This is a genomic window from Chitinivibrionales bacterium (assembly GCA_014728215.1).
Lineage (GTDB): Bacteria > Fibrobacterota > Chitinivibrionia > Chitinivibrionales > WJKA01 > WJKA01.
This window is the reverse complement of sequence record WJLZ01000157.1, coordinates 1-47,921: the sequence shown is the minus strand read 5'-3', so window position 1 is coordinate 47,921 and position 47,921 is coordinate 1. Positions and strand designations below refer to the sequence as shown.

The window sequence follows — 47,921 nt, the reverse complement described above, 5'->3', positions numbered from 1 at the left end:
GGACAATACAGCATTGACCGCTCTTATGCGGATTTCTTCCTGGGCTTGAGGGCAAAGTTTGCGAAAATCTTGTGTCTTCATGTCATTATAAACAGCAAAAATCATGACAACTTATTTTATTCAACTATATAGTGGCCGGAGCATTAACTATACCCCAAAGGTAATTGCCGATAGTTTTGCTCAGATTCTTCATAGGCTCCAAGCGGCTCCGTCGCATCCAGCTAATCAACCGCTTCCAAGCATTCATTGCATGTCCTCGTGTACTGTAATCCCACAGCTGCGCAGCTGTTTCTTTTATGGCCCACGCACGAGCGGTCTTCAGGTTCTTGCGTGTTATCTTAAGAAACCATCTTCGACTGCGATTATCTGTTCTGCTGCTGTTACGAAGCCAATGATGCTTGGTATGCTTCAGAATGCTTTCGCCATCTTGTTTGATAAAATGACGATGCTCCTGTGTGCGGGTTTTGTCAAGAGCTTTGCCATAATGGGAAGAAACGTGGAAGCGATCAAAACATATCTTTTGCTCCCATGCTTCAAAGGTATTTCTCACCGCTGCAATGTATGGGTCCCACATATCCATAGCAATCGTTTTCACGGCTTTTCGCTGAGAGCGAGTAAGGGCCTCGAAGTAGCTCTGCAGCGTCTGCTGTTTGCGGTCATCGAGAACATCCATGACTGCGTGTGTCTTTTGGTCAACTATAACAGTAACATATTCATGCCGCTTCTGAAACGAGGTCTCATCAATGCCCAAAGCCTTGGGCTTACACTTTTTGCGCCTGGCCAAGCCCCGCTGCACGGCTCTTCTGCGAATGGTATCAACCTGATCCCAGCTCAGCTCCATCATGCGGCGCACAGCGGATATGCTCGCTTCAGCCAGCCACTGAATTACCAATGCCTCGAAAAGAGAGGTAAAGGAGCTGTTGCCATCAGCCCAGTCAACCCTTACTTGCCGAACACCATGGTTGGGGCAGGTTATTCGCGGAGTACGCGCCTCAATTACGGTTCGAAGATGGCAGGTGGGAAGATGGCGCCACCGCTTAACCCGATGATCGTGAATCGGCCCGGAGCTATTGCACTCAGGACAGCGAAATGTTGCGTTTTCAGCGTGCTCTACCACTACAGTGATAGAGCCCGACGACAGTTCCATGCGCACATCGGTAACGTGCCATGGGGCAGTAATGCCAAGAATTTTTTCATATAAGCTTTTATCGTTCATGTGCTATATACTACATTCAGAGAGGAAGCCACCCAAAATCCGGAAGCGCCAAGCAGTTTGCTTTTTAATGTGTACCCACCCGGTTTTTTTGATATTCGGTAAATATTACTCTTGAACCATTATTACCTGAAATGTATCATTGATTGTATAATTGTATTTGCACCAGGTTCAACGCTTTTAGACAATTTTCCTTTTGCTGTCGGGCATGGTTTATCGATGAAGAAGGAGCTTGATTCATGGCCCATACGATCGAGGAAATCGAAAAGAAACTTGAAGAAAACATACCCTCTCTCTCCCCTACTGCTTCCAAAGTAATGAAATTGGCAAATGATATCAACTGTCCCCCGAGTGAATTGACACAGGTTATTAAAATGGATCCGGTATTATCGGCCAAAGTGCTCAAATTGGTCAATTCATCATATTTTGCCCTGAGCAACAAAATTGTTTCATTGGAAAAAGCGATCATTCTTTTAGGTCTTAACACGATAAAAAACCTTGCTCTCGGCGCGGCGGCGCTTACCCAGATGGAAACTGAAGAGACCAGCCCGGCATTCGATCATAATGGTTTCTGGCAGCATTCGCTGGCAGTAGGAACCGCGTCAAAGCTTATCGCACAGAAACGGAATGTGGATAAAAAAATCATTGAAGATTATTTTATCGCCGGCCTTCTGCACGATCTTGGCCTGGCAGTGGAAAGTAAAATTTTTCATGATGAAATCGAACGGGTTATTCTCACTGCCACTGAAGTCGGTATTATCGATGCTGAAGACATAATTTTCGAGGGACTCAATCATTGCAAAATCGGCGAAATTCTTGGCAGAAAATGGAGCCTTTCAGATGACCTTTTAAGTGTGATCCTTAATCACCATTCGCCGTCGGGCAACAACCTTACAGAACTTACATGCACGGTATATGTATCAAATATAATCTGTAAAAATAATTCCCTGGGTCTGGTACTGGATAAAACGCCTATCGAGATCGATACTCAGGTACTCTCAACGCTGGGGATCGATGCCTCGATTGAGTCATCCATTCTTGAAGGCCTTGAAGGGGAAATACAGAAAGCAAAGGAGTTTTTGAAAGCATGAAGATTCGATACTGGGGCGTTCGTGGTTCGGTTCCCGTACCCGGGCCCTCAACAGTTGGGTTTGGCGGCAATACTTCTTGCGTATCTGTTGAAATCGATGATTATGTTTTAATCTTCGATTCGGGTACAGGCATCCGTGAATGCGGCAACTATCTAATGTCGCTTGGAAAAAAGATCAATGGAAAAATCTTTATCTCCCATACGCACTGGGACCATATACAGGGGTTCCCGTTCTTTATTCCCGCCTATGTACCGGGGAATAAATTTGAAATATTCGGACCGCCTTCCGATGTTCAGAATCTCAGTTTAGAGCAGATAATGGCAATGCAGACAAATTATGAATACTTTCCCATACGCATTTCCCAACTGGGGGCCGATATCCAGTATCACGATTGCCGGGAGGGAACTGTCGATGTCAATGGATTTGAAATATCGACCTGCCGGCTGAATCATCCAGTCGCCTGTCTCGCCTATCGGCTTCATTACAACAGAAAAACTTTTATCTACGGCGGCGACCACGAGCCTTACAACAACGTTTACAGAAATTCCAAAGAGGGCGAGTCGATGGATGAAGATTTTCTTAAGGAGCTTGATGAAAATGCTGAGATGCAGAACAACAAAATTATTGAATTCTGCCGCGGCGCCGATCTGGTTTCATGGGATGCCCAGTACAACAATGAAGAATACCAGTCAAAAAAGGGGTGGGGACACAGCACTTACGAATCAAACATCATAATGGCCGAAAAAGCCGGCCTGAGCCATATCATTTTTGCTCACCACGAACCCATGAATAACGACACAAAGCTTGCAGAGCGGGAAAACCTCTGCAGGGAAATGGCCGGAGATAAGGGGTTTGAGCTGGAATTTGCCCGTGAAGGAATGGAAATCGAGCTCTGATTTCTTTTCAATTAGCGATGCATACCTAATGCCCCGAATCATGTTCGGGGCTTTTTTTATTCGTATTCTTTATTCTTTTCCTGAACGACCAGGTCAACTCGTCGATTCTTCTGACGGCCTTCCGGCGTGTCGTTCGAAGCTATGGGACGATGAAATGCATACCCGATTGCGGTAAGCCGATGAGGCTGAACCCCCTGTTCAATGAGAAAATTCATCACATTTTCGGCCCGGTCTTCCGAAAGACGCTGATTATATTCTTCCGAACCCTGATTATCAGTATGTCCCTCGACAATTATCTTCGAATTTTTAAAAACCGTCAGGATACCGGCAATCTTTGCAAGATTTGTTTTCAAATCGGGTGTCAGATCCGCTTTGCCGATTTTAAAAAGAATATCGGACATGGAAATAATTGTACCCCGGGCGTCTTTTGATACCTGAATAAGGGCACTTTGAAGCTCGGAAAATTTCTTTTCAGCTTCTTCCCGAAGTTTACGGGCCTTTTCCCGTTCGGCATCGAGGTCTGATTTGAGTTTCGATGCCTGGTCGCCCTGGATATCATTTATCTGCTGATGAACCTCACTCAATGCCGAAAGGGTCTGGATTGTTTGTGCCCGCAATGATTCAGCTTTTGATTTTTGAAGAGCCAGCCGAATTTGGGCTACGGCAGCTTCAACAGAAGTTGAACAAGTGAGAAATCCTCTTCTCCCCTTTTCACTGTCGGGTTTCTTTTTCACTTGGGGACCGAGAATATCGAGCGTTGTAAGTGCATCACGATACAGATCGAGACTGACTACCGGAACCTCAACCGACGCAGCCTTGTACGCCTTTCTCAGTTTGGCTTCAAGGTCATCAATCGTTTTCATCGGCGCAGACATCGTTGTTCCGGATTCCGCCCCCGGATCCCAGGGAGAAACGTTGTTCTGTGCAAAAAGCTGTGTTCCGAGGGCAAGAATTGTCCCAAAAGCTATCGACAGGTAATACTTACTCATGGTCGCTCCATTGTTTCAAGTTCGCTGAGAACCTTTTTATACATTCCAAGCTTGTCTTCCGCATCGGTAAGGGATTCTTTCAGCCGATCAATTTCGTTGTTTACATCCTCCAGTTCATCTTTTGATAACGCCAGACGATAATACATTGCGGCAGATTCGAGGACAGGATAGGCATCCTTGTTCTTCCCCTTTTGATACAGGGTCAAACCGGTTGTATAAAGAGAATCGGCGGTAGTTGCCTCCGCTGATTTGATTTTTTTCTGACTGCATATCTCATGGAGTTCCTTACATTGAACTGAAATATCCTGTGCAAGCATGGGATACTGGGAACCACAGGAGACAAGAAATAAAAAGAGGCCAAGGAGAAGAAAGGAGTACTTTTTCATTTTTGTTTCCCTTGCAGTGTAATGTGTATATTCAGGAACAGGACATCTGTCCTCATACGTAAGAATATATCAAATACTATTGAAGAAAAGCAAGAATAATGAGCCCTAAAAACGGTAACTCAAATCAGACGGTTGACGCCACCTCGATTCGCTCCAGACAGGATTCTGTAATGGTGCGGAGGTGCGGAAAGTCGGTGTCCGCCGAAAGTACATGATAAAGCCGTTTGAGTGCAATGGGCATAAAGTGCCGATAGCGGGGCTTTTTCTTGTGAATAGATAAGTTGGCATAGGCACCCAGCGCCTGCATGAGCCGCTGAACAGCACAGATGCGAAAGGATGACGGGTCTATTTTGCCCCTGCCATAGGAACGATAATACGAAAGCATTTCATCGGCAAACCATCCATTACCAGGAAATTCAACATAGGGATCATACACTAGTGATGCCAGATCGTAGGCCGCAGGTCCCATCCGGGCTCCCTGGAAATCGACAAAGCAGATCCTGTTGTGGTACAGTAGAATGTTTTCCGATTGAAAATCTCTGTGGATACACACACGGGGAAAACTCGACGCCAGCCAGGCGCATTCCCGGCGCTCCTTTTCCCACCTGTCATCTAAAAGGTCATCGCAGCCAGCGAATTCAGTCACACAATGGGTACCGAAATAATCGCTTTCCCATAAAAACATGGCCTCATCCATACTCCTGGATGCAACCGTTTTGCTCCACCCTGGACGGACACCGTGCCACTTGACAAGAGCGCCGATCACCCGTTTATATAAAGCGCTCATCTCATTTTCCGAAAGACTGGCTTGGCAGACTTTATTGAGCGTCCGATTACCAAAATCTTCTTCGAGAATTAAGCCGTGTGATGCATCGTGGTGAAGGATATGGGGAAGGCAATTGAGTCTACTTTTGAGATCCCGTTGTATTGCCACAAAACGGCCCCAATCGCGCTCGCTGCTGTCCCAGATAATAAGGATATACGATTGATCGGAATGATCTTTATGGGATACACGGACAAACCGGCGGTCGGAGCCGGCATTTGCGGCTTCGGAAATATCCCAGAGAGAAAATGAAAAACTCGGTATGTTCTTTTCTAAAAATTCTTCTTGTGCCGGTGTTAAAACAATTGTCCTGCTACTCAAGTGAAACGACCTCCCCGAAAGAAATAATTGCTTTTTCTATTGAACCGTTTTCTGTAAGATTGACTGGTTTTTGCAAAATTACCGATCTAAAAAATACAACGTCATCAGGCAAGGAAGCAGAATCGCACCATACATGCTCTTTAAGTTGCTGTGCCCGGTCACGAGCGAGGCCAGCGGGAAAGGCAACTTTTCGCTCCCTGTCAAAAACATAATCCCGGGGAATATCAAGGGGTGTTTTTCCTTCCAGAAAATCAAAATGGATCTCTGCAAATTCTCCCGGATTACCGATATCTTTCCAGTAGAGTTCATCGATAATACTTACCGTTACATGCAAGCCATTTTCCTGCGCCCGCTTCCAGATCGGCAGGATCGAGAAATCATCGGGCCGCATCAATTCCAGAAACTCTTTCCGATAAAGGGCAACACCGATAAAATCGGCGCTCCCAAGCCCCTGCTTGTTCTGAATTTCATTACGGGGGCCGACATATTCGCCCGATTCCGGCTCATAAAAGACTGTCCCGTTGCCCGGCGACGGTGCGGCAAGCAGGGTGCACACCGACGAGGAACGCCTGAATTGGCTATACTTCTCTTGTAAATCAAAGACAGTCAGAGGTTCGGCATTGCAGATACAGAATATGTCCGACTGCTGTAAAAAATCTTTAGCAAAATAGAGCGGCCCGCCGCTTCCCCTGATCGAATCGGTCTCATGAAAGAGATCAAATCCGATAGGACAGTTATTCCGAAAGGTCTCGAACTGTTCGTGGAGATAATGAGAATTTACTCCGATAGTCTCAATGCCGTTATCGGTAAGAAACTTCAACCGACGCTCCAAAAGGGGGATACCGCAGACGGGAAGGAGTGATTTGGGGATATGATTTGTCAGAGGACGGAGCCGTGTGCCGAACCCTGCCGCCAGTATGAATCCTCTCATGCCGTAAAAAGACTCTTTCTTAACTTTTGTAATACACCCGTACTTTTAAAATTATACATTAAAGAAAATCGATTTGCATACTTTTCTGCAATATCTCTCTATTGTACAATCACAGTAGTTCGGGGTAATGAGTGATATCGTTGAATAAAACAAAGAAATTTTTATACTCGTCTTTCCACTCTTCCCTGATTTTTGGTTCCATTGCTCCGACACTCAGCAGTTTTCGCAGCTTATCACCGCCGGAAAGAATATCAAAGGGCATTTTCTCGGTCTCGTATTCATAAGGTGGATCTTTGAAAGCAAATTGTTCTCCGGCCGTTTCAATAACTGAAGCGAGCAGGGTAGCAGTCAGAAAAACCGGATTGAGCTCCTTTACATTGGTCACATGCACCTGAATGCCGGGACAATAATCTCCCTTCCATTTCTGGAATGTGGGAATGAAATTATGTTCTCTGAAAACAGTACCGGGAACTTTTTTGTTGCTCAATGAAGCTAACAGGCGGTCGATTCGCAGGTATGGAGCGCCAATCAGTTCGAAGGGACGGGTTGTGCCTCTTCCTTCGGAAAGATTCGTTGCTTCGAGGAGGACCATCCCCGGATAAACTATAGCGGTATCGAGAGTCGGCATATTCGGTGAGGGAAGTACCCAGGGAAGTCCTGTTTGGAACCATAACGAGCTACGCCACCAGTTCTCCATCCACACTACATGAAGCTCGGTTGCCGGGGAGTATGTTTGCTTGAGCAGGAGTGCGATCTCTCCGATAGTCATACGATGGCACAACGGGATTTCGGCGCCTCCCACAAAGGAAAAATAGTCGGGAGATAAAAGAGGACCGTCAAAATCTAAAGCCCCAATCGGATTTGGACGGTCGAGTACCCATACCGGAATATTCCGCTCACCGCATGCCTCCAGGCAAAGCTTCACTGTCCAGATATAGGTGTAAGGACGAGCGCCGACATCCTGAAGATCGATTACCAGGGCATCGATCGAATCGAGCATCGCAGGAGTTGGTTTGCGAACAGCACCATAGAGGCTGTAGACCGGTGTTTTCAGTTGAGGATGAATATTCCCTTCCCACTCGACCATATTATCCTGGGTCTGTCCAAACAACCCATGCTGAGGACCGAATATGGCGCCAAGCGTGCATTCGGGAATCTCCTTCAGACAGGTGATTATATGACGGTAGGATGAATCGATCGATGGAGCATGGCAGAGTACTCCCAGTCGAACACCATGTAGCTCCTTTGGAAATCGATCACAAAAAATTTCCAGCCCCGACCTTGTTCGTATCATTTTCGCACCCGCTTTCCCTCAATGTCAAAAATCAGAATTTTTTCCGGCTCCACCCGAAGCGATACATGTTTTTCCGAAGGTTTAACCGGGGTCTTTACGATCAGCCGATTGGATTCGAAAAGTATGTAGCAGAGGTATTCACCGCCGATATTTTCGATCACCGAAATTTCCACATCCATAGCACCCTCCCCCGGAGTACCAAAGCGGAGATGTTCGGGACGAATGCCGATTATCGCACCCTCCCCCCTCTTTTTTATGGTTTCTTTCAGGCTCCTGGGGATAATAAATGAAAAATCACTATTTGTCAGCATATTCTTGCCGCCATCCGATTTGATTTCACCACTGATAATATTCATTGGCGGTGAACCGACAAATTTAGCGACAAAAATGGTATCCGGATTTTCATAAATATCGGCGGGTGTACCGATCTGGGATATTTTACCTTTGTTGAGCACAGCGATTCTGTCTCCGAGGGTCATTGCCTCGATCTGATCGTGGGTGACATAAATCATTGTTATCCCGAGTTTTTGCTGCAGGGCTTTGAGTTGTGCACGCATTTCCATTCTCAACTGGGCATCGAGATTGGACAAAGGCTCATCCATGAGAAAAACTTTGGGCTCCCGAACGATTGCCCGCCCGATCGCTACACGCTGACGCTGTCCACCGGACAGTTCTCTTGGTTTCCGTGAATGCAGCTCTTCAATTTTCAAAAGCCCGGCGCTTTTTCGAACGGCTGCGGCGATTTCTTCTTTAGTAAGCTTCTTTTTCAGATTGGTGAGAGGAAAAGCGATATTCTGCTCCACTGTCATGTGCGGATAGAGCGCATAACTCTGGAACACCATAGCAACATCGCGCTCAAAGGGCTCACAATAAATTTTGGCCGTGGCGTCGGCAACATTTTTATCGCCGATAGTAATCGAACCACCGGTAGGTCTCTCCAGCCCCGCGATCAAATTCAGCAGTGTACTTTTGCCACACCCGCTCGGGCCAAGAAGAACAAACAGCTCTCCAGCATTAATGGAAAGATTAATACCCTTCAGAACAACAGTCGTTCCCCGGAATGTAAAAAATGATTTCGATAAATTATGGAGTTTTACGGGTAACGAATCCATATAATTAACTCTTTCAGCCTTTCACGGCTCCGCCGATTAATCCCTGAACGATGTATTTTTGAAAAATAATTGTCACCACAACCAGCGGTACCGCAGTCAGGGCCGATGCAGCCATGAGATTTCCCCAGGGAATCTCTCCGTGGAGTCCCTGGAACAATGCAATCCCCACCGGCAGTGTTTGCGCCCGATAATCTATTGTCAACATGAGCGCTAAAAGGAATTCGTTAAAACAGGCAATGAAGACCAGTAAAAAGGAGGAGAAAATCCCCGGGAGTGCCAAGGGAAGAACAATTTTAGTGAGTGTTCCGATCCTGCCTGCACCATCAATAAGCGCCGCCTTATCCAGCTCCCGAGGGATCTGACTGAAATAGCTCATATTGATCCAGAGTGCCAGGGGCACTGTCAGTGCAGTGTAGGGCAGAATCAATGCTATATGGGTATTTAAAAGCCCCGTATCCGAAAAAAAACGATACAAATACCCGACAATACTGATCGGCGGAAACATGGACAGAGCAAGAATAGCCACGGGAACGACGATTCTTCCGGGAAACTGGAGCCGCGAAACGGCATAGCCGGCCAGAGATGCAATAATCGTAACGAAAATTGAGGTAATTAAAGAAACAATAAGGCTGTTGAAAAAATAATTGCCAAAATGGAGTGATGTATTTGTCAGGATATTGCGATAATTCTGGAGTGTATATTCAACCTCACCGGTGATCAGGAAATCGGCACGGGAAGTGAGTGAAATGATAAGCATCCATACAAATGGAGTCAGCGCAAAAAACACCAGAAAGGTGTTGCCGATAATGAGGATTATTTTTTTTAATGCGTTCTCTTTCATTATTATGATAATCCCATTTACTTTTGACGGATACTTTGAGAAAACTTTCCGGCCCGTATATAAAAAAGGGTGATACCGAAAACAACCAAAAAAGTGGCGATCGATATCGCCGATCCTCTTCCGAAAGAGTCGGCCAGGTAATTTTCAAACCCGAGCATGGAGAGCGTCCGCGTACTTCCACCAGGCCCTCCTCCGGTGAGAACATAGACCAGATCGAAGATTCGCAGGGAGTCGATGGTTCTGAAAATCAGGGCGATAACAAGCACCGGGCGGATCATGATCAGGGTGATAGCAAAGAATCGTTTAAAAACCCCGGCGCCGTCAATGCGGGCCTGATAATAGAGCTCCTGGGGGATCGCCTGCAACCCGGCAAGAATGATTAATACCATAAAAGGAGTGGTTTTCCATACCTCGGCGATCACCAGAGCGGCAAAAGCCGCACTCGAGGTTCCAAGCCAGTTAATTCTCTCGGGAACAAGTCCGGTGGAAATCACTATATAATTCAACACCCCATATGAATAGTTAAAAATAATATTCCAAATTTTTGCCGACACTATTGTCGGAATTGCCCAGGGCACCAGAATAATAGTCCGCAAATATCCCCGCCCCTTGAACGACTCATTGAGCATGAGCGCAAAGAGAAGCCCGAGCAATGTTTCCAATACCACTGCTGCACAGGTAAAGAGAAGGGTAAAGAGAAGGGCCCGATGAAAATCGGGATTTGAAAGGAGCCATATAAAATTCTCGATCCCGATGAATTTCTTTGGTAAATAGGTTACATCACGAAAAAAACTATTATACAATGCCCCAATAACCGGCAGCAGAATAAACAGCGCTACGATACAGATAACGGGAAGAAGTAATATATAGGCGGTTTGTATTTCTTTTCGATGATAGTTCATTAATCGGTCTTATAGCTCTCATGAATACGTTGAATATCTTCCTGTGCTTCAGCAAGGGCATCCGATGGCGCCAGGGGGCCGGCAAGTGCAGCGTTGAGATACTTCTGAAGCACCTGTGAGACCTGCGAATAGTACGGAACAGTGGGCCGTGGAATCGCCGAATAGAATATGTCCTTGAGTTCTGCCAGACGGTCGCGTTGGATTTTTACATCGTCATAGATATCGACTCGTCCGGGATTATGGCCCAGTTCGGTGAGAAGCCCGGCCTGAACCTCAAAGGAGGTTATGTATTCTAAAAATTGGGCAGCCTCGGATTTAGCATCGGAGTAACGCGAGATTCCAACATGCCACCCTCCCAGCGTGGATGCACTCTTATGGCCTTTAAAATGAGGAAGTACATCGATTGAAAACTTTCCCAATACCTGGGAATCCTCATTATCGTGAAGTTTGGCAGCATAGGGCCAGTTTCGCTCAAACAGTGCATTGCCGTTCTGAAAGAGAAGACGGACTTCTTCTTCTTTCATATCGGTATAGGTGTTTGGCGGAGAAATTGCATGGCTATGAATACACTCTTTCATAAAGGTCAACCCCTGAAGATTGCCGGCACTCCGAATCACAGGATTTCCTTCACCATTGAAAAAGCTTCCACCGGCAGAGGCAAAAAATTCGAGGGCATTGCACACAAGGCCTTCGTACTGTGCCCCCTGCCATACAAATCCCCAGAAATCAGGGTTCGTTTTCCGCTCTCCTGCCTGGACCTTCGTGGCCATGGATACCAGCTCATCCCAGGTAGCGGGGGGACCGGTATAGCCATATTTCTCCAGAAGATCCTTTCGGTAGTATAATACTCCGGCATCGACATACAAAGGCAGACCGATGAGCTGAGAATTGTGGATGTCGGCAAGCTCGATGATATTATTGAAAAACAACGAGGTATCGATATCATACTGACCGAGGTCTTCAAGCCAGCCCGACTGGGCCATCTGGCCGATCCAGGCGATATCCATCACGACAATATCAGGATCAGCCTGTTTGCCTCGCAGTGCTATCAATATCTGCTGTTTACGCTGCTCGGTCTGCGCTGCCGAACGAAGCAAACCTACCGAAATCCCGGTTTTTTCCTTGAAATCAGCAATGACTTCTTCCCAGTAAGTAAAATCGTTTGCGGTTCCTCCCACCATGAATGTTACTGCCCCCTTTTGACCGGAACAGCCTATCAAAGCGAAAAGTGTGAGTGTAATAAGATATTTTTTCACCTAAATCCCCTTACAATTAAAGCTGTTTAAATTTGCAGAAAATTAAATATAACACTTGGCACACATCTCAATTATTCTCAGCCTGTTACAGAGGCACAATCTGTACGGAACGGGGAAGATACCGGAATGTTGTTGCCTCAGGGAAAGACATGTAGTATTTTACTGAAATTGTTTATTAATCAATTTATCCAAGCAAGGGAAGGTTGACTACTGCATGAACGGTATTCATATCCGAGACAACGAGGCTATCGAAAAGGCCCTTCGACGGTTTACTAAAACCTGTGAGCGTGCGGGTATCCTCTCTGATGTTAAAAAATATCGCCATTACGAAAAACCGAGTGAAGAGAAAAAACGGAAGCTCAATGCTGCCAAGCGGAAACGCATTCGTGACGAAAAAAGAACGAGTTACCGCTAACCGACAGCCCGCCTTATAATCTAAAAAAGCTACTCCCCCTCCGGAGAAGCTTTTTTATTTACATGTCTTTTCAACAAACTTGAATCCTATCACCGCACACGCTGCGGCGACATTCAGAGAATTTTTAAATCCGTATGTGGGGATTTCAATTGCCTGGTCGCAGGCATCGATAACGTCCCGTTGTATCCCCAACGCTTCATTACCGAAAACAATTCCCAGTTCGGAAGGATACTCGAGGGCGGTATATTTCTTTGAGATAGATGTTGTCTCCGCGGCCCAGACAGGAATATTCTTTTTTTTGAGATAGGTAACGGCATCAAGCGTATGCTCGAATCGTTTCCAGTGTACATATTCTATCGTTCCCAGAGAGGTTTTCTCGAGTTTGATATGAGGCGGAAACGCGGTATAGCCACAGAGAAAAAGTCCTTTTACCCGCAGAATATCGGCGATCCTGAAAATCGAACCGACATTGAATGCACTTCGCAGATTGTCGACAATAATATAGAGTGGATTCTTTGGCAGACGCTTATATTCATCGAGCGATATGTTCGCATCGAAGCTGCGGATCACATAATTGGTTTCAATATCTCCACGTCGTTGCCCCATTTTTTCCTTTCCTGATTTTCAGCAGTACCTAGACTTTTTTTCTGATCGACCTGTCGGCAAAGTAAAGCATTACCCCGCCGGCCAGAAAAAGCAGTGATGTCGAACTGAAACCAAGCCGTGAAGCATACTCCGATCGGGCTCCCACCGACTGTGATATGACAACAATGACACCAATCATCAGTGGTCCGAAAAATACTGCAAACTTCCCCATGAGATTATAAAAGCCAAAATACTCGGCAGCTTTCTCTTTGGGAATAATATTGGCAAAATAGGATCTACTCAGCGCCTGAAGACATCCTTGTGGAACGGCGGAGAGCACGGCAAAGAAAGTGAACATGCCCGCCCCCCTCACAGTCATCGGAGCAACAAAGGTAATAAAAGTATAAAGTCCGATGCCGATAAGAATCGCACGGAGGGTCCCGATTTTTTTTGCAATGACCCCGAAAAGAATTGCTGCAGGAAATGCAGCAAGCTGTACCAGTAACAGAGCCCGCATTAGCACGGCATTTTCAAGGCCGATCGATTTTCCAAGATCGGCAGCCATGCGGATAAACGTATGAACGCCATCGATATAAAGCCAGTAAGAAAACAGAAACAGCAGCATCCCTTTTTCTTTTTTCAGGGATCGAAATGTATGCGCCAGCTCGATGAACGCCCGTCTGTAAACTTCACTTGTACCGATAGTCCTTTCGGCGCGGGGTTCTTTGACAAAGAGTAGAATCGGGATCGAAAAAATCAGCCACCAGATCGACACGGTAAGGAAGGAGGTCCGGACCGCAACAGCATCATTGGCCAGCCCGAAAAACTGAGGTTTGAGAACCATCGCTATATTGATCGCAAAGAGAATGCCGCATCCCAGATAGCCGAAACCGAATCCCATTGATGATACCAGATCCATTTTCCCGGGAGGTGAAACCATGGGGAGCATGGAATCATAAAAAAGATTAGCACAGGAAAAACCGATCGTGGCCGGAATAAAAACAAACAGAGCCGTAAGCCACGCCCCCGGGGCGACAAAATAGAGTGCTCCGCTCATAATAACGCCCAGAAGCATCGCATAGGCTAAAAAACGTTTCCTGTTATGCCCGGTATCGGCAAGGGCACCAAGAAAGGGCGAAACCAGAGCAATGAGAAGCCCTGCAACAGCATTGCCGAATCCCAAACGAGCGGTCGAATTGGCTCCTTCACACCAGTATTCATTGAAAAATATCGGAAAAAACGCAGCCAACACGGTCATGGCATACGCAGAATTTGCCCAGTCATACATAATCCATGACCAGACAGCCCGCCTCCCCTGGGGCGTAGCGGAAAAGAATCCGTCGTCCTGTCCGGACTCCAAATCAGTATTCACGTCTTCTTTTCCTTCTTTTCCGCAGCAGGAAAGAGTACATTGTTGAGAATCAGACGGTATCCCGGAGAATTTTTGTGAAACTGGAGGTCTGTTGGTTTGTCACCAACCGCATGAGTATAATCTTCGGGGTCATGGCCGCCGTAATAGGCAAACATTCCTTTTCCGTATACACCGTGGAGATATTTGACCCGCTTAGTACCCGGCACATAGCCAAGAACAACGGAGCTTTCTTTCATAACCTCTTTGTTGTAGGATGTTGCCAGACCGAAAAAACCTCGAACAGTCTTTTGATGACACTGAATTAACATTGTCGGGACGGGATCGAGTTTGGCACTGAAATCAAACAGCTCAAAATCGGCAGCCGGTATCCGAAGTGGCGTATTGACTTTATTGACATCGATATTGCCGAAATAGGTAGCCATGGGATCGGTCTGGATAGTAAAATTCTCAAAGCCCATGCAGTTATCGAAATTGAGTTTGTTTTTATAGTTCGGATCGATACCATCGCCATCATACTGCGCAGCAACAATATCGGCACCCAGGGCCGACAGGGCTATTTCGAATGTATTGGGTGCACAGCACATGGCAAAGACAAATCCGCCTTTATCGACATAATTGCGAATGGCAAGGGCAACCGCCTTCTTACAGTCGGAGACCTTGTTGAATCCCAGCTTTTTGGCTCGTTTTTCGAGTTCCATTTTCTGGCGTTGGTACCAGGGAGTATGGTTAAAGGAGCGATAAAATTTGCTGTATTGACCGGTAAAATCCTCGTGATGGAGGTGAAGCCAGTCGTATTCCGATAACTTTCCACCAAGAACTTCTTCATCGTACACTTTATTGTATGGAATGTCGGCATAGGTCAGGGCAAGCGTGACGGCATCATCCCAGGGAAGCTTATTGGGTGGGGTATAAACCGCGATTTTCGGAGATTTTTCGAGAGTGACCTTTTCCATATTGTTGTTATCGATCGTCTCGAGAATCCGGGCCCAGTCGGCCGGGGAAATTGTCTTGATTTCAATGCCGTCAACCCGCGCTTTCAGTTCGAACTTTCTCGAATCCTCGGCCACAAAAGAGCCGCCCCGGTAGTTCAGACACCAGTAGACCTTGTTGCCGTCTTCGAGCATTTTATAGACAAGGCCATAGCTTTTCAAATGATCGGTCTGGGTATCATCCATGGGAATGAATATCATGGATCCTGCAATGCGGGGTAATGCAAGAATTGCACTGAGGGCAATGCACCACAAAAAAGATGTAAGAAAATGGCAGGGTGATCCGGATCGTGATGAATAAGTGCTCATTCACCTAAAATAAATAAGTTACGTGAAGTCCTCCAATTATCACTTCGTAGTTCTCGGTGGAGCCCTCTACTTCATCCGAGCTCTTTTCATACCTGCCCATCAATGTGAGTGAGAGCATTGAAGATAGGGAATATTTTGCGGCAGTTTCGATACCGTAGGATTTCGTAACAGTATTCGTTCTCAAAATATCGTAAGCATCGTCACCCAGTTCGGTATATTCATCTTCATCATCGGTACGGTTATAATAATCGCCTTTGAGCTCAAAGCTCAATTTACGCGGAATTGCCGTTACTTTCAGCTTATTGCCGATCTTATAGGACAATCCTTCGAAAGTGTACTGATTTTCTGATTTAGTGGTGATCTTGAAGGTGGTAGTATTCCGTATCAGCCGCTTAATTTTAAAACCGAACCGTGTGTTTATCTGATGCTGCCATCCGTCATCCTCAACAGCCAGTTCCGGATTTGGATAGTCGGTCATGTCGTTATCCCACATAGTGCGGTACCGGAGACTGTAACTAATCCCGTTGTCGAACCGTTGTTTTAATTGAATTCCCCACAAATTTTTCATATCGAGTTCTCGATATTTTTGCTCGAGTGTATCAAGTGCATAGTCATACGTTTTGGACAGGCCGTCATCACTGATCGTTGAATCCAGGATTGTAGAATAATCAACGATATACTTTTCTCCCGGTTCATCCGTATTTTCGATCATGAGTTGGTATTCTATTCCCACCGAGGGCCACTTCGGGCTGAAAGTGTATTCACCATCAAGATCGATGGTATTGACATGAGTGGGCCCGGACTCTTCTGCAGCAAGATTGAATTTGTTTGTGGCATATCGCATTTCGTATTCATATCCGGCGGCGGCGGTAAGGTTTTCGATAATAGTCTTCTCCCCTTTCAGCTCTCCGATATACCGGTCGGCTTCAAGATAGGGATTTCCGGCCGAAAAATATTCCGGCCCGATACGGGTAAAGCTTCCCGCGAGGTCAAAACCATTGACCAGTCCGGCGGCGCCGAGCGACATAGCCCAGTGTTCCAGGTGACGGTCGAGTATTTCTTTGAATACGGTTGATACCGCCTCACCGATCTGGGGCTTATACCAGGCGATTTCCTGGATCTCCTCCGATTGTGAAGGTGTCAGCGTATCGTGGACGCCAACATCGAGTTCGGCGGTAAGGGTAAGTTTATCATCAAATAAAAGAACACTACCGTCGATAGCCCCAGTCTGGGCTTCAATAGGATCGGGCACTTCAGGATCGGAAATGACCCGTCTGAACAGTGGTTCGTACCCCTGATCCCTCGAGATAATGCTATTCACGTTGATCTTTGAATTCAGAGTAGGCTTGACTGTAAATCCGGCAAGATAGGTCATTTGCTGACGGATCGACATCCCTGTATCCACAGTATCATTGTAAAGGGTGATATCATTATCACCTACATCTTTGGGAAATTCGGTTTCTCCGCCGGCAAACCTGAAATTGATTCGATTGGCGCCTTTCCCCATGGGCAATAAGTCGGCGGAATACCGGATGCCGGTGAACTTTCTGCTCTCCAGAGATGTTTTTGAGTTGCTTTCAAAAAAATCACCCATCACCAGATGTTGGTTGTAATAGTTGATATTTAAATTAAAAGTATTTTTTTTCATATGTAATGGAAGGTCGATCCACTGGTTGCCGTAGACATCCATGAGCAGGTTGAGATCCGCGCCTTTACGCCGGCCGCTGGCAAAAATCTGCATCTCCGGCTGGAACCCGGCATAAAATTCGTCGTTCTGTTCTCCCGGGTAGCGGCTTTGCATGACCAACGTGTCTTTGGAGGAGTATCGCACACTTACCTTCTGTGAATCGGTTCCCGCATAGGTCGTGTCATATTCTTTCTGCAAAATGGAATGGGACTTTGATTCGGGACTGTAATACTTGAAACCCGCAGTGACATTTCCCATAAAGCTGACAGTCTGCTGCCGTGGAGCATGGGTAGCGGAAAAACCCGATTTAAAACCCTCTCCCACATCGACTTTTTCAGTGGTTTTGGGTAAAACTATCGATTCAACTTCCTCCGGCGGTTTAAGCATCCTGGCCATTTCATCTTTCGAAACGACCTCGAAATTTATCACGTTTGCAAAAACCATTTCTCTCACCTTTTTAGGAATTTCGACCAGGGAGACGAGTCCTTTGCGGTTGCGGGTTATTTCGGCACCTATGATCGTTACCGAGGCATCCTCCTTTACCGCCACACCATTTGTATTATTAGTAATCTCGCCGCCGATCAGATTGAGTGATGATTTCTTTCCACAAGCTATACCGGTGATATTATTGACCACATGAAGGCTTTCGGCTCTGACCCGTGCTCCTTCCTGAAAAAAAAGTGCCAGGACATGGCCATTGTGGAAGCGGGAATCCAGCAACGAAACATCCGAATTTTTAACCACCATCCCATGGAGCGAATTCTGCTCGAATAAACAGTGGTCAACCGTGGCCGAACCGTTTTCAACAAAGAGACCATAATTACAGTGCTGGATAATGCAATGCTCAAAAACCGAACGGTTACGACTTCTGCAATAAATCCTATCCCAGTCCCAGGGTTTGGGATTCCGGTTGGCCGACCTGAAAAGAACAGGTTTTTCAGAGGTCCCCCGGGCTATGAGTTGACCGAAGACAGTAACGGTTGGATATTCACCGCCCAGATAAACCCGGCATCCGGGACCGAATTCCAGTTTTTGTCCTGAAGGAACAATTATGCTTCCGGTAATAAGAAAGGGGCTGCTGGAACTGTCGAACTTGCCGAAAAGAATACCGCCCGGCAGCTCGGTTTCAAACGTGCCGGGGACCGAGGTATATCCGGACTTTTCATTTTCAACCGATGGGCTGGCCTTTTCTTTCTTTTCAAGAGCAGGCTTTTCACTCTCCGGTTCCTTTTCTTTCTTCGTACTATCGGTGGTATCGGAAGAATCGGTTTCCTCGGGCTTTGGCGCCGCCTTCTTCTCTTCGGCGGCGATTTCCGAAGAACTCTTCTCCTGTTTGCTGTTTTGCCCCTTTTTTTCCTGCCCATTGGCAGAAATATATATCAGAAGAATGAAGATACCTGCTGACAATCTTCCCATTAGAATACTCCTTTAATTCACTCCAGTTCTCACTGAACATGAATGGTAGCGGTGCGGGTAAACACTCGGTCTTTTATGTCGACCACCTTGACTTCTATGTTGTTTACGGCATTTCGTCGCAATTCGATATCGATTTCGATATCAGTATCTGTCGGGTTATTCATGGTCTCGGTTCGTCCACTGGTTAAATTAGTCACCCTGATTTCTTTAATCAGACGTGACAATGTTTCGGGATCTTCATCGGGAAGGTTTTCGAGACGGAATCTGACAGTATATTCCGGATCGAAATCGCTTCCAGGAGCACCGGGAGGAAGTCTGAAAAATTTATTACCCATGGGATCAATCATTTTGATAGTGATGAGATTTCCCATGTAGGCGACGTTTCCTGCAAGCCGCGCTGAAGAATTCTTTGCCTTGTCTTCGGCCCATACCGCATAATCGTGGACACCCTCCTCGAGTTCGAGGTAAAAACGGCCGCCGGGTTCACCATTTTCCGAATCACGAGAGCCGTCAATCTCTTTATAAAAGATGATTTCATCATCGGGCGTCCTGTCAATTACCGCAAAGGGAAGCATCCGTTCCTGTGACATAGCCGGCAGTTGCCCCTGTATTTGGGGACGATCTCTGTCGGGAGGCGGAACATATTCCACCCGACGTGCAACCGTTACAGTTTTGTCATCAGTAGAAGCTTCAAATTCAATTTCATGCTCACCCGGCTCTTTGGGGATCATAACAAGACCGGTAAAACTCCCCTTTGCACCCACCGACATTTTTCTTCCTGCAGCATACACTTCGGCATCAAATGGAGTGACCTGCCCTGATGCCTGAAGCTGTACTTCCGAGACTTTTTGTCCTCCATAAGGAGAACTCACATTGAGATTAAGCGCCATAACATCGCGCTTGTACACGATGGAACGCGTGACCGTCTTGCTTTCGCCTCCCATCATAGCGTCGAATTCGAGTTCCAGCTCTCCCTCTTCATCGGGAATCGGCACCTGCCCTGAAAATGCGCCATTGGACCCAACCTGGAATTTCATCCCCGAACAGGTTATTTCAGCTCCAGGTGTCGAAAGGCCGTGTATGGTGATAACCGGCTTTGAAAATTCCTGTCGGTCGGTTGGTGAATTGATAACCAATTGTAATTCTTTTGTAAGAAGCTCTACCCTATACCGAACCATAGCCGACTTTGACTCTCCTTCCAGGGAAGCTTCTACAGTAATGTCATAATCACCGGCTTCGGCAGGTGAATTGAGCGTCAACCTGAAATCGCCTCCCGGCGTTACCGTTGCCGGCTTTCCTTCTACGACAACCTTCGCCTTTGGAGAAGAGATTTTTCCAGCTACCGCTATCTGACTGTTAGGGCGAAAAACCGCGCCTTCTTTCGGCGTGATGAGATTGAGTCGCAGATCTATCCGGGCTGTTGTATCTTTATCCTCCACCGTTGCGGTATCCGACTGATCAACCGCATCATCTTCGGCCTCAGAGGTATCTTCGATCATTGCAGAATCCTTCACCGCAGCAGCGGTATCTTCCTCTGCGCCCTCTGCGGTTATGCTGTCTTCAGCAGTTGTGCTGTCGCTCCGGGTTGTATCTGCCGCTGCGCTGTCGACCTGGCCGACGGATTCTGCAGGTTCAGGTTCTTCAAGCTTGACAATCTTCACGGTCTTCTGCCCTGCTTTTACAGCGGTCATCTGATTAGCGCCGACTTCAGCACCGGATTTGGACCCCTTGGGCACAACAAATACTTTACCCTCATACACCCGCACATCTGTTTGCTGACCACTGACTTCGAAGCCGACCCTTGTGCCTCTGATTGATGCTGTCGCCGTAGGAGTTTCGAATTCGAATTTGGATTTTGCATTCGTTAATTTCTGAATGTTTGACATGACCTTGCCGGTCATGATTTTAATTTTTGTCGATTTGCCGCCGGATTTTTTCTGTGTCAAATCGGTAAGCTCAACGGTGGAATTTTCGTTGAGCGTAAGCTCGGAACCATCGGCCATCTCAATTTCAACCATCGATTCAACAAATGTCCGAACCGCATCGCTCTTTTTCAATGTCATGCTCGGACGAGCCGGAATCCACCGGGGACCGGCACCTTTTCGTATTTTTACTGTTCCAACAAGATTTTTAATTTTGCAGCGGGGAGAAGGGGTCTGGGCATGAATACAAACAAAGAACACCATGCACAATAAAAAGCATGACTTTAAATACATTTTCGGCTGCATTGCCCTTCCTCCTTTTGCACCATTTGGCGAATTTATAAAAATTATCACTCTTTTTTGTTATAATTTTGTATTATATTTCTCAATTCTACCACAAAAAGTAATACAGGTCAATCCTTTTATATGAGGTAATTATGAAAAAGAACGGAAGGCTTCCAATCGAATTTATCCATGATTACAAGAGACTCGATTATCCGGATAAAAAACTGAAAGCGATTGGTGAAAAAATTTTTGATGCCGAAAAAATCTTCCCCCAAAAGATGGTTACCGTTGTGCTCTGCTCAAATTACAAGATCAAAAAACTCAATGCCGATTACCGGAACATAAACAAGCCTACCGATGTACTCGCCTTTCCTTTTAACGACAGTGATTTTTTAGGAGAGATATACATCTCATTGCAGCGATGCAAATCACAGGCTCCCCGATACGGAAACGCATACGAGGATGAAGTTGCGCGCGTTTTTATTCATGGAATGTTTCATTTACTGGGGTTTACCCATGATACAGAAAAAGAGCGCATCGAAATGGAAAAGCGGGAAAACAAATATTTTTGCCTTTGACACATGATCTGATGTATAATTTTAGTGAAAGAGGAGATGCTGCAAAAAAGTAAAAAATGCAAAATCCAGGCACCACTAATTCCCGTCTGATGTTTATATTTAAAGGGCAACCCCGTTTTAGAACATTAAAGCTGCCGTTCCCATATTAGTGCAATATTAATAAGTTATTCGAGTAATAGTATAGATTTAAATCAGATGATATAATATTATTTTTGAAAGGAGAATTTGTTGGAAGTTCCTCTGCCGTATTGTATAATCGGTGTATTGTTTTGTTTTGCTGCCTCTACGCTATTTTCTGTCGTAAAAATCATATTTTCAGCTACCGATAAACAGGCCATTGACGCCGAGAATGAGCGTCTCCGCTTATATGCCTCCAAAATTGAAGCTATCAAAGAAAACAGAGACATCATGGTCACGACTGTTTCGACCGGAAAAACCATGGCGAATACCGGTTTTATACTCTGTTTGCTTTGTTTGCTCAGAGAAACACTTCCCGGTGTTACTGAAATCAAGCTTTTACTGACGGGGTTTATCTTTGCGGTTATAATTCTGACAGTATTTGCATACGTTATTCCCAGGGCAATTGCCCTTTGCTATTATTCATCCTTTGCGATAATTACCTATCGTCTCTATTCGATATTCAGCTGGGTTCTGCTTCCCCTGAGTTCCATTGTCCTTGGCTTCTCTAGGCTCCTGCTAAGGATGTTTCGCTATGATGAGCGTTTTGCTTTTCTCACGCAGGAAGAAAAATCACGGATGGAAGGTACTGATGCTGATGAAGAGGCACTCGATGAAGAAGAGAAGGAGATGATTCACAGCATTTTTGAATTCGGTGAGACCAGTGTTCGCGAAATCATGGTACCACGGATCGACATTGAAGGTCTCGATATCAAATCTGATTACAAAACAACGCTTGCAACAATCAGGGAATGCGGCCATTCGCGTATTCCGGTGTATAACGAAAACATCGATACGGTCCTGGGGATTCTTTTTGCTAAGGATATTATCGGATGGGCTTCAGAGAACAGCCCCGAATCCTGGAACCTTTCGACATTGATAAAACCGGCCCTCTTTGTACCTTTAAGCAAGAAAATCGACGATCTTATGCGGGAATTGAAACGAAAACATGTTCATATGGCCATTGTAGTCGATGAATATGGCGGCACTGCCGGAATCGTTACCCTGGAAGATATTTTAGAGGAAATCGTTGGAGAAATTCAGGATGAATACGATGAAGATGAGACGCCGATAGTAGAGATTTCAAAAAATATCTTCCATGTCGACCCTCACATAGATCTTCATGATCTTCAGGAGGAAATCGATTATCATTTTGATCTCGAGGATACCGATTACAATACGCTGGGCGGACTGATTTACCATGAGCACGGCGATGTCCCTGAAGAAAATACCACAATCGAATTTCACGGCCTCCGCATTCAGGTCTTGAAAATGGATAAACAGAAAATCCTTAAAGTTGAAGTTGAAAAGCCACCGAGTAAAAACGGAAAGTCCGGCAACGGGTCGGGAGATTGAGGTTAAGGCTGCTGGAACGTAGCGTAAGTCCCGTTCTACGGGAAAACCTGACCCCTTCTTAACCCTGACCCCCTCACCAAACAGGCATCCCTGCCCTTCCCCATTCTTACGATCTTCGCCCTTCGACTTTCGCCCTTCGACATTCATTCAACTCCCTTTCATATTGCCTGCTCCCCCAGTCAGGAAGTATATTTTTTGCCCCAATTTGCAGGTGTATGAGTCTTCATTATGGAGTAAAAATAACGTGAATATTATCGTGTGTATCAAGCAGGTTCCGGGTACGACACAGGTGAAAATCAATCCTGATACCGGTACGCTTATTAGAGATGGAATCGAAGCTGTTGTTAATCCTTTCGACGAATATGCTATTGAGGAAGCGATCCGGATAAAAGAAAAGGTCGGGGGAACGGTCAAAGTTATCACCATGGGTCCTCCTCAGGCCGGCACGGCGTTGAAAACGGCAATTTCCATGGGTGCTGATGAAGGATATCTTGTTTCGGACCGTGCGCTTGCAGGCTCCGATACCTGGGCAACATCCTATGCCCTCTCCCGGGGTATCCAGTCCCTGGGCGATTATGATTTGATTATCTGTGGAAAACAGGCTATTGACGGCGATACGGCTCAGGTTGGACCGGGAGTTGCTGAGATGCTTAATGTTCCCTTTGTTGCCTGGATCAGAAAAATTGAAGAAATCACCGATCGGTCAATTAAGGCTGAGCGAATGATGGAAGAGGGGTATGAAGTTGTTGAAATGCCTCTTCCGGGACTGATCACTGTTGTAAAAGAGATCAATGAACCCCGGCTGGCATCCCTGAAAGGCAAGATGCGGGCCAAAAAGGCACAAATTCCTGTTTTAAGTGCGGAAAAGATCAATGCTGTGCCGGAAAAAATCGGCCTGAAAGGAAGCCCCACGCAGGTCCTCCGTTCCTTTGTACCGGAACGGAAAAAGGGCGGCGAAAAGATCAACGGAGAAACCCCCGATATGGTCGAAAAAATAAAATCTGCAATTTTAGATCTTAATATAATCAAATAAATAAGGAAACATGCAATGAGTATCAAGGTTGATCTTGAAAAATGTATCGGATGTAAACTCTGTGTGAAGGCATGTGCGCAGGATGCTATCCGGATTGTCGAAAAAAAAGCTGAAATCGACCTGGAGAAATGTAATTACTGCAGAGCATGTGTTGATGCATGTAAAAAATATCAGGCCATCACCATTGAAGATGAAATGGGTGCCGGAGTAAAAAATATCAATGAATATAAAAATATTGCCGTCTTTATCGAGCAACGTGATGGTGATATTCATGGGGTTTCTTATGAGATTCTTGGTGAGGGAAGAAAGCTTGCCGATCAGCTTGGTGAGAAACTCGTGGCCGTTGTTTTAGGTCATGAACTGCTTAAAAAGGCTGAAAATCTCGTAAAGTACGGTGCCGACAGGGTAGTGTATATGAACGGCCCTGATCTGGCGACATTCAAAGACGACACCTATGCCCATTTTGTCAGCGAATTCATTGAAAAAGAAAAACCCTCAATTGTGCTTGCAGGTGCAACAGCAGTCGGACGGTCGTTCATTCCTAAAGTTGCCGCACGGGTTTACGGCGGTCTGACCGCCGACTGTACCAAACTTGAAATCGATACCGAAAAGCGTCTTCTTCTGGGAACCCGCCCGGCATTCGGTGGTAACCTGATGGCTACCATTATCTGCCCGCAGCACCGCCCGCAAATCGCCACAGTCCGTCATAAAGTAATGAAACCCGCTCAATTTGATGAAAGCCGAACCGGTGAGGTTATTGTCCACAAAGTCGATCAGGGAGCATTTCCTGAGCGGACGAAAATCATCGATATTGTCAAAGAGGTTGAATCGACAGTCAATATTACCGAAGCCGACATTATCGTTGCCGGCGGTAGGGGCATGCAGGACCCACAGAATTTCGAAATGATCAGAGAGCTTGCGGAAATACTGGGTGGAGCTGTCGGATCGAGCCGTGCTGCGGTAGATGCAGGCTGGATGCCCTATTCTCATCAGGTGGGACAAACAGGAAAAACCGTCTGTCCTAAACTGTATATTGCCTGTGGAATCTCCGGCGCTGTGCAACATCAGGCCGGGATGCAATCTTCCGATTATATCATCGCTGTCAACACAGATCCTGAAGCCGATATTTTTCAAATAGCCGATCTTGGTATTGTCGGCAATGCACTCGAAATCGTACCAGCATTAACCAAAGCATTTAAAGAAACATTAGGGAAGTAGCCGTGAAACTATCATTAGGATTACCCAAAGGAAGTCTTGAAAAGTCAACAATCGAACTATTTCGCAAAGCCGGTATTCACATTCGATCAACCAGCCGGTCGTATTATCCTGTCAGCGATGATCCCGAGCTCGATCTCATACTCATGCGCCCTCAGGAAATGCCCCGCTATGTGGAACAGGGTATACTGGATGCAGGCATAACCGGCTACGACTGGACCATAGAAAATAATGTCAAAGTTGTTACCGTCTGTGAGCTGGAATACAGCAAATCAACACGGCAGAAGTGCCGCTGGGTCCTTGCAGTTCCCGAGAGTTCAAAATTTAAAAAACCGGAACATCTGCGCAACAAACGAATCGCAACCGAACTGGTAGGAACAACCAAACGGTATTTCAAGAAGAAAAAAATCCCTGTTGATGTCGAATTTTCCTGGGGCGCCACCGAAGTTAAACCCCCGCGACTTGTCGATGCCATTGTCGATATAACCGAAACAGGATCATCATTGCGGGCAAACAACCTGAATATTATTGATACTCTCCTGGAGACCTCGACCATTCTCATTGCAAATAAAACCGCATGGAACAATAAGCAGAAAAAGAAAAAACTCGAAATATTACCATGCTCCTTCAGGGCACACTCGATGCCGAGAACTATGTTGGTCTCAAATGCAACGTTCAGGAAAAAGATCTCGAAAAAATTCTAAAAGTTCTTCCGGCACTCCACAACCCGACGGTATCCACCCTTTCCGATCAGGGGTGGTTTGCGGTCGAGACCATTATTCACGGCACCGAGACCAAAAATATTATCCCCAGTCTTAAAGACTCGGGGGCTGAAGGGATTGTGGAATATCCTATCAATAAGGTGATTGCTTAACAAAAGCAAAACCGACTTATTCTTTGCCGGTATTCCCGTTCTTCTCCCGAAGTTTCAAGGTACAGAATAGTTTAAACCGGCAGATCGACAATTTTTTCTGATCCCTGCCGATAGAAGAAAGCCTGACATCGACGAGAAAGGGCAGTTTCTGAAGACGGGCAATGGCTTTGGTTACCAAAGCTTCATCTTTGGCCCATCCTGCAGCGGCAATTTCCATGAGATCTTCGGATTTTGCATTGGGCTGCGAACCTAACCGTTCAAAATAGAGTCCTTGGGGTTTGAGGTCCGACAATTCTTGGAGAAACCGGGCCCATGATGTTCGGTTGGAAAGTTTATCTTCAACAGAAAGGATTCTTTTTGCCAACTGATCGTTTTTATCCAGTAGTTCCTGAATGTCACGATTGTTGGCAACCAGTTCCTGGTATTGCTGATTATAGTTTTTCAGCCTCCACGAGAGCCCCAGCCCCCAGAGCCACAACGACAAAGCAAGGATAAAACCTGCAGCGATAAGACCGGCCGAAACAAGATAGGCGCCCGACCGGATTTTGCGCATTCCCGCAGTCTGTGTTTCACCGCTGAAAAGTGGAACACTCCAGGGCTGTTCACTCGACAGAGCAACCCCCGCAGCCTTTATTGCATCCTCAGAAAATGTACCATTGAGAATTTCGGCGCAATCGATATGCTCCAGGGCATAGCCGGGAATATCTTCGATGGGCTCACCACCAATTACCGCAACAATATCGGGGAAAGGTACATGGCGGTAACTGGACCGGAAATACTGTTTTAAGCGGGCAATATGAGCAGGAATAAGTTCATCCCGGGCAGGAGCGCAATTAAATACCGCCAAAAGGCTCTTTTTGGATACCACCCCAATTTTAATGGCATGGCTGGAACGGAAAATCGAGACAAAGGACTGTTCGTTGAATCTTCCGCACTGAATCGGTATTGTTGACAAAAAAGCATCATCGGGAACCACGGCAATCAGATTGTTTCCCAGTGTCCGGGTGTGAATGTCGTAGGGCACGGGCTGTGTGGCGGGAACAAAATCCCGCTCTTCATCAATCTTCCGAAGCTCCCTGTATTCCATCGAAGAGCGTGATGGAGTCCAGTGCGAAGGTAGACCAAGGGAGACCCCCCTGTAGAGCAGTAGATTGTTTTTGAGCCGGTTGTCCATTGTCCACGACTCTGTTTTCCTGCAACTCCACCCCGATTCTGTCCGACAGAGAGTACTACAGAAGTATTTGCCCTCTTCTGTTGGAACTACGCCGTAAAGGGTACGCATCATCTATTCCTTGTGGTCAGCTATCTGATATCTACTCATCATCTTCATTTTCATCTTCAGCTGTAATTTCAGCAGAGGGCTGCGCACTTCTCTTTCTGAAGAAGGGCCGTCGCCGTTTTGATTGTGGCGGCGAGGACTGTGTTTCTAAGGTATCGCTCTCTTTTTCTTCAACAATCCGATCGGTGTTTGTTTCTGAAACGCTGTCTGGTTCGACGGTTATATCTTCTTCGGTACTATCATTATCATCGCCTGTTGTCATCATACGTCCTGCTTCCGCCTTTTTTAGCGACTCCCTGAAACTCTCTTCCATAAAAAGCCGCCTGCTCTTACGCTCGTCATCAAAATCTCTCAGTTCTTCGTCGAGATTGACATGACTGTGCTGATCGATAATATGGGGCGTGATATAAATCACGAGATTAGTTTGAGTGTTGATCTTTTTATTGGTACGAAACAGAAAACCGATAATCGGGATATCGCCCAGAAAGGGGACTTTTGAGTTTGCAACCTGATCATCGCTCCGCAACAGCCCTCCAAGAACCAGGGTTTCTCCATCCTCGAGCCGGACTGTCGTTGAAATCGACCGTTTGAATACATTAGGATATCCGTCTTCGTTGATTCCCATGGGATTGGAGATATCCGGCTGGATATCTGCGGTAATCTGTCCGCTCTGTGAGATCCAGGGAGTGATTTTCAGGTTGATACCGATAGAAATGGGCCTGAACTGATAGGTAGGCTGATCGGCTGTTCCCCCGACGATCCTGAAATATTGAGTCTGACTCACATCGATAGTAGCTTTATGTCCGTTGAGAACGGTTATTGAAGGCTGGGCAAGAATTTTGGCCTTGTTTTCTGCTTCAAGGAACCGCACCGTAGCATAGAATTCATCGGAAAGGTGACCCAGGGCGGTTTTAATGCCGCCCATCGGCGCCATAATCTCCCGCGAAAAATCGAGCCTGGTTGTTCCACTTAAGCCGGGGAACTGAAACTGCTCTGCAGGTGCTTTTCCGCCGGCCCGAAGTTCGATACTGAACTCACGATTGATGTCCCGGCTGTATTCCACAACAAGAACGTCGATGATCACCTGTGGCGTGGGGATATCAATCTTTTTCAGAAAATCCCGGGTCTGGACAATGTCTTCCGATGTTCCCGACACAAGAAGCGCATTCTGTTCCTTGACTTCCTTTATATTTGTCGCCTGAATATTTTTAGGCAAAATCTTGGCGATGCCGTCGGCCTTGATATGTTTCAGATGAATAAGCTCGGACGTGGACAAGGCCAGTCCGGCATGGGACGCAGGATTTCGGTCACCGATAAGGATAATCCGGTCCTTTTCGATGAAGGTATATTTTGTCCCCCCCAAAAGCAGCGCCAGTGCTTCATTAAGCGGCATATCGTTCAACTTGGCATTGACATCGGCCTTTAAATTTCCATAGGTAACAATCTCAACTTCACTCTGTTCGGCGATCGCCTTGACAACATCTTCAAGATCACCGTTGGAGACATCGAGTGTCAGCTTTCCATCCGAGTAATCGACATAAAATTCCGACCGTCCTCCGGATGAGCGCCGTCGAATTCTTCGTGGATTTTTTGTATCATCCGACTTATCACTGGTAACCGTATAGATATTCCGCCGTTTGGTAACTTTAAATCCGCTTGTTTCAAGCAATGCACGAAGCCCATCTTCGAGATCCACCTGGTAAAGCTTGCCGGATATTTTTCCCGACACATTGTTGTCGGGTACAATGCTGACTGCGGTCTTTGAACTCAATTTTTTGAGAAACTCTCTGACATCCATATTGAGCACATCGACCGTAAGTTTGCCTCTGATATATTTGATTGACTTGATCTCTTCATCCGATACTTTCCGTATGCGGTAGACATTCCCCTCTTTAACAACCTCCAGACCCAGGGATGAAACCAGCATCCTAAGTCCTTCCATGATAGGAACGTCGGAGAGATGAACGGTTACGTTGCCCGAAACATCCTTATCCATGATAATGCTGAGATCGTATCCCTTGGAGATCGTCCGCACCACATCCCTGATATCGGTATCTTTGACATCAATAGACATGGTCCGCGTTTCGCCGGTTTGCCCCTGCGCCGAATCCTCCAGACCATACCCGTTAATAAATACGCAAAAAAGGATAAGGAACATATTGGTTACAGACTGAATATTTCTCATGAACACCTACTCTATTAGTTAATTTACTCTCCTGCAGCGGGCTGGGGCTCTTCGGCGCCTGTTCGCAACTCCGCAGTATCTTCAACAAGCACAACCCTCAGCAACTCTTCAGGTGTAGTAATTCCTCGTCGTATTTTATCGATGCCATCAAAAATAAGCGATTTGGTACCCATCTCCCTGAGTGCTTTCCTGATCGCTACTTCCGATGCATCTTCGGCTATCAGATTTCGTACTGTTTCATTCACTGTTACAACTTCAAACAGGCCGGTCCGTCCTTTATACCCGATATCATGACAGGCTTTGCATCCCACAGCCTGATAGGATTCGGGCATGGGTACATTCCCAAGCAGCATGTTCCACCGGTTACGGATATCTTCCGAAGGTTCCTTTTTCGTCCGGCATTCCGGACAGATCACCCGCACCAGCCGCTGAGCCATGATTGCAAGCAGTGAGGAGGATATTAAAAAACCGGGAATTCCCAGATCACGCAGCCGGGTGATTGCCGAGACGGCATCGTTGGTATGAAGTGTTGAAAAGACAAGGTGTCCGGTTTGCGATGCCTGCGTTGCGATTCCAGCCGTCTCTTTATCACGAATTTCTCCGATAAGAATGACATCGGGGTCCTGACGTAATATCGAACGGAGGGTCCGGGCAAAGGTCACTCCGGCCTTTTCATTGATCTGCACCTGGTTGACACCAGACAATTTGTACTCGATAGGATTCTCGATTGTGGTGATATTGATCGCCTTTGTCCGGATATGGTTCAGACAGGCAAAGAGCGTGGATGATTTTCCGCTTCCGGTGGGACCGGTGACAAACACCATGCCTTGTGGCTTTTCCAAAAGCTCCAGTATCTGGGGCATCTGATGTTCGGGCAGACCGAGATTTTTCATTTCGAGCAGGCGCTGATCGTGTTTCAGAATACGAATAACCGTTTTCTCTCCGTGGTGGGTGGGAAGCGTCGATACACGGAAATCGAACTCATTTCCCCGATAGGCATACCGGATACGGCCGTCCTGAGGTACCCGCCGTTCGGCAATATCCAGATCGGCAAGAATTTTGATTCGTGACGTAAGCGGTGTATACATCCATGCGGTCACCTCGGTGTGCTGACGAAGCAGGCCGTCGATTCGAAACCGCACTACGGCGTTATACTCTGATGGTTCCACATGAATATCCGATGCATTCAGCCTGATAGCTTCATCGAAAATGAGAGAGGCCAGTTTAACTACCGGCTCGGATTCGGTCCGCTTACGAATCTCCTCAAGCGAAAGCCCCGAATCGTTGTTATGAAGGTGCTTTTCGTATTCTTTGCTGATTTTACCGGCTGCCTGTTTGAAAATAGAATCATCTTCAAAAAGCGCATTACAGACCTGCATCAGTTTCGAAGGCGTTGTCAAGTGAATCTGAACAATCAGGCCACTCATAGCCTCGGCAGCCTGGATAATATCAAAGTCACAGGGATTGCTTACGACAATCTCCAGGTGTGTATCTGAACTACTCAGCGGAAGGCACCGTCCGTCTTTGAACAAGTCGGTAGGAAGGTCGCGGATCAACTCATGATTGACCTGCTCTTGGAGTTCGGCAATATAAGGAAGCGAAAACTGGGCTGCGAGGGCTTTATACACCGTTTCCTCGGATAATTCTCCGTTTTCGATCAGGTATTCCCCGATTAGTTTCCCCTGCATACGGGCGCTGTCGGCCGCCCGCTCCAGAGCGGAATTGTCAATCGAAGAACTCCTTTTGAGAATTTGTCCTAAGAGCTGCGTGGTGTGTATCATGGTAATTATTTGAATTCAATATACATAAGCTAAAATATTTTATTAAAATAATTAGAAGGTCAGGATTATCTATAATAATTATTAACGACAGGGTAAATGCAAATATTGTTTCATTAACATGATTTAAATAATTTGTTATTTTATAGCATCACTGACCATTGTTTCCAATGAAATCAGATCAGACGGCATCATCACCAAACTGTTCTCTGAATTTCATCATTTTTTCACGGAATTCGGGATCTTTGGTTCCGAGTATCTGAACTGCTAAAAGTGCGGCATTTTTCGCATTACCGATCCCCACCGTTGCAACGGGTATTCCCGAAGGCATCTGGACGATCGAATAGAGTGCATCCTGACCGTTGAGCGGACCTCCCGGAGCCGGAACACCGATCACCGGAATAACGGTCAGACTGGCAACCACTCCCGGAAGGTGAGCTGCAAGACCGGCAACCGCAATGATCGCCTCAATACCCCTCTCTTCGGCACCACGGGCAAATTTTTTGATTTTATTGGGATTCCGGTGGGCCGAAATCACATGAGTCTCAAACTCGATCTCAAATTCATTCAGTATCGCCTCTGCTTTCGCAACAACATCAGTGTCGGATTTTGAACCCATTATGATTGCTATTTTTGGCATATCTGCTCCTTTTTATGGGATAGTTTATTGTTATAGATAAAGGTTGAACGTCGAAAGCTATGCCCTGTTCCTGCCGAAGTGTCGGAAGTCAGAAGGTCAATTCTTTTTTTTAACCTCAACCTCTCAAATCGTTGTGACTTTCGTTGTCGATAATCCATCTTTTCTTCCCCGGACTCGTTGAGCACTTATTGCGAGTAATCGTCAATATCTTCCTCTCTTACCCATCCTGCAATCTCGCAAGCCCCTTGGCGCCAATATCCTTCCGGAACATTTTCCCATCAAAATGAATACAATCGACCCCTCTATAGGCTGATTCGATGGCTTTTCCAAGGGTGCCTTCACGGGCACTGACCGCCAGGACCCGTCCGCCACTGGTAACAAGTTCTCCTCCGTCGTTGAGTGCGGTACCGGCATGGTAAACATCGATGTTGCTCTTGCCCCGCTCGGCCTCATCGATACCCATAATCACTTTGCCTTTTTCATATTTGCCTGGATATCCCTCCGATGCCAGTACAACCGCTGCGCATGCTTGAGGACGAACTTTCCATTCCACCTCATTCAGCCGGCCGGTTGCACAGGCCGAAAACGCTTCATACCAGTCGCATTTTACCAGCGGAAGGACACACTGGGTTTCGGGATCACCAAAACGACAATTATATTCCACCACTTTCGGGCCCTCGCTGGTGAGCATGATACCAACATAGAGCAATCCTTGATAGGGACACCCTTCCTTACGCATGGCATCCAGTGTCGGTTGAATGATATCCTTTTCGACCCGGTGCATCACCGCTTCATCAATAATCGGCGCCGGTGCATAGGCTCCCATGCCTCCGGTATTGGGACCGGTATCGTTGTCTCCTACCGGTTTATGATCCTGAGAGGCCGGAAGTAATTTATACGACTTCCCATCAGTCAAAATAAATATGGATGCCTCTTCGCCCACCATCTTTTCTTCAAGAACAACACTGTTTCCTGCATCCCCGAATTTTCGCTCATCGAACATCTGTGTCAGAGCCCGGTCGGCATCGTCGATACTGTCACAGACAATAGCTCCCTTACCTGCCGCAAGACCACTCGCTTTTACGACAATAGGAGCACCGTGCTCATTGAGGTATTCCGATGCGGAGGCATGATTGGTGAAAATATCAAAAGATGCCGTAGGAATCGAATACTTTTTCATGAGGTTTTTTGAAAACTCCTTGCTTCCCTCGATTCTGGCGGCTGCTGTCGATGGTCCGAATATTGTAAGGCCACGCTCCCTGAACATATCAACAATGCCTTCAACTAACGGAAGTTCGGGACCGACAATGGTAAGATCGATATTATTCTGCTCAGCCCATTCGGCAAGATCCAGCCAGCCGTCAATGGGACTGTCGACAATCTGACAGCCATTCTTTACCATACCCGGATTACCGGGATAGGCATGAATACTCATTGGACGATCTGTTCGGAGAAGCGCTTTCAATAATGCATGCTCCCGTCCACCATTACCGACGATCAGTACATTTTTCATGTCAAACACAAAACCTCCATAATAGAAACTCGAAACTCGAAAAAATATGGTAAAGAACTGAAAATTCTAAATAGTATGGTTATCGGCCCGCAATTACAAGGCAGGCTTCAACAGTGAATATAAATTCGGAAGAAAAGCCGAGGAAAGCCCGTTAGTCTTTCAGTTTCTGATCGACCCGCTGCTCCATTTGCCGGAGGACATTGGAGTCGGGATGGTAATGGAGACCTTTGAATACCCATTTTTTGGCATCGGAGACCTTTTCGAGGGCAAGATAGATATTAACGAGATTGACGTAGGCTTCCGGAAGGTCGTGGTTTTTCTTTACCGCATTAAGATAACACTCTTCCGCTTTTTCAAGCTCTCCCTGGGCGGCATAGATAGCTCCCAGATTATTCCAGGCCCTGGTATGATTTTTATCGACTGTCACTATTTTGTAATACACCTCTTCGGCCTCCCCCACCTTACCCTGGCTTTGAAGCGTGAGTGCAGTGTTATACATTTCATCCAGAGAATCAACAACCACTTTTGTTACTGGTTTCCGGGGATTTTTTGCAGCAGCGTAGCGGTTTTCGATATCTTTGTTTTTCAATGATGGTTTCATTTGTTGTGCTTTTTTATAATATTTCCATGATTCATCGATATCACCGGTATTATAATCGGCTACGGCCATGTTGTAATAGACCACCGGATCATCAGCGGTGACCATCGACAGTTTGGAATACCATTTTTTCGCCAGCTCCCACTCTTTAAGACCGAATGCGGCATTGCCGGCAACACGCCAGACATCAGCTCTGTCGGCATGGGAAGCGCGATCCGCCAGTTCCACCGCCGCCGCCAGCGCATTTTGGTAATCCTTGGTCTCCAATGCAGCAACGGCCATGTTGTATTGAATACCAAAGGAGGTATCCTGAAGCTCTTTCCATAATGCAATGGCCCGCTCATAATTACCCGAAATAAAGGCGAGGCGGGCCTGAACAGCTTTTTTCTTTTTGTTGTACCCACCCTTATCCGGCACCTTGCCAAGATGATACGATGCTTTCTTCTCTATTCCCCCCGAGGAATAGATCAGGGCCAGTGAAAGATGATCATCGGGATTCAAGTCCTTCAGTGATGTCAGTGCTTTGAGAGCCGCTGTTGTATCTCCGTCCCAGAGTGCCGCCTCTCCCTCGGCTCGAAGTGTATTTTCAGCCCGGGGGAATTCCTTTTTCAAAAGATCCACCATCTTCTGAGCCTTGCTCCTGTTGTTCAGCTTGCGAGCAAGATTAAAGGTATTGAATGCCGCCAGTTCGCGCTTATCGGAATTGAGTGCCCGGCGATAGGCATCAAAGGCTTCATTAGACCGCCCGAGTCCCGCATAGGCATTACCGATATTGATCAGCAGTGATGTGTTTTCTTTCTGGAGGCGGTGGGCTTTTTGATAATACTCAAGTGCTCGTGAATAATTTCCTTCGTTCTCCAGCGCCAGTCCCATGTTTGTTAAGATTGTCGGATTTTCGGGATCATCCTGAATGCTCTGTTTCCACAACTTTTGCGCGCCGGATTCATCACCCATCTCATTGAGAACATAGGCAAGAAGCCCCTTTGCGGCCACATTTTTTCTGTTGGCCTTGATACTTTTTTCAAAAAAGAGTCTGGCTTTACCGTGGTCGTTCTGTTTCATGGAGGCATAACCGATCTGGTAATATATTCGCCAGAAATCTTTATCAGTCTTGTCAAGAACGTCGGTCAATGTCGTGATCGCCTGACTGTAGTTTCCTGCCAGAAGGTATAATTCGGCAAGTTCCTGAAGTGTTCCGGTGCCAACAACAAACTGCTCCTTTGCCTTTTCAAGCAGCGCGATTGCCTGATCAAAGTCGTTCATTTCCCGATGATAGAGGGCCATGGTTTTGTACACCCGCTCATCCCGCTCCTTTTCGGAAAGTCGCGTCAGGGTCTGCAGGGCCCGGGAAACATCTTTGGTATGATAGTAAAGCACCGATAACCGGAGGGCCTGATCAGTACATTTTCCGGTACATTTGTCGAGTTCTTCTTCCACCTTCTGCAAGGCAGCCGACAACTCACTGGACGATTTGTCGATAAAGGTAAGGTTTATTTGTGCGCTTCGGAGTGATGGATTAAGCGAGAGTGCCTTCTTAAATTGTTTTTCGGCCTTTTCTTTTTCACCCTGCGCATAGAGGATTACCCCGAAAAGATCGTAGTAGCGAGCTTTCGGATCGATAGAAAGCGCTTTATCGATCAGCGAACGGGCTTTTTTGTAATCTTTTTGTTTTCGTGCAGTAAGCGCCCGGAGGTAATAGAGTTCGGGATCGTTAAGTGTATCGGTGATGCTTCCCAGCAGTTCCCCGGCTCGAGCATAACTTTTATTTTGAAAGTAAAGTTTCCCCAGGTTGTACCTGAGAAGCGGGTCGGATGGATGCCGCTCCATTCCTTTTTCAAACCAGGACTGCGCTTCACGGCTGTTTCCACACTCCTGAGCGGCTATACCGGCAGTCAAATAGGCATCGGAGACCGGACTTTTACTTTCCGTAATATAGCGCTGAACCGCAGGAAGAGCACGGGAGCATTCACCTTTATCGAGATGGATTGAAGCCAGCTTTAAAAGCACTGTTTCGGATGCCCCCCGATCGAATGCTTTGCGAAGATACTGTGCTGCACTCTCTGTATCGCCCTTGAGTGCGGCGATAGTGCCCAGCATATCGAGAGCATCGGGATGGTCCTGATTATTTTTCAGCACCTCGACCGCCCTGGATGTATCGCCATCCTGAATAAGTCCGAATGAATAAAAACCCCACGAGGCGGTGTGACGGGGATTGATTCTGTAAGCATCGGCAAAATGTTTCAATGCTTTCTTTCTTTCTCCCTGCGACAGCAACATCCGTCCCAGCATAACATGGGAATCCACCAGTTTTTTATTGGCATCCAGCGCATCCTCAAAGTACTCTTTGGCACGATCGAATTTTTTCTCATGAAAAGCAATGGTTCCCAGATTATGATAGGCGATCGCATACTCTTTGTCCTCCTCGATCGCCGATTTCCAGAGCGCTTCGGCCTGAGGGATATTTCCCTTTCTGAAATAGACCACACCCAGATTATTGATCGCATCGGTGTAATCCGGAAGGGTTTCCTTTGCCCGTTCGAAAAGAGACCGGGCACCCGAAATATCGCCGCTTTCCAGAAGATCGAGGCCTTTCATGTTGAGCTTGTAGGCTTCTTTTGCCGTTCGCATCAGGGCCGACGGAATTGCATCGGAACCGGAAATTTCATCGGGGCTGAATTCAAAATCCACAGCCCATATACTGCATACTGCTGTCAGGAGCACAAACAAACACACACTCGCTTTTTTCAAACCTGGCTTCCTTTTTCTTCGTAAAATGAAACACGGGGAGGAAAGTCATCCCAACTGCTGATCGATAGATCGGGCTGGACGATACTGCCGAGATTGCGGACAAAAGCACATTCCCGATCGCCGGTAAAAAAGGCTGTTTGCATACCGAGATCCTGCGCGGTTTTTATATCCAGCAAAAGATCATTGCCGGCAAAAATAGCTTGTGACGGAAGAATCTGGTATGCCTTGAATATAGCAAAGAGCTTCTCGAACATATGCTTTCCCGGCTTGGCAATACCGTCGGAATAGGAGAAAAAACAGAAATCGAGATCGAATAGCTCGTTGTAATCATCAAACTCACCACTGCTCTGATCCCGGATAAAAAGGGTCAGATCGATCGGTGTATAAAACTGGGCGTTCGAAAGAATGCCGAGGATAACATTCTGCTTTCTGAGCGCCTTGCAGCATTCCACCACCCCGGGAAAAAGTCCCCGGCCAAGAACATGATAATTGTAATAAAAAGCCATGCAACGGGCAAGCTCCCGATCATTACCCAGCTCGAGTGTTTCGGGCTGAAACCCATATCGCTTAAGCATCATGATCATTATCATCCAGATATTTTCAATCTGCACTTCGGGATATTCGATCCCCTTTTCTTTGCCCTGCTCGTGTTTGAGCGCAATCAGGCCGTGATAGAGGTCCCGAAGGGTAAGTTCGGGTGGATGTTCCGGATTCATCTTCTTTAGAAAAGAAGCAAGCGAAAACCGGGTTGCCGTTTTATTGAAGGCTTTAAGCAAAAAACGCTCCTTGGCATCCTTATCCGAAAATTCGTGCCGCCAGTAATCAACCAACGTCCCGTAGACATCAAATATTACAGCACGTATATCATGAAGCTTCTCCACTGCAGAAGAAAACTCCAGGGGGACAAGAGGACGCTCCCGCTTTACCGGTTCATTTTCGTGAACACTTCTGGCAAAATCTGCAACTAGTGACAAAAAACCTCCATGGGAATAAATGGAGTGGTGCAATATTGGATTGATGAAGTAATGGGATGCAGCGGATGTGTTCTTATTACCGGTTTTTCATCACCCACTGCTCCAATACTCCACCACTCCGGTACTCTAATCTTCTCTTTACTTTCTTCCCGAATAATCTTTAAGATATTTCAGGAAATCGCTTTTTGTAGAGAATACCGCCGAGCTTGTCGAATCGAACGATTCTTTATACAGATCCATGGTTTTAATAAAGGAGTAAAACTCCGGATCTCTGTTATAGGCAGCGGCATAGATTTTTGCCGCCTCAGCATCGGCTTCACCCTTGATCACCTGAGCTTTTTCATATGCCCCCGAATAGATCCGTTTCAGTTCCTTTTCCTTTTCACCGGCGATTCGCTGCGCCTCTCCCCGTCCTTCGGAGCGAAACCTTTCGGCGATCTGCTTCCGCTCGGCGATCATCCGCTTATAGACATTTTTCAGCACCTTTTCGACATAGTTGATTCTCTTGAATCGAACATCAACCAGCTCGATACCGAATTCTTCGAGCTTCGGTTGTGCTTGCTTGGCGATTTCTATTGCCATTTGTGCACGTCCGAGGTCGATCACCTTTTCGGTACTATTCTCCTCCACAAGCGAGTCCACTTCTGTAATTTCAACCCCGCCGGTGTCCGCCGTATCGCGTGCAGCGCCTGCGACAGGTCGATTCTCGAGGTCCTCTGAGCTCCGCAGGGTCCTGTTGGTGCTCCGGACTGTCTCCCGGAGATTATTTGAGGTCACCAGGTTCCGCACCGCGGCATCGATAATATCATCGAGCTTTTTATGGGCCGATGTTTCGTTGTTGACCTTTTCGAAAAACAGGAGCGGCTCGACAATACGCCACCGGGCAAAAACATCAACCCAGATGAATGTCTTGTCCTGGGTAGGAATCTGACCGGGATCGCCGTCCCATTCAAGGAGATTTTTCTGGAAATAAGTGGTCTTGTGGACAAAAGGAATAGTCATATGAAGCCCCGGTTCGGTCACGGCCTCACCGATCGCTTCACCAAAGCGGGTAATGATCACCTGCTGAGTTTCATCGACAACATAGAGTCCGGTTCTGAGCGCCCAGACTGCCGCAATCGCAACGATTATCAGGAGAATCCGTTTCATCGTACACCCCCTTTCTCACCGAGATTGAGCAGGGGAAGAACATTTTTCTGCTCACTGTCGACGATATACTTTTTCCCCAGTTTGGGAATGATTTCATTCATGGTTTCGAGATACATTCTCCGGCGGGTGACATCCTTTGCCCGGGCATACTCGTTATGAAGTGAAACATACCGGCTCGAATCACCGCGTGACTTGTTGACCCGGTCGAGCGCATACCCCTCGGCTTCACTCACGATTTTTTCAGCCTCACCGGCAGCTGCGGGAATCACCCTGTTGTAATCTCCCTTTGCCTCGTTGATCATCTGTTCTTTCTCCTGTTCAGCCTGATTGACTTCGTTAAATGAGGGCTGTACCGGACCGGGGACTGTGGTGTTTTTCAGTTCTACATTGACAATGGTCAGCCCGGCGTTGGCTTCATCGAGCGTTTCCTGAAGTTTTTCCCTGGCCTGGTCGGCTATCTCCAGACGATTGGAAATAACTTCATCGATACTCCGGTCACCAACCACCTGCCGCATAACCGCTTCAGACATGTCACGAAGCGTACCTTCGACATCACGGACCTGAAACAGATAAGCCACCGGATCGCTCTTGCGGTATTGAACAATCCAGGGAACCACGGCACAGTTCAGATCCCCGGTGAGCATCAATGATTCGTTCAGGTACTGCTCCTCGGGAGCATAATTGGTATTCACCCCGGCCCGCAGGGTCCGCAAGCCAAATTCTTCGGTCAGCACCTGCTTAACCTTCACGTTCGTACGCTTCTCGATACCATCGGGCCACTTGAAATGGAGCCCAGGGCCCCGTTGACGGTTATATTTGCCGAAACGCTGAATAACAGCAACTTCATCAACCGCGACCGTATACAAGCCGGTAAAAAGAATCCAGCCCATAACAATTATCGCCGCTATCAGAAGAATGAGAATCTGATTCCTCATCTTGAATTTCGATCGGATCTTCTCAAAAATCCGGATCAACTGATCGTTTGATCCTCCAGAATTCATAGACTGTTGTTTCCTTTCCTGAAAAAATTGATAAAGAAATCTAGAAATCAAAATACAATATGTCATAAAGAGGCTGAGGTTGAGGGGAAAGAGTAAGAGACGTGAAACAACGCTGCAGTGTGGTTGAAATTTCAAATTTCCCGCCTTAGCACCTTGTTGAATCGGGCGCCCATCTAGTAATTTATAAACCGTTCGAGTCAGTATGAACGCTGCACTTCGAATCAAACGGGGCCGTAGCTCAGTTGGGAGAGCATCAGGCTGGCAGTCTGAGGGTCGTCGGTTCGATCCCGTCCGGCTCCATAAGAAAAACCCTTCAAAAATGCCGAAAATGTGCAAATTTGAGGGGTCTTTTTTTTTCTCATAAAGCTACCCGATAATAAGCTTATCCTTCATGAATGGGTTCCAGCAGAGAGGGACATCCCATTTTATCCCTGGGAAATAATCATCGAATTCGCTCCTCAGGGCCGGTATGACGGCGGCAACGGCTGGACAAAAACCGATGTACTTGAGATTGACGGTCAGACTGAGTGGGGATGTATTCAACCGGCATTTTTGCATCACAGCGGCGAAAAATATCAGATCCTCTGCCGTCCGGGTACGGCAACACTACCTGTTTACTATTCTTCCTTTACCACAAACAACGGAGATTCCCGGTCTGCCGTTACACCAATTGGAGTACACAATCCGGCAGCGCCGAACTGCCCCTGACCGGATTAGCAAAAGGTGTCTACCTGGCCACTATAAGCACCCATGCGAATACAGTTGCAGAACACATTACCATTCAATAAGTAAATCCACACTACCGGGGGCATTATGAAAACGCCCCCCCTTCCCGTGGCTGAGCGCATAGCTGCAAAGAAATATTCTCGAACTCCTTTTTTGGGAACGACTTGTGTCGTGTGTAGCACGAAACTTATATTCATGCTACGAATATCCGGCAATTAAAAATAATCTCTTTCAAAGGGAGGCCCGATGAAACCACTCCATCTTTTCGGCATTTTTGCATTGATCGCGACAATTGGATGCGACGATGGTCCCAATCCGGTGGGGACGACCGACGCCACCGACATTACCACCACCGCCTACCAGGGAATGATTTACGACTCCACAATGGCCGCCCAAATGCAGCCGGGCGTCTACAACGGTTCCTGGTTCAGTTATGAATTGTCGTCCAATGATTCATTCACCGTACAGAGCAATATCGGTTACGGCTGGGGCGTAGTGGAAACCGGGACCTGGACCCGAAGTGGTACGACTATTTCGTTTTCACCCCTCGAGAATACCACCTACGGTCCGGGCGGCGCCCAACCGGTGACTCCGGTGCGTGGGCCATATGGGGGAACACTGACCGGTGACACGCTTTTTATCGACAATTATATTAATATAACCGACAAACGCTCGCTGGGAAAACTAACCTGCGCGAAACAATGATGTGGTTCATTTTAGTGTGTAAAGAAGTTTTCATTGAAAACAAGCATCCTGGTTGACAGAGTAACAAAACGGTTTGGACGGGACTTTGTTGCGCTGAACGATATATCCTTTTCGGTACGCCCCGGTGAAATTTTCGGATTTCTGGGACCCAACGGCGCGGGTAAAACCACCACCGTGCGGATACTCTCGACATTGCTGAAACCGACATCGGGTGCGGCGTTTATCTGCGGACTCGATGTCATGAAAGATGCAGCGGCGGTCCGTCGACGAATTGGTTACGTATCTCAGGTTCCCACGGTTGATCTCACGCTTACCGGACGCGAGAACCTGCTCATGCAGGCCCGGTTCTTTCACTGTGGCCGTCGTAAAGCGATCCAACGATGTAACGAACTGCTGGAACTGGCAGGACTAGCCGACAGAGGCGACCGGAGCGTTTCCACCTATTCCGGGGGAATGCGGCGGCGACTCGATCTCGCCGCGGGGTTTGTCAACAATCCGGAAGTGCTGTTTCTTGACGAACCCACCCTGGGTCTGGACACCCGGAGCCGCAGGCATATCCGGGAATATGTCGCCCGCCTCCGAGAACATTTCAATACCACCATATTCATGACCACACACGATATGCAGGAGGCCGACTCTCTGTGCGACAGGGTGGCCATAATCGACAGCGGTTCTATCCGGGCGCTCGACACACCCGACTCCTTGAAACAGAACCTCGCCAGCGATTGCGTGTACATTCATCTCTCACCCGGGGATGTCAGGAAGCCGGAAGAAATCACTCGCGATCTTTCTACCCATCCTTTCATTAAAAAGGTACATCCCATCGAAAATGGCCTGGCGTACCTGTGCAATGACGGTGAAAAGGCAATCGTCCCGATTATGGACCATCTTGGCTCACGAAATATCCGACCGCAGTCGGTGACACTGAAGCGTACCACACTCGATGATGTCTATGTTTCGCTTACCGGGAAAGAATTGGGTGAACAAAGCGTGCCGTCTCGCATGGGCGGCCACGGCGGGAAACACGGGGGGCATGGATGATCCACCCGGCTTCCGATATCCTGACTGTCTACCGCAGGGAGATGAAACGTTTCGCAGCGCAGAAAAGTCGTATTTTCATGATCGCCTTTCAACCGCTTATCTGGCTGATACTCATGGGAAGCGCCATGTCGGGCCTGGTAGCCAACCATCCCGCGGATTCGATTACCGCCCCGGGCGGCTATATCGCCTACATGTGTCCGGGCATAATGATCATGACCGCTCTTTTCAGCGCAACTTTCTGCGGTTTCTCTCTTGTCCTCGACCGGACCAGTGGGTACCTCGACCGGATGCTGTGCTCACCACTCAATCGTCTTGCCATACCCGCAGGCAAAATGGCGGGAATCGCCACGCAAACGGCCTTTCAGGCGAGTATCATCGCCGCTGTGGGATTCCTGATGGGAGTACGGTTCGCCTCAGGAATCGGCGGATTTCTCCTCTCCGTTGCCGTCTGCTCACTCTTTAGTTTCGCCATGGCCGGTCTCTCCCTTTTCATTGCCGCCGGCTTTTCTTCAATCGAAGGCCTCCATCCCGTGCTCAATTTTTTAACCCTGCCGCTCATGTTCACCAGCACGGCGATTTTCCCCGCAGAGGCAATGCCCGCCTGGATGAAATTCATCTCCCGCGTGAACCCCCTTACCGCGGCGGTGGAACCGATGCGTACCCTGGTACTCCACGGCTGGGTCTGGCCTGATATCATACCGGGAACGGTGGTGACGGCCCTGTTCGCCCTGGCTCTGCTTTTAATCGCCGGGCTTCGCTTCAAAGGAATATACTCCCGCTGAAAAACAAGCTCCTTCATTCCGGCCCGGAAACCAGCCCTGCTGAAACATCTTCCGGTAAACCGGAAATCCATTAGAACACCCGAACAATAGAACGGACTATCATTCCGGTCCCCAGCGCGGTAATGAGGACCGCACTTACGATCTGCAAAGTTTTTATGAAACCGGAGCCCCCCACCTTGTCAAAAAACCTGTTGGTTTTTGAAAAGAGAATACCCAGTAATGTCAATGTTCCCGCCAGGCCGATCCCGAAAAATACGATCAACAGCATACCGGCCGCGATACGATTAACGGCAATGGCCGCAAACAAAACAACCAATGCCGTGGGGCAGGGCATGACGCCTCCGGAAATACCCATACAGATCGTGGCCAGGAAATCGGGTTTGCCGTCTTTGCCCGTAACGACATGATGATGGTGATGATGGTGATCATGAGAATGGCCGTCATGAGCGCCGTGTTCGTGGCCGGCCGCATGATCGACGGGTGCATGGGGGTGATCATGGCTGTGAGTATGACCGCAGGTATGGTGATGATCGTCCAGGCGGTGCGCTTCATGACCTCCTGCCGGACGCGCCCGGCGGATTGCCCCTGTTCTTTTTACCAGCAAAAAAACACCGATAGTCGCCACCATTAAGCCGGAACCAATTTCTATGATCCGGTTGATTTGCTCCGGAACGACGGAATTGAAAAAGACCAGCGCAATTATTCCCAGCAGAAACACGACGGCCGTGTGGCTCGCGGTTGTCGCAATACCAAGAGTCAGCGCATCTTTAACCGTCCCTCTGCTTCCAATCATATAGGCGGCGATAAGGGTCTTGCCGTGCCCCGGACTCAGCGAATGAGACATGCCGAGAAATATTGCAATAATCCCGCAAACAAAAAGCCACAGAGGTTTCATAGAACCGTCAAAGAGTGCTCCAACCGTATACTTATTGAATCCCCCCTTTATAAGCATACGTAGTTTACCCGGCACCGAGTGGGTGTTTGTGAAACCGCTGTTTTTGCCGCCTGGAGAGGAAATGTCGTACCGTACCGTGTCGCCGTATTGCACAAAATCGTAGAGATCGTATTCTCCGGTGGCGTCCCGGCGCATGCGGTAAACCCACCTGACCGGAATTTGCCGGTTGGTTGCAGACAGAAGGTGATTGGCAACGGTTAAAAGCTTTGCACGGGCAGGAACCGGCCACGATGCTCTTACCCTGATTTCCGACGAATGATCGGATTTTTCAGTTTTTTCCCCATGTCCCGAAGCCCCCGGCCCCCGATTAATCCTTCCCTTTCCCAGCCACACACTGTCGGCGCGAACAGAAAAGTTTTCATTGATATAGTGCCCCGGGTCGACCAGACTGTCTGTGAAATAGCCCCCGGAACGATCCTCTCCATGAGTGTTCCGGCCGGTAATTTCGTTGATAATATCGTGAGCATTGAGGGTAAATATCACGTGGAGTGAATCGTCCGCAAGACTGAATTCTGCTTTGTTCCAGCTTACCTCATGGGCAAAGGGCGACACATTAAAAAGAAGTATGAAGGCGGATAATACCGGGATCAGGCGGAGGATATTCATGCACTCGTGTATATAAAAATCGTGATAAGCAGATTAAGGTGAATTACACACTGTATAATCTAATATATCCCGATGGATTTTGCCAGAATATGTCATTGAGTAACTGTTCCACCGATTTCATCAAAGGGTTGTCGCCGCAAACGATGAGGCAAGGCCATTTCGGCGGCGCAATCGATATCCTCTTTGCTCAATTCCTTTCGTCCGCGCCAGGCGGCCAGCGCCTTCGACGCCTTCAGGGTGATAATATCCGCCCGATGACCGTCGACCTGCATACGGATACACAATCGTGCAATATCGAGCATGAAGTCTTTATTCACCGTCAGGTCGCGACGTCTCTTCACGGCATCATCAACTTTCCGGGCGATGTGCTCGGCCTGCTCCCGCCACTGGTCGACAAATCCCCGGGGATCTTCATCAAAGGCAGCCCGACGTTCCATTACCTGCACCCGTTTTTCCGGGTCGTCGATTCCGGTCACCTGTACGCACAACCCGAACCGGTCGAGGAGTTGGGGCCTGAGTTCACCTTCTTCGGGATTCATGGTCCCCACCAACACAAAGCGTGCCGGATGAGAAAACGAAACTCCTTCCCGCTCCACACTGTTTTTGCCCATTGCGGCCGAATCGAGCAGCAAGTCGACAAGATGATCATCCAGAAGATTGACTTCATCGACATACAGAAACCCGCGGTGCGCGGCCGCCAGGATCCCCGGCTCGAACCGTTTTTCACCGCTCTTGAGCGCATGCTCGATATCAAGCGTGCCGACCAACCGGTCTTCGGTCGCGCCTACCGGAAGGTCTACTACTCCGACTTTTCTTTTTTCGATTACCCGATCGGCGGGCGCGGCCTCGCGACACGATTCCCGGGGACAATGGGCACAGCACTCGTGTTCTCCTTCGGCCGTCAGGTTGAACGGACAATCTTTGACCACCTCGATGTGGGGCAGAATATCGGCAAGGGCCCGTACCGCGGTGGATTTGGCAGTTCCCTTTTCGCCGCGAACGAGTACCCCGGAGATTGACTGGTCAATGACATTGAGTATCAGCGCGAGTTTCATTTCATCCTGTCCTACAATCGCGCAGAAGGGGAATATCGGAATATTATGCATTGCTGTGCTCCTTTACCATAGTGACAATATCATCAGCTTTGAGGTCTTCAATTTTATAATACTGCCCGCCGATCGTCCGGGCAAGGCGGGGAGCAAGCCCTATCGAGGCAAATCCCCCGGGTTCGGTATCGACAATGATCCAGGTGATACGCTGATCATGGGCCATTTTCGACGCCAGGGCCAGAGATTCATCGACCGGCGACACATCGTCGTGCAGGGCGTGATTGGGCCGGGCGTCGGTAATGAGCAGGATAATCGGCCGCCCCGCCTGGTTGCGCGCAAGGCAATTGCGGGCGCACCGGTATGCCTCCACCAAGCCCGCCCCCAGCGGCGTCCTCCCCCCGGTCGGCAGCCGGGCCAGAAGACGGGATGCGCGCACCACCGAATTGCCCGGGGGAAGAACAAGGGTTGCATCCTTTTTCCGAAACGAGACCATTGCAACTTTGTCGCGCATCCGATAGGTATCCATTAACAGGCTTTGTATCGCCCCCTTGGTGGCGACCATCCGTTGCCGCGCGCCCATTGAACCACTGGTGTCAACGGTAAAAATAATATAGTTGCCGATCCGTTTTTCCCTGACCTTGCGACGATAATCGGTGTGATGGACAACCACGCCGCCTTTACTTCCCCGCTCTATCCGCCGCTCCCTTTGAAAGGGCGCCGCGGCACGAAGTGTTGCCGCCGGAGCAAGATCTTCGGTAGAATGGGCGATACGGTTTGAGATCTGTCGTCCACAGCGGGCCCCTGCCCGGGTCCTGGTACGTCGTCCGGACCCTCCGTGCATTGTACGGTCGCGCGTTCTGGGCAAGGAGCGTACTTTAAAGGAGGCGCCGACGGCAAATATTCTGTCTTCGGGCCCCCGGGACCGGCCCTCGGGGCTGCCTGCTTGCCCTTCCCCGGAATTATTATCCTCGAGACGCTGCGGCAAGGGCTTTTCCTGCGAATCGTTCTTTTTTTGGAGAGAAGACGGTTGGTTCGGATCGGGGCCCTGCTGCTGCTGCGGCGGCGGGGGTGGTGATTGGTCCGGGGGGCGGTGACGCAAACGGTGGACAAGAACGTACTGTGACGCCTCTTCAAGATCACGGTCGAAGATATCCACTCTTCCTTCCAGAGCGGCAATCGCCCGGGCGGTCCGCTCGAGCGCGATATCCGCACGATGGCCGGCAACGGCCGATTCACGGCACAACGCCGCCACGCCCATTCGGGTATGTCGAGTAACCTCCACCTTCGATAGACGGGCCCGGGCCATTGCAATCTTTTCGGCCGGTGCAGCATCCTTTTCCCGCCACCGGCGGCAAAAGTCCGCCGGACCGGCGTCATACAACTCCCTCCTTTGCAGCAACTCAACCCGCTCCGTCTCGTCCCGAATCCCCTCAACATTGACACACAAGCCAAACCGGTCGAGGAACTGGGGCCGCAGTTCGCCTTCCTCGGGATTCATGGTGCCTACCAGGACAAACCGCGCGGGATGGGTAAAGGAAATGCCTTCACGTTCAACGACACACCTGCCGCTCCCCGCGGCGTCAAGCAGCGTATCGGCAAGGAAATCATCCAGCAGGTTGACTTCGTCAACATACAGAACCCCCCGGTTCGCTTCGGCAAGCAGACCTGGCTGCAGGCGATAGTGCCCGTCCTGCAGAGCGCCCTCGAAATCGATGCCGCCCAGAAGGCGGTCCTGAGTGGTGTTGAGCGGCAGGTCGACCACGCGCACGCGCCGCCGGACCGCCCGGCGGGCAGGTCCCTGCTTGCGGCAATCGGGGCAGAGGTTGTCATCACTGCCCACGGGACAGGAGAATGCACACCCGTCGGCAACCTCGATTTCGGGCAGCAACAACGCGAGGGCCCGGACGGCGGTCGACTTTGCCGT

37 protein-coding genes, 1 tRNA gene and 2 pseudogenes are annotated in these 47,921 nt (G+C 48.0%); 13 read left to right on the top strand and 27 right to left on the bottom strand.

Features of this window, described 5'->3' with window-relative positions; all coding sequences use genetic code 11:
- Positions 1-124: 124 nt before the first annotated feature.
- Entirely contained in the window at positions 125-1,216 is a 1,092-nt protein-coding gene (locus tag GF401_13735; GenBank protein MBD3346113.1) for an ISL3 family transposase, read from the bottom strand.
- Positions 1,217-1,452: 236 nt separating this feature from the next.
- Here GF401_13735 and GF401_13730 point away from each other — a divergent pair, with 236 nt between their 5' ends.
- Entirely contained in the window at positions 1,453-2,304 is an 852-nt protein-coding gene (locus GF401_13730; protein MBD3346112.1) for an HDOD domain-containing protein, read from the top strand.
- Positions 2,301-3,200, top strand: a complete 900-nt coding sequence (locus GF401_13725; protein MBD3346111.1) for an MBL fold metallo-hydrolase — start codon at positions 2,301-2,303, stop codon at positions 3,198-3,200. The genes GF401_13730 and GF401_13725 overlap by 4 nt, the downstream gene beginning before the upstream one ends.
- 56 nt (positions 3,201-3,256) lie before the next feature.
- Here the strand turns inward: GF401_13725 and GF401_13720 are convergent, their stop codons facing one another.
- The 9 genes and pseudogenes from GF401_13720 to GF401_13680 all read right to left on the bottom strand — a co-directional run bounded on the left by GF401_13720 (position 3,257) and on the right by GF401_13680 (position 12,061).
- Positions 3,257-4,063, bottom strand: a complete 807-nt coding sequence (locus GF401_13720) for an OmpA family protein (protein ID MBD3346110.1) — start codon at positions 4,061-4,063, stop codon at positions 3,257-3,259.
- A gap of 122 nt (positions 4,064-4,185) precedes the next feature.
- Entirely contained in the window at positions 4,186-4,575 is a 390-nt protein-coding gene (locus GF401_13715; protein MBD3346109.1) for a hypothetical protein, read from the bottom strand.
- A gap of 124 nt (positions 4,576-4,699) precedes the next feature.
- On the bottom strand, positions 4,700-5,719 hold the full coding sequence (locus GF401_13710; GenBank protein ID MBD3346108.1) for a phosphotransferase: 1,020 nt from the start codon (positions 5,717-5,719) through the stop codon (positions 4,700-4,702).
- The gene (locus tag GF401_13705; GenBank protein ID MBD3346107.1) at positions 5,712-6,650 is read right to left on the bottom strand and encodes an NTP transferase domain-containing protein; all 939 of its coding nucleotides are present in this window, start codon (positions 6,648-6,650) and stop codon (positions 5,712-5,714) included. The genes GF401_13710 and GF401_13705 overlap by 8 nt, the downstream gene beginning before the upstream one ends.
- A gap of 109 nt (positions 6,651-6,759) precedes the next feature.
- Positions 6,760-7,944 (bottom strand): DUF1343 domain-containing protein, encoded by a 1,185-nt coding sequence (locus tag GF401_13700; protein MBD3346106.1) that lies wholly within the window; start codon positions 7,942-7,944, stop codon positions 6,760-6,762.
- Positions 7,941-9,056, bottom strand: a complete 1,116-nt coding sequence (locus GF401_13695) for an ATP-binding cassette domain-containing protein (protein MBD3346105.1) — start codon at positions 9,054-9,056, stop codon at positions 7,941-7,943. Before GF401_13695 ends, GF401_13700 begins: the two co-directional genes overlap by 4 nt.
- A 13-nt stretch (positions 9,057-9,069) precedes the next feature.
- Positions 9,070-9,897: an ABC transporter permease subunit gene (locus GF401_13690; GenBank protein ID MBD3346104.1), complete on the bottom strand. Its 828-nt coding sequence runs from the start codon at positions 9,895-9,897 to the stop codon at positions 9,070-9,072.
- A 17-nt stretch (positions 9,898-9,914) separates the two neighbouring features.
- Positions 9,915-10,799: an ABC transporter permease subunit gene (locus tag GF401_13685; protein ID MBD3346103.1), complete on the bottom strand. Its 885-nt coding sequence runs from the start codon at positions 10,797-10,799 to the stop codon at positions 9,915-9,917.
- A pseudogene (locus GF401_13680) lies at positions 10,799-12,061 on the bottom strand (extracellular solute-binding protein). The gene GF401_13685 and the pseudogene GF401_13680 overlap by 1 nt, the downstream one beginning before the upstream one ends.
- A gap of 208 nt (positions 12,062-12,269) precedes the next feature.
- On the opposite strand from GF401_13680, the gene GF401_13675 reads away from it, so the two are divergent.
- Positions 12,270-12,470, top strand: coding sequence for a 30S ribosomal protein S21 (locus tag GF401_13675; GenBank protein MBD3346102.1), 201 nt, complete (start codon positions 12,270-12,272; stop codon positions 12,468-12,470).
- A gap of 54 nt (positions 12,471-12,524) precedes the next feature.
- On the opposite strand, the gene GF401_13670 is transcribed toward GF401_13675, so the two are convergent.
- The 5 genes from GF401_13670 to GF401_13650 form a co-directional block, all read right to left on the bottom strand.
- Positions 12,525-13,076 (bottom strand): TrmH family RNA methyltransferase, encoded by a 552-nt coding sequence (locus tag GF401_13670; GenBank protein ID MBD3346101.1) that lies wholly within the window; start codon positions 13,074-13,076, stop codon positions 12,525-12,527.
- A 28-nt stretch (positions 13,077-13,104) separates the two neighbouring features.
- Positions 13,105-14,427, bottom strand: a complete 1,323-nt coding sequence (locus GF401_13665) for an MFS transporter (protein MBD3346100.1) — start codon at positions 14,425-14,427, stop codon at positions 13,105-13,107.
- Complete coding sequence (locus GF401_13660) at positions 14,424-15,617, bottom strand: asparagine synthetase B (GenBank protein ID MBD3346099.1); 1,194 nt, start codon at positions 15,615-15,617, stop codon at positions 14,424-14,426. Before GF401_13660 ends, GF401_13665 begins: the two co-directional genes overlap by 4 nt.
- A 112-nt stretch (positions 15,618-15,729) precedes the next feature.
- A complete protein-coding gene (locus tag GF401_13655) occupies positions 15,730-18,828 on the bottom strand; it encodes a hypothetical protein (GenBank protein ID MBD3346098.1) in 3,099 nt (1,032 codons plus the stop codon).
- A 29-nt stretch (positions 18,829-18,857) separates the two neighbouring features.
- On the bottom strand, positions 18,858-21,056 hold the full coding sequence (locus GF401_13650; GenBank protein ID MBD3346097.1) for a hypothetical protein: 2,199 nt from the start codon (positions 21,054-21,056) through the stop codon (positions 18,858-18,860).
- Positions 21,057-21,187: 131 nt separating this feature from the next.
- Here GF401_13650 and ybeY point away from each other — a divergent pair, with 131 nt between their 5' ends.
- From ybeY to GF401_13625, 5 genes and pseudogenes are all read left to right on the top strand, one after another.
- Entirely contained in the window at positions 21,188-21,613 is a 426-nt protein-coding gene (gene ybeY / locus GF401_13645; GenBank protein MBD3346096.1) for an rRNA maturation RNase YbeY, read from the top strand.
- Positions 21,614-21,838: 225 nt separating this feature from the next.
- Positions 21,839-23,146: a DUF21 domain-containing protein gene (locus tag GF401_13640; GenBank protein MBD3346095.1), complete on the top strand. Its 1,308-nt coding sequence runs from the start codon at positions 21,839-21,841 to the stop codon at positions 23,144-23,146.
- A gap of 244 nt (positions 23,147-23,390) precedes the next feature.
- Entirely contained in the window at positions 23,391-24,179 is a 789-nt protein-coding gene (locus GF401_13635; protein ID MBD3346094.1) for an electron transfer flavoprotein subunit beta, read from the top strand.
- Between the two features lie 15 nt (positions 24,180-24,194).
- Entirely contained in the window at positions 24,195-25,397 is a 1,203-nt protein-coding gene (locus GF401_13630) for a 4Fe-4S dicluster domain-containing protein (GenBank protein ID MBD3346093.1), read from the top strand.
- Between the two features lie 2 nt (positions 25,398-25,399).
- Positions 25,400-26,268, top strand: a pseudogene (locus tag GF401_13625) (ATP phosphoribosyltransferase).
- A gap of 16 nt (positions 26,269-26,284) precedes the next feature.
- Here the strand turns inward: GF401_13625 and GF401_13620 are convergent.
- From GF401_13620 to hflK, 9 genes are all read right to left on the bottom strand, one after another.
- Positions 26,285-27,553: a hypothetical protein gene (locus GF401_13620; protein ID MBD3346092.1), complete on the bottom strand. Its 1,269-nt coding sequence runs from the start codon at positions 27,551-27,553 to the stop codon at positions 26,285-26,287.
- A 28-nt stretch (positions 27,554-27,581) separates the two neighbouring features.
- The gene (locus tag GF401_13615) at positions 27,582-29,732 is read right to left on the bottom strand and encodes a hypothetical protein (protein MBD3346091.1); all 2,151 of its coding nucleotides are present in this window, start codon (positions 29,730-29,732) and stop codon (positions 27,582-27,584) included.
- A 23-nt stretch (positions 29,733-29,755) separates the two neighbouring features.
- Positions 29,756-31,513: a type II secretion system protein GspE gene (locus GF401_13610; GenBank protein MBD3346090.1), complete on the bottom strand. Its 1,758-nt coding sequence runs from the start codon at positions 31,511-31,513 to the stop codon at positions 29,756-29,758.
- Between the two features lie 178 nt (positions 31,514-31,691).
- Positions 31,692-32,150 (bottom strand): 5-(carboxyamino)imidazole ribonucleotide mutase, encoded by a 459-nt coding sequence (purE, locus tag GF401_13605; GenBank protein MBD3346089.1) that lies wholly within the window; start codon positions 32,148-32,150, stop codon positions 31,692-31,694.
- Between the two features lie 217 nt (positions 32,151-32,367).
- On the bottom strand, positions 32,368-33,663 hold the full coding sequence (gene purD, locus GF401_13600; GenBank protein ID MBD3346088.1) for a phosphoribosylamine--glycine ligase: 1,296 nt from the start codon (positions 33,661-33,663) through the stop codon (positions 32,368-32,370).
- Positions 33,664-33,814: 151 nt separating this feature from the next.
- A complete protein-coding gene (locus GF401_13595) occupies positions 33,815-37,009 on the bottom strand; it encodes a tetratricopeptide repeat protein (protein ID MBD3346087.1) in 3,195 nt (1,064 codons plus the stop codon).
- A complete protein-coding gene (locus GF401_13590; protein ID MBD3346086.1) occupies positions 37,006-37,983 on the bottom strand; it encodes a hypothetical protein in 978 nt (325 codons plus the stop codon). The genes GF401_13595 and GF401_13590 overlap by 4 nt, the downstream gene beginning before the upstream one ends.
- 138 nt (positions 37,984-38,121) lie before the next feature.
- Entirely contained in the window at positions 38,122-39,132 is a 1,011-nt protein-coding gene (gene hflC, locus GF401_13585) for a protease modulator HflC (protein MBD3346085.1), read from the bottom strand.
- Entirely contained in the window at positions 39,129-40,268 is a 1,140-nt protein-coding gene (hflK, locus tag GF401_13580) for an FtsH protease activity modulator HflK (protein MBD3346084.1), read from the bottom strand. Before hflK ends, hflC begins: the two co-directional genes overlap by 4 nt.
- Positions 40,269-40,360: 92 nt before the next feature.
- On the opposite strand from hflK, the gene GF401_13575 reads away from it, so the two are divergent.
- The 5 genes from GF401_13575 to GF401_13555 all read left to right on the top strand — a co-directional run bounded on the left by GF401_13575 (position 40,361) and on the right by GF401_13555 (position 43,387).
- Positions 40,361-40,433 (top strand) — tRNA-Ala (locus GF401_13575).
- A gap of 60 nt (positions 40,434-40,493) precedes the next feature.
- Complete coding sequence (locus GF401_13570; GenBank protein MBD3346083.1) at positions 40,494-40,841, top strand: hypothetical protein; 348 nt, start codon at positions 40,494-40,496, stop codon at positions 40,839-40,841.
- A 264-nt stretch (positions 40,842-41,105) separates the two neighbouring features.
- The gene (locus GF401_13565; protein ID MBD3346082.1) at positions 41,106-41,564 is read left to right on the top strand and encodes a hypothetical protein; all 459 of its coding nucleotides are present in this window, start codon (positions 41,106-41,108) and stop codon (positions 41,562-41,564) included.
- Positions 41,565-41,597: 33 nt separating this feature from the next.
- Entirely contained in the window at positions 41,598-42,605 is a 1,008-nt protein-coding gene (locus tag GF401_13560; GenBank protein ID MBD3346081.1) for an ATP-binding cassette domain-containing protein, read from the top strand.
- Positions 42,602-43,387, top strand: a complete 786-nt coding sequence (locus tag GF401_13555; protein ID MBD3346080.1) for an ABC transporter — start codon at positions 42,602-42,604, stop codon at positions 43,385-43,387. The genes GF401_13560 and GF401_13555 overlap by 4 nt, the downstream gene beginning before the upstream one ends.
- A 70-nt stretch (positions 43,388-43,457) precedes the next feature.
- Here the strand turns inward: GF401_13555 and GF401_13550 are convergent, their stop codons facing one another.
- From GF401_13550 to GF401_13540, 3 genes are all read right to left on the bottom strand, one after another.
- Positions 43,458-44,948 (bottom strand): hypothetical protein, encoded by a 1,491-nt coding sequence (locus GF401_13550; protein ID MBD3346079.1) that lies wholly within the window; start codon positions 44,946-44,948, stop codon positions 43,458-43,460.
- A 92-nt stretch (positions 44,949-45,040) separates the two neighbouring features.
- Positions 45,041-46,054 carry an AAA domain-containing protein gene (locus GF401_13545; GenBank protein ID MBD3346078.1) on the bottom strand — a complete coding sequence of 338 codons (1,014 nt, stop codon included), beginning with the start codon at positions 46,052-46,054 and terminating at the stop codon, positions 45,041-45,043.
- The coding region (locus tag GF401_13540) for a VWA domain-containing protein (protein ID MBD3346077.1) at positions 46,047-47,921 on the bottom strand (1,875 nt) is incomplete at its 5' end. The genes GF401_13545 and GF401_13540, both read right to left, overlap by 8 nt.

Coding starts and splice junctions, on each gene's coding strand:
- GF401_13565 (MBD3346082.1), top strand. CDS start 41,106: ATGAAACCACTCCATCTTTTCGGCATTTTTGCATTGATCGCGACAATT.
- GF401_13555 (MBD3346080.1), top strand. CDS start 42,602: ATGATCCACCCGGCTTCCGATATCCTGACTGTCTACCGCAGGGAGATG.
- GF401_13690 (MBD3346104.1), bottom strand. CDS start 9,897: ATGAAAGAGAACGCATTAAAAAAAATAATCCTCATTATCGGCAACACC.
- GF401_13620 (MBD3346092.1), bottom strand. CDS start 27,553: ATGATGCGTACCCTTTACGGCGTAGTTCCAACAGAAGAGGGCAAATAC.
- GF401_13650 (MBD3346097.1), bottom strand. CDS start 21,056: ATGCAGCCGAAAATGTATTTAAAGTCATGCTTTTTATTGTGCATGGTG.
- GF401_13725 (MBD3346111.1), top strand. CDS start 2,301: ATGAAGATTCGATACTGGGGCGTTCGTGGTTCGGTTCCCGTACCCGGG.
- GF401_13675 (MBD3346102.1), top strand. CDS start 12,270: ATGAACGGTATTCATATCCGAGACAACGAGGCTATCGAAAAGGCCCTT.
- purE (MBD3346089.1), bottom strand. CDS start 32,150: ATGCCAAAAATAGCAATCATAATGGGTTCAAAATCCGACACTGATGTT.
- GF401_13660 (MBD3346099.1), bottom strand. CDS start 15,617: ATGATATTCATTCCCATGGATGATACCCAGACCGATCATTTGAAAAGC.
- GF401_13610 (MBD3346090.1), bottom strand. CDS start 31,513: ATGATACACACCACGCAGCTCTTAGGACAAATTCTCAAAAGGAGTTCT.
- GF401_13685 (MBD3346103.1), bottom strand. CDS start 10,799: ATGAACTATCATCGAAAAGAAATACAAACCGCCTATATATTACTTCTT.
- GF401_13695 (MBD3346105.1), bottom strand. CDS start 9,056: ATGGATTCGTTACCCGTAAAACTCCATAATTTATCGAAATCATTTTTT.
- GF401_13720 (MBD3346110.1), bottom strand. CDS start 4,063: ATGAAAACGATTGATGACCTTGAAGCCAAACTGAGAAAGGCGTACAAG.
- GF401_13630 (MBD3346093.1), top strand. CDS start 24,195: ATGAGTATCAAGGTTGATCTTGAAAAATGTATCGGATGTAAACTCTGT.
- GF401_13615 (MBD3346091.1), bottom strand. CDS start 29,732: ATGAGAAATATTCAGTCTGTAACCAATATGTTCCTTATCCTTTTTTGC.
- purD (MBD3346088.1), bottom strand. CDS start 33,663: ATGAAAAATGTACTGATCGTCGGTAATGGTGGACGGGAGCATGCATTA.
- GF401_13700 (MBD3346106.1), bottom strand. CDS start 7,944: ATGATACGAACAAGGTCGGGGCTGGAAATTTTTTGTGATCGATTTCCA.
- hflC (MBD3346085.1), bottom strand. CDS start 39,132: ATGAAACGGATTCTCCTGATAATCGTTGCGATTGCGGCAGTCTGGGCG.
- ybeY (MBD3346096.1), top strand. CDS start 21,188: ATGAAAAAGAACGGAAGGCTTCCAATCGAATTTATCCATGATTACAAG.
- GF401_13705 (MBD3346107.1), bottom strand. CDS start 6,650: ATGAGAGGATTCATACTGGCGGCAGGGTTCGGCACACGGCTCCGTCCT.
- GF401_13550 (MBD3346079.1), bottom strand. CDS start 44,948: ATGAATATCCTCCGCCTGATCCCGGTATTATCCGCCTTCATACTTCTT.
- GF401_13735 (MBD3346113.1), bottom strand. CDS start 1,216: ATGAACGATAAAAGCTTATATGAAAAAATTCTTGGCATTACTGCCCCA.
- GF401_13715 (MBD3346109.1), bottom strand. CDS start 4,575: ATGAAAAAGTACTCCTTTCTTCTCCTTGGCCTCTTTTTATTTCTTGTC.
- GF401_13730 (MBD3346112.1), top strand. CDS start 1,453: ATGGCCCATACGATCGAGGAAATCGAAAAGAAACTTGAAGAAAACATA.
- GF401_13655 (MBD3346098.1), bottom strand. CDS start 18,828: ATGGGAAGATTGTCAGCAGGTATCTTCATTCTTCTGATATATATTTCT.
- GF401_13545 (MBD3346078.1), bottom strand. CDS start 46,054: ATGCATAATATTCCGATATTCCCCTTCTGCGCGATTGTAGGACAGGAT.
- GF401_13670 (MBD3346101.1), bottom strand. CDS start 13,076: ATGGGGCAACGACGTGGAGATATTGAAACCAATTATGTGATCCGCAGC.